Source organism: Rhizobacter sp. P2_D12 (assembly GCF_056404395.1).
Map to the genome: position 1 here is coordinate 1 of NZ_JBFUEB010000051.1, position 44,617 is coordinate 44,617.

General features: G+C 67.8%; 49 protein-coding genes and 2 riboswitches. Of the genes, 31 read left to right on the plus strand and 18 right to left on the minus strand.

All coding sequences use genetic code 11. The annotated features are described in order from the left end of the window. From AC1DYN_RS17575 to AC1DYN_RS17590, 4 genes are all read right to left on the minus strand, one after another. A partial coding sequence (locus tag AC1DYN_RS17575) for a phosphoadenosine phosphosulfate reductase domain-containing protein (RefSeq protein ID WP_477961909.1) occupies nucleotides 1-272 on the minus strand: 272 nt, incomplete at its 3' end. Nucleotides 273-432: 160 nt separating this feature from the next. Further along, nucleotides 433-1,200: a sulfite exporter TauE/SafE family protein gene (locus AC1DYN_RS17580; protein WP_477961817.1), complete on the minus strand. Its 768-nt coding sequence runs from the start codon at nucleotides 1,198-1,200 to the stop codon at nucleotides 433-435. 176 nt (nucleotides 1,201-1,376) lie between these two features. Beyond that, nucleotides 1,377-2,975, minus strand: a complete 1,599-nt coding sequence (locus AC1DYN_RS17585; protein ID WP_477961819.1) for a methyl-accepting chemotaxis protein — start codon at nucleotides 2,973-2,975, stop codon at nucleotides 1,377-1,379. An 819-nt stretch (nucleotides 2,976-3,794) separates the two neighbouring features. Then, the gene (locus AC1DYN_RS17590; protein WP_477961821.1) at nucleotides 3,795-4,703 is read right to left on the minus strand and encodes a LysR family transcriptional regulator; all 909 of its coding nucleotides are present in this window, start codon (nucleotides 4,701-4,703) and stop codon (nucleotides 3,795-3,797) included. Nucleotides 4,704-4,828: 125 nt separating this feature from the next. Here AC1DYN_RS17590 and AC1DYN_RS17595 point away from each other — a divergent pair, with 125 nt between their 5' ends. Both AC1DYN_RS17595 and AC1DYN_RS17600 read left to right on the plus strand, forming a co-directional pair. Further along, entirely contained in the window at nucleotides 4,829-5,581 is a 753-nt protein-coding gene (locus tag AC1DYN_RS17595; RefSeq protein ID WP_477961822.1) for an SDR family oxidoreductase, read from the plus strand. A 52-nt stretch (nucleotides 5,582-5,633) separates the two neighbouring features. Beyond that, nucleotides 5,634-6,371 carry a glutathione S-transferase family protein gene (locus AC1DYN_RS17600; RefSeq protein ID WP_477961825.1) on the plus strand — a complete coding sequence of 246 codons (738 nt, stop codon included), beginning with the start codon at nucleotides 5,634-5,636 and terminating at the stop codon, nucleotides 6,369-6,371. Here AC1DYN_RS17600 and AC1DYN_RS17605 read toward each other — a convergent pair. Then, a complete protein-coding gene (locus tag AC1DYN_RS17605) occupies nucleotides 6,334-6,927 on the minus strand; it encodes a TetR/AcrR family transcriptional regulator (RefSeq protein WP_477961827.1) in 594 nt (197 codons plus the stop codon). The genes AC1DYN_RS17600 and AC1DYN_RS17605 overlap by 38 nt on opposite strands. A 98-nt stretch (nucleotides 6,928-7,025) precedes the next feature. Here AC1DYN_RS17605 and AC1DYN_RS17610 point away from each other — a divergent pair, with 98 nt between their 5' ends. The 11 genes from AC1DYN_RS17610 to AC1DYN_RS17660 are packed head-to-tail and all read left to right on the plus strand — an operon-like array spanning nucleotide 7,026 to nucleotide 15,273. Continuing rightward, on the plus strand, nucleotides 7,026-7,841 hold the full coding sequence (locus tag AC1DYN_RS17610) for an oxidoreductase (protein WP_477961829.1): 816 nt from the start codon (nucleotides 7,026-7,028) through the stop codon (nucleotides 7,839-7,841). A 12-nt stretch (nucleotides 7,842-7,853) separates the two neighbouring features. Further along, nucleotides 7,854-8,642 (plus strand): SDR family NAD(P)-dependent oxidoreductase, encoded by a 789-nt coding sequence (locus AC1DYN_RS17615; RefSeq protein WP_477961832.1) that lies wholly within the window; start codon nucleotides 7,854-7,856, stop codon nucleotides 8,640-8,642. Between the two features lie 32 nt (nucleotides 8,643-8,674). Continuing rightward, a complete protein-coding gene (locus tag AC1DYN_RS17620; protein WP_477961834.1) occupies nucleotides 8,675-9,640 on the plus strand; it encodes an alpha/beta fold hydrolase in 966 nt (321 codons plus the stop codon). A 14-nt stretch (nucleotides 9,641-9,654) separates the two neighbouring features. Then, nucleotides 9,655-10,500 carry an alpha/beta fold hydrolase gene (locus AC1DYN_RS17625; protein ID WP_477961836.1) on the plus strand — a complete coding sequence of 282 codons (846 nt, stop codon included), beginning with the start codon at nucleotides 9,655-9,657 and terminating at the stop codon, nucleotides 10,498-10,500. Nucleotides 10,501-10,554: 54 nt separating this feature from the next. Further along, nucleotides 10,555-10,953, plus strand: coding sequence for a helicase (locus AC1DYN_RS17630; protein WP_477961838.1), 399 nt, complete (start codon nucleotides 10,555-10,557; stop codon nucleotides 10,951-10,953). Between the two features lie 7 nt (nucleotides 10,954-10,960). Further along, nucleotides 10,961-12,211: an NADH:flavin oxidoreductase/NADH oxidase family protein gene (locus tag AC1DYN_RS17635; RefSeq protein WP_477961840.1), complete on the plus strand. Its 1,251-nt coding sequence runs from the start codon at nucleotides 10,961-10,963 to the stop codon at nucleotides 12,209-12,211. Nucleotides 12,212-12,230: 19 nt separating this feature from the next. Next, nucleotides 12,231-12,866, plus strand: coding sequence for a TetR/AcrR family transcriptional regulator (locus AC1DYN_RS17640; RefSeq protein ID WP_477961842.1), 636 nt, complete (start codon nucleotides 12,231-12,233; stop codon nucleotides 12,864-12,866). Continuing rightward, nucleotides 12,863-13,849: an acrylyl-CoA reductase (NADPH) gene (acuI, locus tag AC1DYN_RS17645; RefSeq protein WP_477961844.1), complete on the plus strand. Its 987-nt coding sequence runs from the start codon at nucleotides 12,863-12,865 to the stop codon at nucleotides 13,847-13,849. Before AC1DYN_RS17640 ends, acuI begins: the two co-directional genes overlap by 4 nt. Before the next feature lie 46 nt (nucleotides 13,850-13,895). After that, the gene (locus AC1DYN_RS17650) at nucleotides 13,896-14,897 is read left to right on the plus strand and encodes an NADP-dependent oxidoreductase (protein ID WP_477961911.1); all 1,002 of its coding nucleotides are present in this window, start codon (nucleotides 13,896-13,898) and stop codon (nucleotides 14,895-14,897) included. 9 nt (nucleotides 14,898-14,906) lie between these two features. Next, complete coding sequence (locus AC1DYN_RS17655; protein WP_477961846.1) at nucleotides 14,907-15,104, plus strand: hypothetical protein; 198 nt, start codon at nucleotides 14,907-14,909, stop codon at nucleotides 15,102-15,104. Between the two features lie 4 nt (nucleotides 15,105-15,108). After that, complete coding sequence (locus tag AC1DYN_RS17660) at nucleotides 15,109-15,273, plus strand: M48 metallopeptidase family protein (RefSeq protein ID WP_477961848.1); 165 nt, start codon at nucleotides 15,109-15,111, stop codon at nucleotides 15,271-15,273. Nucleotides 15,274-15,484: 211 nt separating this feature from the next. On the opposite strand, the gene glmS is transcribed toward AC1DYN_RS17660, so the two are convergent. Then, complete coding sequence (glmS, locus tag AC1DYN_RS17665; protein ID WP_477961850.1) at nucleotides 15,485-17,350, minus strand: glutamine--fructose-6-phosphate transaminase (isomerizing); 1,866 nt, start codon at nucleotides 17,348-17,350, stop codon at nucleotides 15,485-15,487. 137 nt (nucleotides 17,351-17,487) lie between these two features. On the opposite strand from glmS, the gene AC1DYN_RS17670 reads away from it, so the two are divergent. Next, nucleotides 17,488-17,979 (plus strand): Lrp/AsnC family transcriptional regulator, encoded by a 492-nt coding sequence (locus AC1DYN_RS17670; protein WP_477961852.1) that lies wholly within the window; start codon nucleotides 17,488-17,490, stop codon nucleotides 17,977-17,979. Here the strand turns inward: AC1DYN_RS17670 and AC1DYN_RS17675 are convergent. Next, complete coding sequence (locus tag AC1DYN_RS17675; protein WP_477961854.1) at nucleotides 17,969-18,313, minus strand: winged helix-turn-helix transcriptional regulator; 345 nt, start codon at nucleotides 18,311-18,313, stop codon at nucleotides 17,969-17,971. The genes AC1DYN_RS17670 and AC1DYN_RS17675 overlap by 11 nt on opposite strands. Before the next feature lie 77 nt (nucleotides 18,314-18,390). Between AC1DYN_RS17675 and AC1DYN_RS17680 the strand changes: the two genes are divergently transcribed. Continuing rightward, nucleotides 18,391-18,963, plus strand: a complete 573-nt coding sequence (locus AC1DYN_RS17680; RefSeq protein ID WP_477961856.1) for a carboxymuconolactone decarboxylase family protein — start codon at nucleotides 18,391-18,393, stop codon at nucleotides 18,961-18,963. Here the strand turns inward: AC1DYN_RS17680 and AC1DYN_RS17685 are convergent. Continuing rightward, entirely contained in the window at nucleotides 18,953-20,134 is a 1,182-nt protein-coding gene (locus AC1DYN_RS17685) for a class I SAM-dependent rRNA methyltransferase (protein WP_477961858.1), read from the minus strand. The genes AC1DYN_RS17680 and AC1DYN_RS17685 overlap by 11 nt on opposite strands. A gap of 155 nt (nucleotides 20,135-20,289) precedes the next feature. Here AC1DYN_RS17685 and AC1DYN_RS17690 point away from each other — a divergent pair, with 155 nt between their 5' ends. Further along, nucleotides 20,290-21,819, plus strand: coding sequence for a hypothetical protein (locus AC1DYN_RS17690; RefSeq protein WP_477961860.1), 1,530 nt, complete (start codon nucleotides 20,290-20,292; stop codon nucleotides 21,817-21,819). A gap of 72 nt (nucleotides 21,820-21,891) precedes the next feature. On the opposite strand, the gene xerC is transcribed toward AC1DYN_RS17690, so the two are convergent. Genes xerC through dapF form a run of 3 tightly spaced genes read right to left on the minus strand, consistent with a single transcriptional unit; the run spans nucleotide 21,892 to nucleotide 24,373 of the window. Beyond that, nucleotides 21,892-22,812: a tyrosine recombinase XerC gene (gene xerC / locus AC1DYN_RS17695; protein ID WP_477961862.1), complete on the minus strand. Its 921-nt coding sequence runs from the start codon at nucleotides 22,810-22,812 to the stop codon at nucleotides 21,892-21,894. Between the two features lie 11 nt (nucleotides 22,813-22,823). Continuing rightward, nucleotides 22,824-23,501, minus strand: coding sequence for a DUF484 family protein (locus tag AC1DYN_RS17700; RefSeq protein ID WP_477961864.1), 678 nt, complete (start codon nucleotides 23,499-23,501; stop codon nucleotides 22,824-22,826). Between the two features lie 17 nt (nucleotides 23,502-23,518). Next, a complete protein-coding gene (gene dapF, locus AC1DYN_RS17705) occupies nucleotides 23,519-24,373 on the minus strand; it encodes a diaminopimelate epimerase (RefSeq protein ID WP_477961866.1) in 855 nt (284 codons plus the stop codon). Between the two features lie 342 nt (nucleotides 24,374-24,715). Here dapF and AC1DYN_RS17710 point away from each other — a divergent pair, with 342 nt between their 5' ends. After that, entirely contained in the window at nucleotides 24,716-25,306 is a 591-nt protein-coding gene (locus tag AC1DYN_RS17710) for a DUF6630 family protein (RefSeq protein WP_477961868.1), read from the plus strand. Between the two features lie 20 nt (nucleotides 25,307-25,326). Here the strand turns inward: AC1DYN_RS17710 and AC1DYN_RS17715 are convergent, their stop codons facing one another. Together AC1DYN_RS17715 and AC1DYN_RS17720 are read right to left on the minus strand one after the other, a co-directional pair. After that, entirely contained in the window at nucleotides 25,327-26,214 is an 888-nt protein-coding gene (locus AC1DYN_RS17715) for an LpxL/LpxP family acyltransferase (protein ID WP_477961870.1), read from the minus strand. Beyond that, complete coding sequence (locus AC1DYN_RS17720) at nucleotides 26,211-27,083, minus strand: lysophospholipid acyltransferase family protein (RefSeq protein WP_477961872.1); 873 nt, start codon at nucleotides 27,081-27,083, stop codon at nucleotides 26,211-26,213. The genes AC1DYN_RS17715 and AC1DYN_RS17720 overlap by 4 nt, the downstream gene beginning before the upstream one ends. Before the next feature lie 133 nt (nucleotides 27,084-27,216). Between AC1DYN_RS17720 and metK the strand changes: the two genes are divergently transcribed. Further along, nucleotides 27,217-28,398 carry a methionine adenosyltransferase gene (gene metK / locus AC1DYN_RS17725; RefSeq protein WP_477961874.1) on the plus strand — a complete coding sequence of 394 codons (1,182 nt, stop codon included), beginning with the start codon at nucleotides 27,217-27,219 and terminating at the stop codon, nucleotides 28,396-28,398. A 70-nt stretch (nucleotides 28,399-28,468) separates the two neighbouring features. After that, on the plus strand, nucleotides 28,469-29,467 hold the full coding sequence (locus tag AC1DYN_RS17730; protein ID WP_477961876.1) for a GGDEF domain-containing response regulator: 999 nt from the start codon (nucleotides 28,469-28,471) through the stop codon (nucleotides 29,465-29,467). Nucleotides 29,468-29,476: 9 nt separating this feature from the next. Here the strand turns inward: AC1DYN_RS17730 and AC1DYN_RS17735 are convergent, their stop codons facing one another. Beyond that, nucleotides 29,477-29,899 (minus strand): type II toxin-antitoxin system VapC family toxin, encoded by a 423-nt coding sequence (locus AC1DYN_RS17735; protein ID WP_477961878.1) that lies wholly within the window; start codon nucleotides 29,897-29,899, stop codon nucleotides 29,477-29,479. Then, a complete protein-coding gene (locus tag AC1DYN_RS17740; RefSeq protein ID WP_477961881.1) occupies nucleotides 29,896-30,150 on the minus strand; it encodes a type II toxin-antitoxin system Phd/YefM family antitoxin in 255 nt (84 codons plus the stop codon). Before AC1DYN_RS17740 ends, AC1DYN_RS17735 begins: the two co-directional genes overlap by 4 nt. Nucleotides 30,151-30,257: 107 nt before the next feature. Between AC1DYN_RS17740 and AC1DYN_RS17745 the strand changes: the two genes are divergently transcribed. Next, complete coding sequence (locus tag AC1DYN_RS17745; protein WP_477961883.1) at nucleotides 30,258-31,352, plus strand: DNA glycosylase AlkZ-like family protein; 1,095 nt, start codon at nucleotides 30,258-30,260, stop codon at nucleotides 31,350-31,352. On the opposite strand, the gene AC1DYN_RS17750 is transcribed toward AC1DYN_RS17745, so the two are convergent. Beyond that, nucleotides 31,349-32,536: a YbfB/YjiJ family MFS transporter gene (locus AC1DYN_RS17750; RefSeq protein ID WP_477961885.1), complete on the minus strand. Its 1,188-nt coding sequence runs from the start codon at nucleotides 32,534-32,536 to the stop codon at nucleotides 31,349-31,351. The genes AC1DYN_RS17745 and AC1DYN_RS17750 overlap by 4 nt on opposite strands. A gap of 104 nt (nucleotides 32,537-32,640) precedes the next feature. Between AC1DYN_RS17750 and AC1DYN_RS17755 the strand changes: the two genes are divergently transcribed. The 5 genes from AC1DYN_RS17755 to AC1DYN_RS17775 all read left to right on the plus strand — a co-directional run bounded on the left by AC1DYN_RS17755 (nucleotide 32,641) and on the right by AC1DYN_RS17775 (nucleotide 35,816). Further along, nucleotides 32,641-33,432, plus strand: coding sequence for a transglutaminase-like domain-containing protein (locus tag AC1DYN_RS17755; protein WP_477961887.1), 792 nt, complete (start codon nucleotides 32,641-32,643; stop codon nucleotides 33,430-33,432). A 54-nt stretch (nucleotides 33,433-33,486) separates the two neighbouring features. Next, nucleotides 33,487-33,840 (plus strand): hypothetical protein, encoded by a 354-nt coding sequence (locus AC1DYN_RS17760; protein ID WP_477961888.1) that lies wholly within the window; start codon nucleotides 33,487-33,489, stop codon nucleotides 33,838-33,840. A gap of 137 nt (nucleotides 33,841-33,977) precedes the next feature. After that, the gene (locus AC1DYN_RS17765; protein WP_477961890.1) at nucleotides 33,978-34,523 is read left to right on the plus strand and encodes a DUF3455 domain-containing protein; all 546 of its coding nucleotides are present in this window, start codon (nucleotides 33,978-33,980) and stop codon (nucleotides 34,521-34,523) included. Between the two features lie 28 nt (nucleotides 34,524-34,551). After that, nucleotides 34,552-35,106, plus strand: coding sequence for a sigma-70 family RNA polymerase sigma factor (locus AC1DYN_RS17770; RefSeq protein WP_477961891.1), 555 nt, complete (start codon nucleotides 34,552-34,554; stop codon nucleotides 35,104-35,106). Continuing rightward, nucleotides 35,103-35,816 (plus strand): anti-sigma factor, encoded by a 714-nt coding sequence (locus AC1DYN_RS17775; RefSeq protein WP_477961893.1) that lies wholly within the window; start codon nucleotides 35,103-35,105, stop codon nucleotides 35,814-35,816. The genes AC1DYN_RS17770 and AC1DYN_RS17775 overlap by 4 nt, the downstream gene beginning before the upstream one ends. A gap of 3 nt (nucleotides 35,817-35,819) precedes the next feature. On the opposite strand, the gene AC1DYN_RS17780 is transcribed toward AC1DYN_RS17775, so the two are convergent. Beyond that, nucleotides 35,820-36,749 carry an AraC family transcriptional regulator gene (locus AC1DYN_RS17780; protein WP_477961894.1) on the minus strand — a complete coding sequence of 310 codons (930 nt, stop codon included), beginning with the start codon at nucleotides 36,747-36,749 and terminating at the stop codon, nucleotides 35,820-35,822. A gap of 182 nt (nucleotides 36,750-36,931) precedes the next feature. On the opposite strand from AC1DYN_RS17780, the gene AC1DYN_RS17785 reads away from it, so the two are divergent. After that, nucleotides 36,932-37,969 (plus strand): aldo/keto reductase, encoded by a 1,038-nt coding sequence (locus tag AC1DYN_RS17785; RefSeq protein ID WP_477961896.1) that lies wholly within the window; start codon nucleotides 36,932-36,934, stop codon nucleotides 37,967-37,969. Nucleotides 37,970-38,136: 167 nt separating this feature from the next. Continuing rightward, nucleotides 38,137-38,682 (plus strand): hypothetical protein, encoded by a 546-nt coding sequence (locus AC1DYN_RS17790; protein ID WP_477961899.1) that lies wholly within the window; start codon nucleotides 38,137-38,139, stop codon nucleotides 38,680-38,682. Here the strand turns inward: AC1DYN_RS17790 and AC1DYN_RS17795 are convergent. Next, nucleotides 38,663-39,496 (minus strand): HAD-IIB family hydrolase, encoded by an 834-nt coding sequence (locus tag AC1DYN_RS17795; RefSeq protein WP_477961913.1) that lies wholly within the window; start codon nucleotides 39,494-39,496, stop codon nucleotides 38,663-38,665. The genes AC1DYN_RS17790 and AC1DYN_RS17795 overlap by 20 nt on opposite strands. 134 nt (nucleotides 39,497-39,630) lie before the next feature. Further along, a riboswitch (glycine riboswitch) is annotated at nucleotides 39,631-39,741 on the plus strand. A gap of 72 nt (nucleotides 39,742-39,813) precedes the next feature. On the opposite strand from AC1DYN_RS17795, the gene AC1DYN_RS17800 reads away from it, so the two are divergent. The 4 genes from AC1DYN_RS17800 (at nucleotide 39,814) to metF (ending at nucleotide 44,422) form a co-directional block, all read left to right on the plus strand. Continuing rightward, nucleotides 39,814-41,085 (plus strand): D-amino acid dehydrogenase, encoded by a 1,272-nt coding sequence (locus AC1DYN_RS17800; RefSeq protein ID WP_477961901.1) that lies wholly within the window; start codon nucleotides 39,814-39,816, stop codon nucleotides 41,083-41,085. A gap of 57 nt (nucleotides 41,086-41,142) precedes the next feature. Next, a riboswitch (S-adenosyl-L-homocysteine riboswitch) is annotated at nucleotides 41,143-41,227 on the plus strand. A gap of 80 nt (nucleotides 41,228-41,307) precedes the next feature. Further along, the gene (ahcY, locus tag AC1DYN_RS17805; protein WP_477961903.1) at nucleotides 41,308-42,735 is read left to right on the plus strand and encodes an adenosylhomocysteinase; all 1,428 of its coding nucleotides are present in this window, start codon (nucleotides 41,308-41,310) and stop codon (nucleotides 42,733-42,735) included. A 200-nt stretch (nucleotides 42,736-42,935) separates the two neighbouring features. After that, complete coding sequence (locus AC1DYN_RS17810; protein ID WP_477961905.1) at nucleotides 42,936-43,592, plus strand: TlyA family RNA methyltransferase; 657 nt, start codon at nucleotides 42,936-42,938, stop codon at nucleotides 43,590-43,592. Next, nucleotides 43,589-44,422, plus strand: coding sequence for a methylenetetrahydrofolate reductase [NAD(P)H] (metF, locus tag AC1DYN_RS17815; protein WP_477961907.1), 834 nt, complete (start codon nucleotides 43,589-43,591; stop codon nucleotides 44,420-44,422). The genes AC1DYN_RS17810 and metF overlap by 4 nt, the downstream gene beginning before the upstream one ends. Nucleotides 44,423-44,617: the final 195 nt, after the last annotated feature.

Sequence of the window (44,617 nt, forward strand, 5' to 3'; positions counted from 1 at the left end):
TCGGCGACGCGGCGGTCGCGGAACTCGATCACTTCCGGGAAGTTGTGGCCGGTGTCCACGTGCAGCAGCGGGAACGGCAGGCGGCCCTTGAACTGCCCACTGGCGTCCTTGTTCTTGAAGGCCTTCTCGGCCAGGCGCAGCACCACGCACGAGTCCTTGCCGCCCGAGAACAGCAGGGCAGGGCGCTCGAACGCGGCCACCGTCTCGCGCAGGATGAAGATGGCTTCTTCCTCGAGCCAGTCGAGGTGGGATTGGTCGAGGCCGGCTGTCACGCGATCGGCCATCACGCGCTCGGGCATCACGCGCGAAAGAGGACTCTCGCATCTGAGCGACCAGCCGGGAGGCGCCACATCGGGGTGCGCCGCAACCAGATCGCGAAGGGAGGGGTCGTCATGTGGCTTCATAGGTTCCTTCGTCGCGGGGCGCTCGCGCTCAATGGATGACGCGGAGCCCGGCGGTCAACAGCGACACGCACAACAGCCCGCGTGTCACTTTCTCCGGCAGGGATTTGATCAATTGCGCGCCCAGCCAGATGCCGGGCAGGGATCCGACCAGCAGGCTGGCGAGCAGGAGCCAGTTGACGTTCCCGAGCGCCGCATGCCCCAGGCCCGCGACAAGCGTGAGCACCGCCGCATGGGCGATGTCCGTTCCGATCAGGCGTTGAATGGGAAGTCGCGGATAGAGGAAGAGGGTCAGAGTCGCGCCAATCGCTCCAGCGCCGATCGAACTGAGCGACACCAGGACACCCAGCAGCAGCCCGGCGACAACGGTCAAGGCCCGCTTGTGCGATGTCGTGAGCAAGGCATCCAGCTTGAGGCCCAGGGTGTGACAGAAGGGACGACAGGCGACCGCGGCCGCTGTCATGAGCAGTGCCACTCCCAGCACCTGCATCATCAGTTGGCTGACCCCCTTCGTCATGCCGGTATGGCGCATCAGCATGATCGTGATGACCGTCGCCGGGATGCTGCCCATGAGCATCCAGGCGACGATTCCGTAGTCGACCTGGCTTTGGCGGTGGTGGGCGAGCGTTCCGTTGATCTTGGTGATTGCAGCGAACCACAAATCGGTGCCGATGGCCACAGGCGCGCTGAGATTGAAGACGCCCATCAGAAGCGGCGTCATGAGCGATCCTCCGCCCACGCCGGTCAAGCCGACAATGGCACCAATCGCGAATCCACTCGCCACTGCAAGCCAGTCCATGACATCCCGATCTTGAGGGGCCGGCTGGAGCCGGCGCGGTCGATTGCGTTCCAACCCGACGCCCAGGCAGCGTCGGATGCGACGACTGGCGGCAAGCCAGCGTGGTCGTGTCGATTGAGGGGTGCGGCGTCGCGTCGAGTTCAGGCTGAACTCAAACTTCGGGCCGTGCCCCTTGTCTAGGCGAAGCCATGCTGTGGCACGACATCGTTCCCGGCGACACGAAACACGGAGATCGCCACGGACAGCTTCTCGGCCTGTTGACGCAGGCTCTCGGCAGCGGCCGATGTCTCCTCCACCAGGGCCGAGTTTTGCTGCGTGGCGTCGTCCAGCTGCGCCACCGCCTGATTGATCTGGCCGACACTGGAGCTCTGTTCCGAGCTGGATTGCGTGATGTCGGCGATCAATTCGCTCACCTTGCGAACCTGTTGCACGGCCTGATCGATGGTCTTGCGCGCCGCATTGACCTGCACTGTACCGGCATCGACCTTTTCCACGCTGCTCGTGATCAGGCTCTTGATCTCCTTGGCCGCGTCCGCCGAGCGCCGGGCCAGGTTGCGCACCTCCGCCGCGACCACGGCAAAGCCACGACCCTGCTCGCCGGCGCGCGCCGCCTCCACCGCTGCGTTGAGTGCCAGGATGTTGGTCTGGAAGGCAATGCCGTCGATCACCGTGATGATGTCGGAGATCTTGCGGCTCGAATCCTGGATGCCCTCCATGGTCTCGACCACGCGCTCGACCGCGCCGCCGCCTTGTCCGGCCACCTCGGACGCCTTGCCCGAGAGAACGTTGGCTTCACGGGCATTGTCGGAATTCATCTTGACGCTGTCGGCCATCTGCTGCATCGACGCGGCGGTCTGCTGCAGGCTTGAAGCCTGCGACTCCGTGCGCGAGGACAGGTCGAGGTTGCCATGGGCAATCTGCGTCGCGGCGGTCACCACGGTGTCCACGCCGACGCGCACCGTGCTGACCATGCTGGACAAATTGGTCGTCATGAGATTGAGCGAGCCCAACAGTTCACCGATCTCGTCACGTGACCCGATTCGCGCCTGGCGTGTGAGGTCGCCCTCGGCCACCGCTCGCGTGATGGTGACGGCTTCGGTCAGGGGTCGCGTGATCGACCGTGTGATCGCCAGCGCTGCAACCACGCCCACCAGCATGGCCGCTGCCGCCAAACCCCCCAGCGTCCACAGCACGGCCTGGTAGGTTGCTCGGCCTTGCTCGATCATGCGCTGGGCATTCGCATCGCTGTGCGCCAGCCAGGCGTCCTTGGCCTTGATGAGGTTCATGTTGTCCACGCGAGCCTCGCCCAGCATGATGCCGACGGCGACGTCTCGCTGAGCCGGGTCGTCGAGGATGGTGCGCGACGCCGCCATGACCTTCTCATTGGAACGCACGAAGGTCTCGAACCTGGTCTTCACTTCCTGCCAATTGGCACGATCCTCATCGTCCTGGAACAGGGCGCGCGAAGAATAATCTTCCAGCACATTGCGTGCGGAATCGACCGACTTTGCGGTCATCAATTCGGCTTCTTTCTTCTGTTCCTGCTTGCCGAGGATGTGGAGGAACGAGCGGCGTCGCGCGTCGTCGGCGCTGCGCATGAACTCGGTGACGAGCTTGTAGGACGCCATGATGTGGCTGTCGTAGTACTCGGTGTGGGCCTGCAGGCGATCGGCCTGTACCTTGGCGGTGAACGCCAGGACGGCCAGCATGGCCAGCAAGACAGCGAAGCCGGCGCTCAGGCGCGTACCGATCTTCACATTGGACAGGAATTTCATCCTTTACTCCCTTTGATAGATGACAAAACTATGGCACTACTATCGACAGGATGGGGGATTTAAAGAGTCCGAAAAGGCCGAAAATTCACTCTCAATTGAGTCTCTGAGTCTGAGTGATCGTCGATCTTTGCAAATAACGCAGCGCAATTGATTTGGATCAATGATGATCAATCGTCGCCGGGCATCAACAGGGAGGTGTCCCTTCGAGCGTGAAATGTTCGCGCGATGTCGAGCGCAATGAATTATCTGACTCAGATGGTGAAGATCGTGTCTCAGCGAGGTTGACGTCGGTGATCGAAACTATCCAGTGCGCCTGATGAGGACGCACCTCGCGGCTGCAGCTCGATTGGCAAGCTGCGCGGCGGTGTTTCTCTGACAGCCTTTATTTTCAATGAAAGACGTTCTTTCTACGATCAGCATTGAGCACCTCTATGTGGTCGGCCGAATGGAAGATCCCTCCGCGGTTCACGCCAGCGGCTAGACAGCACGTGCAGTTCCTGCACAGGTCACAAGGTCTCGACCATCGGTGGCGAGTCACTGCGCGGCCCGGACGTCGGCCGAAGACAGCCCCTGCGTTGCACCAAACACTTGCTCCGACGCGGTCAGGATCTCTGGGAAATCGCGCGGGCGCGGCCGGTGCGGATACGAGTGACTCGCACAAATCGATGAGAACTGCCCACAAGACAGGCGCAACCGAAAGCTCAAGCACGACGCGCGCCCTGTTGTCAGATCTCGCATCGCTACCCTGCTGATTCGGCCTTGCCGCTGCGCCCCCATAAGCATCGCTGCGGGGCACGCCGGCGCGAGTGGCAATCAATCCTAGATGGCGTCTGCTGTCCCAACGTTGCTAAATGCAGGGATTCGGGAGAACACATCAGCAATGAAATCCATGAAGACGGTCGCCCGCGTTGGGAGCAAACGATTCGCGACGTAGACGATCTGGACGGGGACCGCCGGCGCGGAGTAGCCGGTCAAGATGAACCTCAGCTGCCCACTCCTCAACCCTGCTTCAAAGAGCCATGCCGGACCATGGCCGACGCCCAAGCCTGCAATGACCGCTGCACTGACCGCTTCAGGCGAGTTCACTCTGAACCTGCCGGAAACGGGTACATCGGCGTCACGAAAGCGCCAGGTTGCACCGGACGAGAGCAGCGTGTAGATGACGCAGTCGTGGTCTCGGAGGTCGTCAGGCGTTTGCGGCATTCCACGCCTCGCCAGGTAGTTTTCACTCGCCACAAACACCCGCTCGTACGAGCCTATGCGTCGGGCGCGCAGTGCACTGTCCTCCAGCTTACCAATGCGAATTGCCAGTTCCGTCCCCTCATCGACGAGGTTGACATAGCGGTCATTGATTTGAAGGTCGAGGGTCAGTTTCGGATAGCGCTCCAGAAAGGTCGGGACGTGCGGCAACACGAACGCATGGGCCAGCGCGGTGGGGCAGGCCACCCGCAACAGCCCTGACGGATCGACGTTGCTCCTGAAAGACGATTCGGACTCGTCCACCGCATCAAGAATCCGCCGGACGTCCGCGTAGTAGCGCTCCCCCTCAGGCGTGAGGGCAAGCTTCCGTGTGGATCGGTGCAGGAGCCGGGTCTGGAGGTGCTCCTCCAACGCTGCCACGTAGCGGCTCACGTTCGGCTGCCCCAGGCCCAGGTCACGAGCTGCGGCCGTGAAGCTCCCCGTCTCCACGGCACGCGCGAAGCAGGTCATCAGCAGGAATCGGTCCAAGTGCCCCTCCAATTCATGCCTGAAATGCATGGATGGTATTCAATTTGGCCATCTTATAGAAATAGAGGCATGGATGCACATTCTCCTCATCGGCCACGGTGGGTGGCCGTCTACAGGAGAAAGTCATGTCACGCTTGCAAGGCAAACGCACCCTCATCACTGGCGGCACGAGCGGCATTGGCCTGGAAACTGCCAAGCAGTTTCTGGCCGAAGGCGCCCGCGTCATCGTCACCGGCGTCAACCCGGATTCCATCGCCAAGGCCCAGGCCGAACTCGGACCTGAGGTGCTGGTTTTGCGTGCCGACTCGGCCAGCGTGGCAGCGCAGAAGGACTTGGCACAAGCCGTCAAGAACCACTACGGCCAGTTGGACGTGGCCTTCCTCAACGCGGGCATCTCCGTCTGGTTGCCGCTCGAAGACTGGACGGAAGAGATGTTCGACCGTTCATTCGATGTCAACGTCAAGGGCCCGTACTTCCTGATCCAGTCGCTGCTGCCGGTGTTCGCACCCTCCGCATCGGTCGTCCTGAATACGTCTGTGAGCGCGCATGTGGGCGCAGATCGCTCCTCCGTTTACGCGGCCACCAAGGCAGCGGTCCTGAACATGTCGAAGACGCTGTCGACCGAGCTGCTCGGGCGCGGGGTTCGCATCAACGCGGTCAGCCCGGGGCCTATCGACACGCCGCTGTACGACAAGCTGGGCATCCCCGAGGCCTACCGCGAACAACTGAACAAGGACATCGCGGCCACCATCCCGCTGGGCCGCTTCGGCACGCCTGAAGAGGTAGCCAAGGCCGTGCTGTACCTGGCCTCCGATGAATCCCGCTGGTCGATTGGCACGGAAATCGTGGTCGACGGCGGTCGCCTGCTCAATCGCTGAGCGCACAAGGTTCTGCGCGCCGAAGGCGCCTTCCTGATCCCTGCCAACACGGATGCCCATCAAGATGCTCACACTGATCAGCCACCCGCTCTGCCCGTTCGCGCAGCGCGCCGCGATCGTCCTTCTGGAGAAGGGCGTCGCCTTTGAACGCGTCAACGTCGACCTGTCGGCCAAGCCCGATTGGTTCCTCGCGCTGTCGCCCACTGGCAAGGTGCCCGTGCTCAAGGTTCCCCAGGCCCATGCCGAGGACGCGGCGCTTTTTGAAAGCGTGGTGATCTGCGAGTACCTCAACGAGACGCAGGGCGGCTCGCCGATGTACCCCCACGACGCGCTGACACGCGCCCGACACCGCGCCTGGATCGAGTTCGCCACCCAGACTTTCGCTGAAGGCTGGCAGTTCCTTCATGCGCGTGACTCGCAGGTTGCAGATGCGAAGCGCGCCAGTTTCCGTGAGCGCCTGGCCAAGTTGGAGTCGGAACTCACCGCAGGCCCGTACTTCGCCGGCGAGGCGTTCGGCATGGTCGATGCGGTTTACGCACCGCTCTTTCGCTACTTCGAGCTGATCGACCCGTCAGCGACGCAGCAAATCTTCGATGGCCTGCCGCGCGTTTCGGCCTGGCGAGAGGCATTGGCAGTGCGAGCCAGCGTGAGGAATGCAGTTGCCGAGGACTACGCCTCCCGCTTCCAGGCGCATCTCCGCCAGCAAGGCTCCCTGCTGCCTGACAATGCTCCTGTCGATGGCGGCCAACTCGCTAGCCAGCCACTTGCGTTGTCACTCCAAGCGACGTGAGAAGTGCATCGCGGCTGGCCGTAAGAAGCTCTTCCGCAAGTGGAGAGTCGTCAGGACAGGCCCGCGACATGATGATGGCACCTACGGCATGCGAGAGCATGTCAAGAATGCCCGCGCGTGCTTGACGCGCGTTGGCGGAATTGGCGGCCGCACCGCCGCCGCGGCCCAAGGCCGCCACCAGGCTTTCCACGCCTTCCGCAAACGCGGCGCGCACTGAATCTGGCTGGCGGCCCGCATCGCTACCGAGGGCCGCCATGGTGCAGCCGGTCCCGCGCCCGTCCCGGTGCTCGCGGGACAGGTACTGCCTGACGAACTCTGCTGGCTCCGCGCCGTCGCCGGTCAATGCAACGGTCTGGGCAATGCCGCAGGCCGTCGCTTCGGCGATGAGATCAGTCTTGGAGCCGAACTGCTTGTAGAAGCCGCCGTGGGTAAAGCCGGCGGCCGCCATCAGGTCGGCCACGCCCACGCCGTCATAGCCGCGTTCACGAAACAGCTGGGAAGCTGTCTGGACGACATGCGCCCGATTCGCCTGCGCCCGCGCTTTGGTGACTTTCATTGCCTATCTGCCTGACTGCTGCTGAATCCAGGACAAATTTTACATTGATGTTAATCATCATCATTGAGCCATTCGAGCACCTCTCAAGGCGGTGAACCATGGCTGACAACGCGATCTCCGAACCGTTTGCACACGACGTGCAGGGGCTCGTCCATCGCGTCAACGTGATGTCGCCCGTCATTCCCCGCGCCGGCGTCGCACGGCGAGCACCGGCAGTTTCGGAAGCCCGGCAGGTGATGCCGAGCGGGCTCTATTCGTCCGGACAGATGGCTCGCTGGCGCAAGGTCACAAGCGCCTTGCATGCAAAGGGCGGCCGGATGCACATGCAACTCTGGTATGTCGGCTGTCATGCGCATGGGCATGACGGTGAGGCGCTCGCCGACGTCGTGGACGACTTCCGCATTGCTGCCGCGCAGGCCATCGCAGCGGGGTTCGATGGCGTTGAACTCCATGTGACCAATGGCTTCCTTCTCGAGCAATTCCTGAAGGGGGACGCCGCGCAACTGGCCCAGGGCAACCCCTTCTCCATTGAGCAACGGGCGCGCCTGTTGCTGGACGTCGCTGCCGACCGCAAGGCGGCTGCCCGCTGCAGCTTCATCGTCGGTCGACTGGGTGTTGCCTATCTCCGCGTGGTCGATGGCGCCGTGAACTGTCCGCGCGACGTGACTTCGTTCGACTGCCGCCTCTTGAGTGCCCTCCTGCTGGTGCCTGAGCCGCTCGATCGACAAGGCACGCAATCGGAAGCGAGCCGCTGCGCAGCAGCGCGTGAGCGTGCTGAGCCTCCTGCGACTCGCGCGATGGCAGCAAGCGGCAAGGACCGTCCTGAGCCCGTCCAAGTGCGGCGGCGCCAAGTCGCCGCGGAAATCCCTTCCTCGCGCGTCGAGATCCAGCGGCGCGCGGTCGTCACCGCCTAGGAACCTAAAGACATGACTTCTCTTTCCACCGTCCTCATTACGGGCGCGTCCAGCGGCATTGGGGCCGTCTACGCAGAGCGTTTCGCGCAGCGCGGACACGACCTGGTTCTGGTCGCCCGCGACAAGCGGCGGCTCGACGCGCTCGCGGGTCGCCTGCAAGAGGCTCACAAGGTCGCCATCGACGTGCTTCAGGCCGATCTCACGCAGCAGATCGACCTGACGGCCGTTGAAGGCCGCCTGCGCAAGGACACGCGCATTGGCATCCTGATCAACAACGCTGGCATGGCGCAGTCAGGCAGCTTTGTCCAGCAAGGCGCGCAGGACATCGAGAGGCTGATCGCTCTCAATACCACCGCGTTGACACGCCTGGCTGCTGCGATCGCTACTCGTCTGGTGCAAGCCGGGGCCGGTTCCATCGTGAACATCGGCTCGGTGGTGGGCTTCGCGCCCGAATTTGGCATGACGGTCTACGGTGCCACCAAGGCATTCGTGCTGTTCCTGTCGCAGGGGTTGAACCTGGAGCTGTCGCCCAAGGGCATCTACGTGCAGGCCGTGCTGCCGGCAGCGACGCGCACCGAGATCTGGGAGCGCGCCGGCGTTGACGTCAACACCCTCGCCGAAGTCATGGACGTCGACGAACTGGTCGATGCAGCGCTCGTCGGCTTCGACCGCCGCGAGCTTGTCACGATCCCGCCGCTCCATGTGGCCGAGCGCTGGGATGTGCTCGACGGCGCTCGCCAGGGATTGCTGTCCGACATCCGGCAAGCGCACGCGGCCGATCGCTACCGGCACCAAGCCTGACCCACCCCTTCCTTCCGACTCGGAACTCTGCCATGTCAATCCACCCCAAGAAATCAACCGTCCACGCTCTGGCGCTTGCCGCTGTGGTGCTCGCTTCCAGTGCCTGGGCGGGCGAAGCCAATCCAGCCGCTGGCGCGCGGCCGGCAATTCAGCAACCCCAGCCGGTGACGTGGAAGAACGTGCCGACGGAGAAGATTTCTGCCGGCGACGTGAGCTTCTCCTACCGCGAGCTCGGGCGGCAAAACGGTGGCACGCCGGTGGTGCTGCTCGTCCACCTGGCCGCCGTGCTGGACAACTGGGACCCGCGTGTCGTGGACGGGCTCGCCGCGAAGCACCACGTGATCGCGTTCGACAACCGTGGCATTGGTTCCTCCACCGGCAAGCCGGCCAACACCATCGAGCAGATGGCCGACGATGCCATCAGCTTCATCAAGGCCAAGGGCTTCAAGCAGGTCGACCTCTTTGGCTTCTCGATGGGCGGAATGATTGCGCAGGAGGTCGTGCTGAAGGAGCCGCAGCTGGTTCGCAAGATGATCCTGGCGGGCACGGGCCCCGCCGGCGGCGAGGGCATCAGCACGGTGGCCGGCGTCGCGAACTACGACCTGATCCGCGCCACGCTCACCGGCCAGGACCCGAAGCAGTACCTGTTCTTCACCCGCACGCCGAAAGGCATCGAGGCCGGCAAGGCCTTCCTGCAGCGCCTGCAGGAGCGCTCGGCCAACCGCGACAACGAGATCGCCACCTGGGCTTATGTGTCGCAGTTGCAGGCGCTGCGGGCCTGGGGGGAGAAGCGGCCCGCCGACCTCTCGGTGGTCAAGCAGCCGGTGCTCGTGGCCAACGGTGATGACGACCGGATGGTGCCCACGAGCAATTCCTATGACCTGGCCAAGCGCCTGCCGAACGCCCAACTGGTCATCTACCCGGATGCCGGGCATGGCGGCATCTTCCAGTACCACGAGGACTTCGTGCCCAAGGCGCTGGCCTTCCTGTCCAACTGAGTCGAGAGGCAGCCATGACGCATAGCCATCTCACCGCGCCCACCCAGTTCATCAGCGTCGGCGGCACGCAGTTCGCGTACCGGCGCTGGGGCAACGCGGCCGCAGGCCAGCCGCCGCTGCTGATGCTGCAGCATTTCCGCGGAGGGATGGACCACTGGGACCCGCTGATGACCGACGGTCTGGCCGAAGGCCGGGAGGTGATTCTCTACAACGGCCGTGGCATTGCTTCCTCCGAGGGCACACCTCGAACCCGCATCGAGGACATGGCCGACGACGCGGCAGCCTTTGTCCGCGCCCTGGGCTTGGCGCAGATCGACGTGCTGGGCTTTTCGCTCGGCGGCTTCCAGGCGCTGGACCTGACCTGGCGTCACCCGACGCTGGTGCGCAAGCTGATGTTGCTGGGTACCGGCCCCCGCGGAGGTGACCCGGATATGGAAGCACGCGTGCTGGAAACGGCCGTCAACCCGGTGCCCGTCTTCGAGGATTTCCTCTACCTGTTCTTCGGGCGCTCCGCGCAGGCCAAGCAGGCTGCGCGGGCCTTCTGGGAACGCCGCCACCAGCGCGGCGACCAGGACCCGCCGTCCTCGCCCGAGGTGGCGAAGGCCCAGATCGAGGCCAACATGCACTACCTGCCGAGGGTGACGGAGGACGATCCCTTCGCCTATCTGCGCGGCATCCCGCAGCCGACGTTCATCCTCAACGGCGTGAACGACGTGATGGTCGCGACGGTCAACTCGTTCTACATGACGCGCAACCTGCCGAACGCGCAGCTGTTCATCTACCCCGACGCCGGCCACGCCGCGCAGTTCCAGAACCCGGAGCGCTTCCTGCGCCACGTGGTTCAGTTCCTCGGCGAATGACATCGGCCGCCGACGTCGCCCGCCTCGTTTCGCACATGCCTTGAAGGGTGTCCCATGTTGAAGTTCAAGTTCCTGTTGTGGGCGTTCGCCCTGATGTTGCAACGCAAGCTGCGCAGCAACGCCGACTGCGCGCGCTACGTCGCGAAGAAGCGCCTGGTGTTCCAGATCCGCACCGTCTCGGGCGCGGGCCGCCACTTCGTGGTCGAGGGCGGCGCCATCCGCTCCGCAGCCGGGCTCGCTCCGAATCCCCAGTTCACGCTCAGCTTCAGCGACGCGGCCAAGGGATTCGACGTCCTGTCGGCCAAGGACAGCCAGGCCGCCTTTCTCAGGGCCCTGGGGAGCCGGGATCTCACCATCAGCGGCGACTTCCGGGAAGTGATGTGGTTCCAGGGCCTGACCGGGTTCCTGCAGCCTCCCAAGGTCGTCCCGCCTTGTGACCGCACCGCCTTCTGAGCCGCTCATGGAGACCAATCTGCTCAACCAGCCCCTGCGCCTTCCCAACGGCAGCGTTCTGCGCAACCGCCTCGCCAAGGCGGCGATGAGCGAGACGCTGGGCACCTACGGCAACCGTCCGACCGATGGACTCGTGCGCCTGTACCGCCGTTGGGGCGCTTCGGGTCTGGGCCTCATCGTCACCGGCAACGTCATGGTGGACCGCCGCGCGCTTGGCGAGCCTGGCAACGTCGTCATTGAGGATGAATCCGACCTGCCCGCTCTGAGGCAGTGGGCGCAGGCGGCCACTGCCCAGGGTTCGGCCTTGTGGGCGCAGCTCAACCATCCGGGCAAGCAGTCCACGCGCGGCTTGAATGCGTACAACATCGCGCCCTCGGCCGTGCCGTTCCGCGAGGACATGGCGGCCTTCTTCGAGACGCCGCGCGAGGCCACAGTGGCCGAGATCCAGGACATCATCGAGCGCTTCGGCCGCAGTGCGGCGATCTGCAAGAAGGCGGGCTTCGGTGGCGTGCAGATCCATGCCGCGCACGGCTACCTGATCAACCAGTTCCTCTCGTCGCACCACAACCGCCGCGACGACGAGTGGGGCGGCACAGCCGAGAAGCGCCGGCGCTTCCTGCTGGCCGTCTACGCCGAGATCCGTCGCCAGGTCGGCGCGGACTTCGCGGTGGGCATCAAGCTCAACTCGGCCGACTTCCAGCGCGGTGGCTTCACCGAGGAGGAGTCGCTGGCGACCATCCGCGCGCTGGCCGAGGCGGGCATCGACCTGATCGAGATCTCAGGCGGCACCTACGAGGCCCCCGCGATGAACGGCGCGATGCGCGCGGCTGAGCAGGCCTCCACCGCGGCGCGAGAAGCCTACTTCCTCGAGTTTGCTGAGAAGGCCCGCGCCACGACCCAGGTGCCGCTGATGGTCACCGGGGGCTTCCGGACAGCGGCCGGCATGAATGCCGCGCTGCGCACTGGCACGCTGGATGTGGTGGGCCTGGCCCGCTTGCTGGCCATCGACCCCGACGCGCCCGCCGCGCTGCTGCAGGGGCGCGACAGCGCGCAGCGCGTGTGGCCCATCAGCACCGGGCTGAATGCCGTGGACCGCCTGGGGATCATGGAAGTGCTCTGGTACACGCGGCAGCTCCGGCGCATGGCCAGGGGCGAGTCGCCACGGCCGGGCGAGAGCGGCCTGGCGGCATTCCTGAAGTCGGCGCTGGGCAGCGGTTGGGGCACCTTCCGCACGCGGCGCCTGCGCGCCCGGGCCTGAGCCACGACGGATGACCCCAATGAAACGCGCACCGCCTCGATCCAGGGGCGCCTCGCACGAACGCATCGTCGACGCGGGCGCCCGCGTACTCCGCCGCCAGGGGTACGGCGCGGTCAGCATTGCCGACGTGATGAAGGAGGCCGACCTGACGCATGGCGGCTTCTACGTCCACTTCGCGTCTCGCGAGGCCATGCTGGTCGAACTCTCCGACCGCGCCGGCGCACAGGCGGTGGCGGCCTTCGCGCAGATCGCGGCCGCGGAACCCGCGGAGACCGCCTTGAAGGCGCTGCTGCATGCCTATCTGTCGGAGGCGCATGTGAAGGAGCCCGAGACGGGCTGCCCGATTGCTGCGCTGGGGTCCGAGATGCCCCGACAGGCGCCGCCGGTCCGGCGTGCGGCGACGCGCCGCATCAAGGAAATGATCGACCTGATCGCGCGCCAGTCCACGGACTGGGGCCAGCCGGAGGCCCACGCGCGCGCGCTGGCCACGACGGCCACCCTGGTGGGCGCCGTGGTGCTGGCGCGGGCCATTGACGAAGCACCGCTGTCCGAATCGGTGCTGCGGGCCGCCCGGGCTCACCTCGGGGCTGCCCCACCCCTGGACGTTGACGCCGTCTGGCGTCAGCTTTTGAACGACAAGGAGAAAGAGACATGACTTTCAAGGCTTTGCTGGCCAGCAAGCGGGACGACCAGGTCTCGACGGCCGTGGTCGATTTCGACGAGGCCGACCTGATGCCTGGCGACGTGACCGTGGCCGTCGACTACTCGACGGTCAACTACAAGGACGCGCTGGCCGTCACCGGCCGCGCGCCGGTGATCCGCCAGTACCCGCTGATCCCGGGCATCGACTTCGCCGGCACGGTGCTGGCGTCAGCCCATGCGGGGTATGCGGTGGGGGACCGCGTCGTCGCCAACGGCTGGGGGCTGAGCCAGACCCACCACGGCGGCTTCGCGCAGAAGGCGAGGGTCAGCGGTGACTGGTTGGTCAAGCTGCCCGACGTGTTCTCCACCCGCGATGCCATGGCCATCGGCACGGCGGGCTACACGGCCATGTTGTCCGTGCTGGCGCTGGAGCATGCGCAGGTCACGCCCGAATCGGGTGACGTGCTGGTGACCGGCGCGGGTGGCGGCGCCGGCTCCATCGCCGTCGCGCTGCTGTCCGGGCTGGGCTACCGGGTGGTCGCGTCGACCGGCCGGCTCGAAGAGACCGACTACCTGCGCCAGCTGGGCTCGGCCGAGGTCATCGACCGCCGCAGCTTGTCCGAACCCGGCGCCCCGATGGCCCGCGAGCGCTGGGCTGGCGCCATCGACTCGGTGGGCAGCCACACGCTGGCCAATGTGCTCGCGCAGACGCGCTACCGGGGCGCGGTTGCGGCCTTCGGGCTGGCGCAGGGGGCGGACCTGCCCGGCTCCGTCCTGCCCTTCATCCTGCGCAACGTGACGCTCGCGGGCATCGACTCCGTCAACGCGCCGCAGCAGGTTCGACTGCAGGCCTGGGCTCGCCTGGCGACCGACCTGGACCTGGACAAGCTCGCCAGTGCCACGAGCGTGATCGCGCTGGCCGAGGTACCCGGCATTGCCAACCAGGTGCTCCAAGGTCAGGTCCGCGGCCGCATGGTCGTTGACGTCAACGCCTGACGGCCACAACTCACTCACCAGACTCCACCAGGAACAAGGAAGAAACATGAAAGCACTGACCTTCAAACGCTACGGCAAGTCGCCCGACATCGGCTTGGCCAACATCGACCGCCCGACGCTGCAGCCCGACGAACTGCTGGTGCAGGTGCACGCCGCGGCCGTGAACCCCATCGACAACATCGTCCCCCCGGGCACGTTCAAGCCGGTCTTGCACTTCAAGCTGCCGGCCGTCCTTGGCAGCGACCTGGCTGGCGTGGTGGTCGATGTCGGCAGTCGCGTCACCCGCTTCAAGCCGGGTGACGAGGTCTTCGCCAGCATCTTCGACCTGGGGAGGGGGGCGCTGGCGGAGTTCGCCGCGGTGCCGGAAAGCGCCGCCGCGCTGAAGCCGCCCAACCTGGACTTCGTGCAGGCCGCGGCCATCCCCATGGTCGCACTCACGTCCTGGCAGGCGCTGAAGGAGCGCGCCAAGCTGCAACGCGGCCAGAAGGTGTTCATCCCGGCGGGTTCGGGCGGCATCGGCACGTTTGCCATCCAGCTGGCTCATGAGTTCGGCGTCAAGGTCGCAACGACGGTCAGCGCGGGCAGCTTCGAGCTCGTTCGCGGCCTCGGTGCCGACGAGATCGTCGACTACAAGACGCAGGAATTCGAGAAGATCCTGAGCGGCTACGACGCGGTGCTGGGCACGGTCCAGGGCGATGTCATCGAGAAATCCCTGGGCATCCTGAAGCCGGGAAGTCGGATCGTCTCGCTGGTCGGGCCGCTGGATCCGCGCTTCGCGGAAGCGAGGGGCCTGAACTTCTTCCTGAAGTTCGTGTTCGGCCTGATGAGCCGCAAGATCCGCAAGCTCGCCAGCAAGAAGGGCGTGGACTACTCCTTCCTCTTCGTGCGCCCCGACGGCCAGCAGCTCGCGGAAATCGCTGAGCTGCTCAAGGCCGAACGCGTCCGGCCGGTCATCGACAAGGTGTTCCCTTTCGACCAGGCCAAGGAGGCGCTGGACTACCTTGCCCTGCGCCGCGCCAAGGGCAAGGTCGTCGTCAAGATCCGGTGACGAGAGCTGTTGCGCAAGGCCATCGAAGAAGCCGAGGCCATGCTCGACCATCTGCTAAAGCAGTACGCGCTGTTCACGTCGTTCGAGGAGGATGTCGCCGCCCGCAAGACGCCCGGCGGTCCCCGCGAGCTGGCCGAGCAACCGCACGCGCAGGCCTACTCTGGTGCCATGCGTTTGGTACTGGGTGAGGAAGCCGCATCACGCTGAACCCGTGGCAAGGGAGGCCATTGACTACGTGCTGCTGCACGAGCTGTGTCATCTGCGGCATCACAACCATAGCCGAGCGTTCTGCGCCACGCTCAGCCGGCACATGCCGGACTGGAAGAGCATCAAGATGAAGCTTGACAACAGAGTGGACGAATACCTACGCGTCTAGCGCAAGCCAGACGAAGACCGCTCGACGAACGCTGCAGAGCGCCTTGGATGGTCGATCTTGGGGAGAGCTCCCGCTCATCATCGAATCCGAAAGGCCGCTGCCAGGCTGAAGCCGCAATTTGGCAACACCGCTGTTGCGGTGTCGCAGACTCTATTGCTCTGTCGCCGACTTTATTGCCCGTGAACATCACCTCCATGAAAGCCGGGGCAATTCACTCCACCGTCACGCTTTTCGCCAAATTCCGCGGCTTGTCCACATCCGTCCCCCGCGCGCAAGCCGTGTGATACGCCAGCAATTGCAGCGGCACCACGTGCAGGATCGGTGACAGCGCCCCATAGTGTTCCGGCATCCGGATCACATGCAGGCCCTCACTCGATTCGATCCGCGTGTCCGCATCCGCAAACACGAACAACTCGCCGCCGCGCGCCCGCACTTCCTGCAGGTTGCTCTTCAGTTTCTCCAGCAGCGTGTCGTTCGGCGCCACCGTCACCACCGGCATCTCCGCCGTCACCAGTGCCAGCGGCCCGTGCTTCAGCTCGCCGGCCGGGTAGGCCTCGGCGTGGATGTAGCTGATCTCCTTCAGCTTCAGCGCGCCCTCCAGCGCGATCGGGTAGTGCAGCCCGCGGCCCAGGAACAGCGCATTCTCCTTGCGCGCAAACTCCTCGCTCCACGCGATCACCTGCGGCTCCAGCGCCAGCACCGCCTGCACCGCCACCGGCAGGTGGCGCAGCGCCTTCAGGTGCTCCTGCTCCTGCGCATCCGTCAAATGCCCGCGCACCTGCGCCAGCGCCAGTGTCAGCAGGAACAGGCCGACGAGTTGCGTGCTGAACGCCTTGGTCGACGCCACGCCGATCTCGGCGCCGGCGCGCGTGATGTAGGCCAGCTCGCACTCGCGCACCATCGCGCTCGTCGCCACGTTGCACACCGTCAGCGTGTGCTTCATGCCCAGGCTGCGCGCATGCTTCAGCGCGGCCAGCGTGTCGGCCGTCTCGCCGCTCTGCGTGATCGTCACCACCAGCGTGCGCGGGTTCGGCACGCTGTCGCGGTAGCGGTACTCGCTCGCGATCTCGACGCTGGTCGGGATCTTCGCGATGCTCTCCAGCCAGTACTTGGCCGTCGAGCCGCTGTAGTAGCTGGTGCCGCAGGCCAGGATCAGCACCTGGTCCACGTCCTTGAAGATGCGGTACGCGCCGTCGCCGAACAGCTCGGGCGTCACGCCTTCCACCGCATCCAGCGTGTCGGCAATGGCGCGCGGCTGCTCGAAGATCTCCTTCTGCATGTAGTGCCGGTACGGGCCCAGCTCGGCGGCGCCGGTGTGCGCGTGCACCGTGCGCACCTCGCGCTGCACCGCTTTGTACGTGCCCTCGGCCGTGCGGCTGGTCACCCACACCTTGCCCAGCTGCAGGTCGACGACGTCGCCTTCCTCCAGGTAGACGATCTGGTCGGTGACGCCGGCCAGCGCCATCGCGTCGGACGCCAGGAAGTGCTCGCCCGATTCCTTGCTGCCGATGCCCAGCACCAGCGGCGAGCCCTCGCGCGCGCCGATCACGCGGTGCGGCTCGTCGCGGCAGAACACCGCGATCGCATACGCGCCGCGCAGCTGCAGCGTCGCGCGCTGCACCGCATCGAGCAGGTCGCCGTCGTACAGGTGGTCCACCAGGTGCGCGATCACCTCGGTGTCGGTCTGGCTGTCGAACACGTAGCCCTTGGCCTTCAGCTCGGCGCGCAGCTCGTCGTGGTTCTCGATGATGCCGTTGTGCACCAGCGCCACGCGGCCGGCCGATGCGCTCTTGGCGCCCGGGCCTGCCGAGAAGTGCGGGTGSGCGTTGTGCRMYGCCGGCGCGCCGTGSGTGGCCCAGCGGGTGTGGGCGATGCCGGTGCCGGCCTGGATCTCGTCGCCGCGCACGTTGGCCTCCAGCTCGGCCACGCGCGAGGTGCTGCGCGCCCGCCGCAGCTGGCCGTTCTGGTGCACCGCGACCCCGCACGAGTCATAGCCGCGGTACTCGAGCCGCTTCAGGCCCTCGATCAGGATCGGAACGATGTTGCGGGTGCTGACGGCGCCGACGATGCCACACATGGGAGGTCTTTCTGGTGAACGGGATGGGTGGACTGTAGGGAGGAAGGCTTGGCGGATGCTTGCGAAAAAGCGTTGAAAGTGAAAGACTTGGCCATGATTGCAGAAACACGACAGAAGATTTCAAATTAAATTCGACAATGGCGGATTCGGACAAAAAACTGGCCCTGGACCCCACCGATTTGAGGGTGCTGGACCTGCTGCAAAGCGACGCCTCGCTGTCCAACCAGGACCTGGCGGCGGCCGCGCACACCTCGCCGGCCACCTGCCTGCGGCGCGTCAAGCGGCTGGTGGAGGCGGGCGTGATCGAGCGCCGCGTGGCCATCCTGTCGCCCGAGAAGCTCGGTGCCGGCCTCACCGTGCTGGCCGAGATCACGCTCGACCGGCAAGGGGCCGAGCACCTCGACGCCTTCGAGGCGCGCGCCGTCGCCGAGCCGGCGGTGCAGCAGTGCTACCGCGTCTCGCCCGGCCCGGACTTCATGCTGGTGATGCAGGCGCCCGACATGGCGGGCTACCACGCGCTGGTGCAGCGCCTCTTCACGCAGGATGCCAACGTGCGCAACGTCAAGGCCTTCTTCAGCGTGCACCGCGCCAAGTTCGAGCCGCGCATCGCGCTGCCGGTCATCGCGTGAGCGCGCGCGCCCAGTTCTGCGCCCAGCGGTCCAGCGGGCCCAGCTCGGCCAGCAGGCCCAGGCCGCGCGCGGTCAGCGCGTAGCCTTCGGGGCGCAGCTCCAGCAGCTGCGCCTCGCGCAGCTCCTTGGCGCGCGCGTTCAGCAGCGTCGGCGACACGCCGCCCATGCTCTCTTGCAGCGCGCGGAAGTTCTGCGGCGTGCCCTCCCGCAGTTCCCACAGCAGGCGCAGCGTGCCGCGCCGGCCCAGCAGGTCCAGCAAGGCCATGATCGGCCGGCCGGTGGCCGAGCCGCGCACGCGCGTGCCGGGGAGGGGGGCTTTGGGCGAGGTCGTCACGTTCGCGACTATGCCATGCCGGCAGCGGTGCCATGATCTCGCTGCTACAGTTTTTGTAGCAACACAAGGAGAGCGTCATGACAAGGACCGAGCCTTCCCCGCGCATCGCGCCGGTGGCACCGCCTTATGAGCCCGAGATGGATGCGATGCTGCGCCGCATGACCCCGCCCGACGCGGTCGACGTGCTGCAGCTGTTCCGCGTGTTCGCGCGCCATCCGCTGCTGGCCGAACGGATGATGCCGTGGGGTGGCTTCATGCTGGGCCGTCACGCGATGCTGCCGCTGCGCGACCGCGAGGTGGTGATCGACCGCGTCTGCGCGCGCTGCGGCGCGGAATACGAATGGGGCGTGCACGTCGCCGCGTTTGCGAAGGCCGCGGGCTTCACGCCGGCGCAGGTGCAGGCGATCGAGCGCGGGCGCGCGGACGATGCGGCGCTGACCGAGCGCGATGCACTGCTGGTGCGGCTGGTCGACGCGCTGCACGACACGGCGAACGTCGACGACGACCTGTGGGCGCAGCTGGCCGCGGTCTGGAGCGAGCCGCAGCTGCTGGAGCTGCTGCTGCTCGCCGGCTGGTACCGCGCGATCTCGTACGTCTGCAATGCGGCGCGCGTGCCGCTCGAGCGCTGGCAGGCGCGTTTCAGCGCTTGATGATCACCAGGCCCTTGAGGTAATCGCCCTCGGGGAAGGTCACCGTCATCGGATGGTCGGGTGCCGCGCCGGTGCGCGCATAAATCAAGCCGTCGACGTTCGCATCCAGCCCGGCGCCGGCGACGATCTTGTGGAACAGGTCGGGGCTGATGCCGCCCGAGCACGAGAACGTGAACAGCACGCCGCCCGGCTCCAGCAGCATGAAGGCGAGCCGGTTGATGTCCTTGTAGGCCCGCGCCGCGCGCTCGGCATGCGACACCGTCGGCGCGAACTTCGGCGGGTCGAGCACGATCGCGTCGAAGCGGCGGCCCTCCTGCAGCATCGCGCGCAGCGTCTGGTTCACGTCCGCATCCAGCGTCTCGTGCGCGCCGTCGTCGAAGCCGTTGCGCAGCACGTGCGCCCGCGCCCGCTCCAACGCCGGGCCCGACGAGTCGACGCTCGTCACCTGCGCCGCGCCGCCTGCGAAGGCCGCCACGCTGAAGCCGCCGGTGTAGCTGTAGCAGTTCAGCACCCGCTGCAGGCCAAAGTGCCGCACCGTGTCGGCAAACAGCTTGCGGCTGTCGCGCTGGTCGAGGTAGTAGCCGGTCTTGTGGCCCTCGGCCACGTCCAGCGTCAGCTGCCAGCCGTGCTCGCGGATCGTCAGCTCGGTGGGGCCGTCGCCGCGCAGCCAGCCGGTCGCGGGCTCCAGGCCTTCGAGCCCGCGCGAGCTCGCGTCGCTGCGTTCGTACAGCCGCGTCAGCCCGGTGGCGGCCAGCAGGTGGTCGGCGACCTTGTCCTTCCAGCGCTCCATGCCGGCCGACAGGAACTGCGCGCTCAGCGTGTCGCCATAGCGGTCGACGATCAGGCCCGGCAGGCCGTCGGCCTCGCCGTGCACCAGCCGCACGCCGTCGCTCGCGATCGGCAGCCGCGCGCGGATCGCCACCGCCTGCGCGATGCGGCGCTGGAAGAACGCGCTGTCGATGCGCTCGGCCTCGTCGAAGCTCCAGGCCCGCACGCGGATCTGCGAGTTGGGGCTGTAGGCCGCCCAGGCCAGGAACTTGCCGTCGTGCGATTGCACGCGCACCGTCTCGCCCAGGTCGGCCTTGCCGCTGTGGATGCTGCCTTCGAACACCCAGGGGTGGCGGCGCTGCAGCGAACGTTCCTTGCCGTCGCGCAATGTGATGGTCTTCATGCCCCGATTGTCGGCGACGCGCAGCCTGACCCTCGTCTCGGGGGGTGCAGCGCGAGCTAGGGATGTCGCCTGCGGAGTGCAGCGCCTAACTTGGTCTGGCGCGCCACTGCAGCGCGCCGCTCTTCAACCTGACCTGAATCCAAGGAGGCTCCTCCATGCCCACGCTCAAGAACCTGGCCGTGCTCGACACGCTGATCCTGAAATGGTTTCGCGAGTGCACGCCCAAGCTGCTGGTCGTCACCGACGGGCTGAACTTCAGTGCCGGCGACGACTTCGGCCTGACGAGCTTCGTCGGCGCGCTGCGCGCCTCCACCATCCACGGCATGACGCCGATCGTGCGCACAGCGCTCTACGCGCCGGGCTCGGCCGCTGCCGCGACGCTGGACACCACCACGCAGCACATCAGCAACTTCCAGTTCGCCGATGCGACGCACGGCCTGCTGAAATCGCGCTACGACGTCGTCTTCCTGATGGCCTACAACCGCGAAGGCAGCCCCGGCATCGCGCAGGAGCCCGGCGCCGCCGCGGCCCTGCTGAACTTCATGCAGCAAGGCGGCGGCGTGTTCGCCACCGGCGACCACGAAGACCTGGGCGCCGCGATGTGCATGACGATCCCGCGCGTGCAGGCAATGCGGCGCTGGGCCGCGGCCGACACGCCCAGCGGCGGCGGCACCGACCGGCTCACCACCACCGCGCCGGGCAGCAACGACGTGTTCGAGTTCAACGACCAGTCCGATGCCCTGCCGCAGCGGCTGTACGTCAACTTCCGAACCAGCTTCGGCGTGGGCGTCGCGCACCCGGTGCTGCAGGTGCCGGGGTCGATGCCGGCGCGGGCGATCGAGGTCTTCCCCGACCACCCGCACGAAGGCGAGTGCCGGGTGCCGGCCGTCCTGACGGCCAAGCTGCCCGATGGCGTCACCGACGAGTGGCCGGTCGCCACCGGCAGCACGGCGCGCGTCGCGCCCGAGGCGATCGCGCTGACGATGTCCGAGGGCAATGCCTTCCCCGGCAAGGAGGCGGTGGCGCCGCGTTCGTTCATCCCGGTCTGTGCCTACGACGGGCAGAAGGCCGAGGTCGGGCGCGTGGTGGCGGATTCGACCTGGYACCACTTCGTCAACGTCAACCTGGTCGGCCTCGCCGGGCGCAACATCACCGACGTGCGGCAGTACTACGCCAACCTCGCGACCTGGCTGATGCCCAAGCACGTGCGGCGCTGCCTGCGCTACCCGGTCCTGATCCGCGAGCTGGTGCGCTACCCGCTGTTCGAGGACATCCGGCTCGAGCCGATCGAGAAGTTCGACGGGCCGGCGCTGCATGCGCTGGGCGACAAGGTGGAAGACGCGCTGCGCAAGCGCTTCACGCGCGGCGACGTGGCCGCGATGGTCGACGACGCGCTCGACGAGATGCTGGATGCGCGCACGCGCAAGCTGCTCGACGGCTTCCATGGGCGCTATGGCGAGGTGTCGTCGCGCGACACCGGGCTCGCGGCGCTGGGCGCGTTGACGCTGGCGGTGGGCAACACCACGCTGCAGCTGCAGGACAAGGGCGATGACGTGAAGGACGCGATGGACCTGTTCGACGAGGCGGCCGCGAAGGCGCTGCGGCTGGGCATCCAGCGCTACCTGGGCGACGCGCGCGAAGGCTTGCGCAAGCTCGACGAAGTGATCGGCGCGGTACTCCGGTAGCCCGGATGCCAATCCGGGGGGCGTCCTTCGCTTGTCACCGCCCCTCCCGGATTGCACTGCGTTCCATCCGGGCTACGGTTTTCGCTTGGCGCGGGGGTGGGCGGCGTCGTACACCTTCGCCAGATGCTGGAAGTCCAGCTTCGTGTAGACCTGCGTCGTCGAGATGTTGGCGTGGCCCAGCAGCTCCTGCACCGCCCGCAGGTCGCCGCTGGACTGCAGCAGGTGCGATGCGAACGAATGCCGCAGCATGTGCGGGTGCACGTGCGTCGGCAGCCCGGCCTGCAGCGCGCGCCGCTTCAGGCGCGAGCGCACCTGGGTGTCGGTGAGGCGGGTGCCGCGCCGGCTGACGAACAGCGCCGGCTCGCCGGCATCGGCCAGCGTGCCGCGCAGCGCCAGCCACTGCTGCAACGCGCGCAGCGCCGGCTGACCCACCGGCACGCTGCGCCGCTTGCGGCCCTTGCCCAGCACCTGCGCCTCGGCCTCGTCGGCATCGATCCAGCCGGAGGCCTGGCCGCTCGCGCGCACGTCCAGGCCCACCAGCTCGCCCACCCGCAGGCCGCAGCCGTACAGCAACTCGACGATGCACTGGTCGCGTGCCGCGAGCGCCGGGTCGCCGTCTTCATCGGCCGGCGCCTCGGCCAGCGCCACCGCCTGGTCCACCGGCAAGGCCTTCGGCAAGGGCTTGGCCGCCTTCGGCGCCCGCACCCCTTCGACCGGGTTCAGCGCCACCCCGCCCTCGCGCCCCAGCCAGCGGTAGAAGCCGCGCCAGGCCGACAGCACCAGCGCGATGCTGCGCGAGCCCAGGCCCTGCGCATGCAGCTGCGCCGCCCAGCGCCGCACGTGGTGCGTCTGCGTCGCGCGCAGCGTCACCGGCTGCGCCGCGGCAAAGGCCTGCAGCCGCGTGAACGCATCGCGGTACAGCGCCAAGCTGCGCGGCGCGAGCCGGCGCTCGGATTCCAGGTGGACCAGGTGGCGCTGCAGGTCCTCGTCCATCGGGATCGGGGTCAGGTGATCGGCAGCAGCCGCGACAAGCCCGCGCTTGCGATGTCGCCGATGCGCGACAGGAACTCGGTGCCCATGTCGGCGCTGTAGCGGGTCGGGTCGGGCGAGGCCAGCACCAGCATGCCGAAGGCAGGCGACTCCGGGCCGACGCGCAGCGGGATCAAGGCCAGCGACATCACGGTCGTGACGTCGCTCAGCCACCGCGCGGCTTCGAAGCCCGAGTTGACGCCGCAGTACGGCTGCGACAGGCTGGCCGCGAAGCTGCGCGCGTCTTCGCTGACGGAGCGCGCGAACGGCAGCACGTTGAACACCTCGGCCGCGCCCCAGATGCGGATCGCCGCCTGCGGGATCATGAACTGGTGCTTCAGCTCGTCGACCAGCACGTCGGGCAGGTCGCCCGGGTTGTGCGTCAGCATGATCGCGCGCGTCCAGCGGTGCAGCTTGTCGGCGATCGACACGTTCTCGGTGCCGTGGCGGATCATCTCGATGATGCGCAGCTCGAGGTTCTTGTGCTTGTCGCGCAGCATCTCCATCTGCCGCTCCTGCAGCGACACCGCGCGCTGGCCGTGCGGGCTGGTCAGCTGGATCGCGGCCAGCAGCTCAGCATGGCGCTCGAAGAAGCCCGGCGTGTTGGCCAGGTAGTTGGCGATGTCCTGCTCGGTGATGCCTTGAATGCTCACGGGTGGCCCTTCAGCGTCTACAGATTGATTTCGCCGTCGAAGACGGTGGTGGCGGGGCCGGTCATCAGCACCGGCTGGTCGCCGCCCTGCCATTCGATGGTCAGCCGGCCGCCGCGCGCATCGACGTCGACGCGCGCATCCAGCAGCCCCATGCGGATGCCTGCAACCACCGCGGCGCAGGCGCCGGTGCCGCAGGCCAGCGTCTCGCCGGCATCGCGTTCGTACACCCGCAGCCGGATGTGCGTGCGCGACAGCACCTGCATGAAGCCGGCGTTCACCTTGCGCGGAAAGCGCGCATGCTGCTCGATCTGCGGGCCCTGCACCGCGACCGGCGCGGCGTCGACGTCGGCCACCACCTGCACCGCGTGCGGGTTGCCCATCGACACCGCGGCCACCTCGACGGTCGTGGTGCCCACCGGCAGCGGCCACAGCGCGAAGCCGTTCAGCTCGCGCGGCGCCAGGCCCGACGCGTCGAAGGGCAGCGCGGCCAGGTCGAACACCGGCGCGCCCATGTCGACGGTGACGCGGCCATCGTCCTGCAGGCGCAGCTCGAGCACCTGGCGCACGGTTTCGACACGGATCGTGGTCTTGCGGCTCAGGCCCTTGTCGTGCACGTAGCGGACAAAGCAGCGCGCGCCGTTGCCGCACTGCTCGACCTCGTCGCCGCTGGCGCCGTTGAAGATCCGGTAGCGGAAGTCGATGCCCGGCGTGGCGCTCGGCTCGACGACCAGGATCTGGTCGGCGCCCACGCCGAAGCGCCGGTCGCCCAGGGCCTGCAGCTGGGCGCGGTCCAGCGCCAGCGGCGCCGCGGTGGCGTCGAGCACGACGAAGTCGTTGCCGGCGCCCTGCATCTTGGTGAACTGCAGCTTCATGCGGGGATTATCGCTGCCGCTTCATGACAAGGCCGGGGGCGGCCCAGCCATCTGGTTTGGAGAAGGCGCTTTCTGGAAAAGAGGTGGCTCTCTGCAACACCCCTGCACAAAGCTTCCTGAGCATGCCCGTCTCTCCAGCTCTTGAAGGGACAACACCATGACCTGCGACCAACCCGGTTCTCCACTCGTCTGTTTCACCCGCGCGCCGGCCGTGCGGCTCAAGCCCGACCGCCGCCGCGACCCCTGCACCTGCTGTTGCCGCGGCCGCCGCGGGCGGCGGGCCGACAAGCGCTGGCGCGCCGACGGCGTGCCCTGCCTGATCCTGCGCCGGGAGCGTGTGCCATGCTGAAGCTGCTGAACCGACTGCTGCCGCGCCGCGGCGTCGCGCCGGTGGCCGGCGCGGTGCCCACCCGCCCGCTGCGGCCCGCGATGGAAGCCCCGCCCCCGTCGCCCGAAGACCTGCGCGACACGCTGTCCGAGTGGTTGCGCCGGGTGCTGGGCCACCTGCCGGCGTTCGAGCGCGAGCGGCTGCAGCAGCGCATCGCCAACAACCTGCGCTACGGCGACCTGCCGGCCGACGCGATGATCAACGCCCTGCTCGGCGACGGCGGCCAGCAGCACGGGCATTGGGCGATGCTGCACATCGACCTGAGCGCGATCGAGGAGATCGAGTGGCAGGCGCGCGAGCTCGCGCTGGCTGCCCGCATCCACGAGCTCTACGGCTGGGATTGGCACGAGCACCGCAGCCGGCCGGCGCGGGCCGCGCTGCTGGAGCTGCACGCCTGGCTGTCGCGCTTCGGCTACGCGCTGCTGCAGATGGACTCCGGGCGGATGGAGTACTGCATGCTGCTGGTGGCCGCGGCCGACGTCGATGACGCGGTGCAGCAGGGGGCCCGGCTCGGGGTGTCGCTCGGGCTGCTGCGCGACGACTGAACGCGGTCGGGCCCGGCACGTCAATAAAGCGAAGGCTCGCCGGGCGGTCTCGTCTTGAAGCGCTTGTGCACCCAGAGGTACTGCGCCGGGTTGCGGCGGATCTCGTCCTCGATCCAGCGGTTCATCGCCGCCGTGTCGGCGACGGGGTCATCGGTGGGGAAGTGCGTGAACGGTTCGCCGAAGCGCACGTGGTAGCCCTGGCCGCCCGGCAGCATCTCGGCGATCACCGGCTGCACCACCATGCCCAGCGCCCGCGCCATGCGCGACGGCGCCAGCAGCGTCGCCGCCGGCACGCCGAAGAAGGGCACGAAGGCGGCGTCGCGCTCGCCGAAATCCATGTCGGGCAGGTTGAAGAACGCGTGGCCCTTGCGGATCGCGCGGATCAGCGGCAGCGCCTTGTCGCTGCGCGGGAAGATCTCGGCGTGGTCGCCGAAGCGCAGCCGGCCGCGCCGAATCACCGCGTCCATCGCCGGGTTGCTCTGCTGCTGGTACATCGAGCAGGCCGGGTGGCTCTGGTGCAGCAGTGTCGCGACGCCGGCCACGTCCAGGCCCATGAAATGCGGCACGAGCCACATCACCGGGCGCGGGCTGTGCTCGGCCAGCTTGACGTCGCCCTCGACGTGGATCAGCTGCTTGAGCCGCTCCTTCGGGGCATACCAGAGCAGGCTGCGCTCGAGGATGCTGCGGCCGAGCCACTGGAAATGCTCGTGCGCCAGCGCCAGCCGCCGCTGCGGCGTCCAGTCGGGGAAGCACAGCGCCAGGTTGCGCAGCGCCACCCGGCGGCGCGAACCGGCGAGCCGGAACAGCAAGCGCCCGAGGCCGCGCCCCAGTGCCGCCAGCAGCGGCATCGGCAGCCAGTGCAGCAGCCACAGCAGGCCCAGCAGCAACCGGGTTCCGAAGGCGGTCACGGCGTGGCCTTCGGTTCGGACGGCTCGGCCAGCGTCTCGCGCGGGGTCTTGTAGCGGTGGTAGCCCCACAGGTACTGGCCGGGGCATTGCAGGATCAGCTGTTCCATCGCACGGTTGATCGCGGTGGCGGCCTCGGTCGGGTCTTCGGGCAAGGGGCCGGGGAACTCGGCGAAGCGCTGCACGTAGCCGGCACCGCGCGGCAGCCGCTCGCCCCAGGTGAGCAGCGGCACCGCACCGGTCTGCTGCAGCAGCCGGGCCGCCAGCGTCATCGTGTAGGCAGGCTTGCCGAAGAACGGCGCCCACACGCCCATGCCGGCCGGCGGCACCTGGTCGGGCAACAGGCCCACCATCTCGCCGCGGCGCAATGCGCGGATCATCTGACGCACGCCGGACAGCGTGGCCGGCACGGCTTTCAGGTTCGGGCGGTCGCGCGCGGTCTCCTCGAGCTGGCGCAGCCAGGCCTGGCGGGCCGGGCGGTACAGCACCGTGATCGGCTGGCGGCCGCCCCAGCGTTCGGCGATCGCCTGGGCGGTGATCTCGAAGCAGCCCATGTGCGGCGTCAGCAGCAGCACGCCGCAGCCCTTGTCGAGCGCGCGCGCCATCAGCGCCTCGCCCTGGAAACTCACCAGTCCCAGCACCGACTGGCCTGGCGGGCGCATCCACAGGCGCGGCAGCTCCATCACCATGCGCCCGGCCGAGGCGATGGCGGGGCGCCATCGGGCCCGCGCCAGCCCGGCCTGGGCGGCGTTTTCGACCATGCGCCGGCGGTAGCTCGGCGACAGCAGGTAGCCCAGCCAGCCGAGCAGGCTGCCCAAGCGATGCAAAAAGCCCAGGGAAAGCCCGGCTAACCAGCGAAGTGGCATCGACATCTGTTTCTATAATCCCGTCATCGCCGAGTTATGAACTACTTGCGGGGCGATCCACAAATCCTGCTAAAGCGTTCGCCGCTCCTCCAGAAGATCCAGGCCGGCAACGCGATCTGCAACCTACTGGAGTTTAAGAGTGTCGAACGATTTCCTTTTCACGTCCGAATCCGTTTCCGAAGGTCACCCCGACAAGGTGGCCGACCAGATCTCCGACGCCATCCTGGATGCGATCTTCAAGCAGGATCCGCGCTCGCGCGTTGCCGCCGAGACGCTGACCAACACCGGCCTGGTCGTGCTGGCGGGTGAAATCACCACCAACGCGCACGTCGACTACATCCAGGTCGCGCGCGACACCATCAAGCGCATCGGCTACGACAACACCGAGTACGGCATCGACTACAAGGGCTGCGCGGTGATGGTCTGCTACGACAAGCAGTCCAACGACATCGCCCAGGGCGTCGACCAGGCGAGCGACGACCACCTGAACACCGGCGCCGGCGACCAGGGCCTGATGTTCGGCTACGCCTGCGACGAGACGCCCGAGCTGATGCCCGCGCCCATCTATTACGCCCACCGCCTGGTCGAGCGCCAGGCACAGCTGCGCAAGGATGGCCGCCTGCCGTTCCTGCGCCCGGACGCGAAGAGCCAGGTCACGATGCGCTACGTCGACGGCAAGCCGCACAGCATCGACACCGTCGTGCTGTCCACGCAGCACAGCCCCGACCAGAGCGAGACGCCGAAGAAGATGAAGGCCTCGTTCAACGAAGCCATCATCGAAGAGATCATCAAGCCGGTGCTGCCGAAGGAATGGCTGAAGGACACCAAGTACCTGATCAACCCGACCGGGCGCTTCGTGATCGGCGGCCCGCAGGGCGACTGCGGGCTGACCGGCCGCAAGATCATCGTCGACACCTACGGCGGCGCCTGCCCGCACGGCGGCGGCGCGTTCTCGGGCAAGGACCCGAGCAAGGTCGACCGCTCGGCCGCCTACGCCGCCCGCTACGTGGCCAAGAACATCGTCGCGGCGGGCCTGGCGCGCCAGTGCCAGATCCAGGTGGCCTACGCGATCGGCGTGGCACGCCCGATGAACGTGACGGTCTACACCGAAGGCACCGGCGTGATGTCGGATGACAAGATCGCGGCGCTGGTGAACGAGCACTTCGACCTGCGCCCGAAGGGCATCATCCAGATGCTGGACCTGCTGCGCCCGATCTACGAGAAGACCGCCGCCTACGGCCACTTCGGCCGCGAGGAGCCGGAGTTCTCGTGGGAAAAGACCGACAAGGTGCAAGCACTGCGGGCTTCGGCGGGCCTCTGAGCTTCAGAGCCACGCGGCCGGGCCGATAAGCGGGACGAAGGCGTCGACATCGGCGCCAATCGGTCCGCCCATGTCCACGCTTTCCCCGCCGCAGTCGTCCCTCACCGTCCTCGTCGTCGACGACCAGCCGGCCGTGCGCGTCGCCCTGGTGGCGCAGCTCGATGCGCTGGGGCACCGCGTGCTGGAAGCCGGCGACGCGACCTGGGCGCTGGACCAGTTCCAGCGCCACAAGCCCGACCTGGTGCTGCTCGACGTGATGATGCCGGGGCACGACGGCTACTGGCTGGCGCGCCAGATGCGCCAGGCCGAATCCGGCCGCTGGACGCCGATCATCTTCCTGTCGGCGCGCGACCAGGAGCAGGACCTGTGGAAGGGCATCGAGAGCGGCGGCGACGACTACCTGGTGAAGCCGGTGTCGGCCGTCGTGCTGGCCGCCAAGCTGCGCGCGATGACCCGGCTGCAGCAGATGCAGTCGCAGCTGATGCAGGTGTCGGCCGAGCTGCGCAGCGCCAACCAGCGGCTGCAGCACCTGAGCGAACTCGACGAGCTGACCGGCCTGATCAACCGCCGCGGCTTCGACCGCCTGCTGCATGCCGAGATCGCCGCCGCCCGGCGCGAGCAGCAGCCGCTGACGCTGGTGTTCTGCGACCTGGACGCCTTCAAGGCCTACAACGACAACCTCGGCCACGTGCAGGGCGACGAGTGCCTGCGCCGCATCGGCGCGCTGTTGCGCGGCGCCTGCCACCGCCCGCGCGACTGCGCGACGCGCTACGGCGGCGAGGAGTTCGCGCTGATCCTGCCGAACACGCCGAAATCGGGCGCGATGACCTTTGCGCGCGCGGTTCGCAGCATGCTGGCCGGCATCGCGCTGCCGCACCCGGCCTCGCCGGTGGGGGCGTCGGTCACGCTGACCGGCGGCATCACCACCTGCGTGCCCGATGCGCAGACCACGGCCGAAGGCATGGTGATGCGCGCCGACCAGGCCTTGTACGCCGCGAAGGCGCAGGGACGGGACCGGTTCTTCAGCTTCGAGATGCAGTTGGACACTGTGGAGCAGCTGGCCCAGTGATGTGGTGCCTCATGCAGGGGCGATCCCCAGGACCTTCGCTGCCCTCGACAATCGATCGTCGAAGCAGGCGAAGCGAACCTCGCCCGGTAGTTCAAGGTTGATTGTTTGCAGGGCAGCGAGTTGAACGCTGTCGTAGGCGCGCAGGGCGAATGCGTCTGCATAGTCGCCAGCCAGTTCGACCAGGTCCTGTGTCAATTCGATGGACAGCCATCGGGGCCAATCTGCCGCGAAGCGCTTGCGTGCCTGCGCCAGAGCTGGAGCATCTGCCGGGCGTTCCCGTGACCGCCGAGCCAAGGCGGACATCATCTCCACCCATGCGATCCGGCACACGGCGATCACCTCGCTGGCGGCTGCTTGCTGTGCGACGCTGTCGGTTCCCACTTCGCGCACATAGAGCTTGACGAACGCGGACGTGTCGCAGAAAAGGATCACCCTCGATCCTCCGAGATCATGTCGCTCAAGCTCGTGCCACCGGGTTCCAGAATCACTGCCGGTTGGAGATCGGGCTTGCCACCTTCCCATCGGGCCGCGCCGCGCGCCAGCAGTCGGCCGATCCCGGAGGATTCGGTCGGTGGGATGCCGATGACGCGCGCCACCGGCTTGTCGTGAGAGGTGACTTCGATGACAACGCCGGCGCGGGCCTGGGCCATGTACCGAGACAAGCCTGACTTGAATTCGTTCATTGGAATTCGCATTTTGGGCCTGAATCTTGGGTAAATTGTGCAGTTGAGAGCTTATCGTAGGCCAGATTCAGGCCTTTTTCCAGCCAAGACACCCTGACTGGCCACCCATGCCGATCACCCTCGACCACCTGCGCCGCTACGCCGTCGCGCGCACGCTGTTCAAGCCGACCACGCTGCTGCGCGCGATCCGCCGGCTGGGCTTCCTGCAGGCCGACCCGATCCGCGCGCCGGCGCGTGCGCAGGACCTGACGCTGCGCCACCGGGTGAAGGACTACCGCGCCGGCGACCTGGAGCAGCGCTACCCGCGCCTGCCGATCGAGGAGGACTGCCTGGTCAACTATGGGTTCCTGCCGCGCGAGCACCTGGCCTTGATGCACCCGCGCGTGGCCACCAAGCGCTGGGACCGCGCGACGCAGCGCCGCGCCGCCGAGGTGCTCGAATTCGTTCGCGAACGCCGGCGCGTGCACCCGCGCGAGGTCGACGAGCATTTCGCGCACGGTCGCGTCACCAACTACTGGGGCGGCTCGTCCAACGCCAGCACGCACCTGCTGGACGGCATGCACTACCGCGGCCTGCTGCGCGTGGTGCGGCGCGATGCGGGCATCCGCGTCTACGAGGCGGTGCAGCACCCGCCGGCCGATGACGGCCCGGAAGAACGGGCCCGCCGCGCCGCGGCCCTGATGGAGCTGATCGTGCGCAAGTACGCGCCGCTGCCATCGCGCACGCTGACCCACCTGGTGTACCTGCTCAACTACGGCGCGCCGCACCTGAAGGCGCAGACCCAGGCCGCAATGAAGCTGGCGCGCGAACACCTCGCAAGCCTCCAGCTCGATGGCGTCACCTGGTACTGGCCGGCCGACGAGAACCCGGCCTCGCGCCGGCACCGGGTCGACGACGCGGTGCGCCTGCTCGCGCCTTTCGACCCGGTGGTGTGGGACCGCACGCGCTTCGAGCTGCTGTGGAACTGGACCTACCGCTTCGAGGCCTACACGCCGGCGTCCAAGCGCAAGCTCGGCTACTACGCGCTGCCGTTGCTGTGGCACGACCGCGTGATCGGCTGGGGCAACCTGTCGGTCGAGAACGGGCGGCTGAAGCAGCAGCTCGGCTACGTCGACGGCAAGGCGCCGCGCGATCCGGTTTTCAAATCGGCGCTGGCCGACGAACTGCAGCGCATGCGTACCTTCCTCGGCCTGCAGGACTAAGCCTGCGGCAACGCGCGCTGGCGCGATGCCAGCAGCGCACCCAGCGCCAGCACGCCGGCCGATGCGGCCAGCCCGGCGCGCAGGCCGCCGGGCCCGTCGGCCAGCCAGCCCACCAGGCTGGGCCCGACGATCTGCCCGGCTGCGAACACCGTCGTGAAGGCGGCGATGCCGGCCGGCCAGGCGCTGGCCGGCAGGTTGTGGCGCACCAGTGCGGTGGTGGAGGCGACCACCGACAGGAACACGCTGCCGAACAGCGCGCCCGACACGAAGCCGGCCAGGGGATGCGCCGTCAGCACCGGCAGCAGCGTTGCCACCGCCAGCAGGGTGTTCAGCAGCGCCATCGGCCGTCCGCTGCCGTGGCGCTGCAGCAGCCCGGCCCACAGCCACGACGACGCGATCACGCCCAGGCCCAGCAGCGCATAGAACGCGGTGATCAGCCCGCTGCTCAGCTGTTGCTCGCGCAGCAGCGTGACGACGAAGGTCATGTAGCCGATGTAGCCCAGGCCGAACAGCGTGTACGACGCGAGGCCGAACGCGAAGTCGCGGGCACGGAAGCCGGTGCGCTGCGATGCCGCCGCGGGTGCGCCATCGTGGCCGCGGGTTTCGCGCGCGGTGATGGCCGTGGCGACCAGCGCGGTGGCGCCGAGCGCGATCCAGGCCCATTGCCAGGCGTGGACCTGCGGCAGCGCGGTGAGCGGTGGCACGAGCAGCGCCGATGCGACGATGCCGGCGCCGGTGCCGCCGTAGTAGATGCCGAGGACCAGCCCGGCACGCGCCGCGCCGGCATGGCCGACGAGGCGGGCGGCCATCAGCCCGCCGGAGATGAAGGTGGCGGCGCTCGCGATGCCGGTCAGCAGGCGCAGCGTGTACAGCGCCGTATCGGAGCTCACGAGGCCGTGGGCCGCGAGCATCGCGGCCGAGGCCACGCTGCCGGCCAGCAGCACGCGCCGCACGCTGAACCGCGCCAGCGTCATCGGCGTCAGCAGCGCGCCGGCCAGGTAGCCGGCGGCGTTGACGGTGTTCATCGCCCCGGCGGTGAGGTAGCTCCAGCCCAGGTCGGCCCGCATCGCCGGCAGCAGCAGCGCGTACGAGAAGCGGGCCAGCCCGAGCGAGACCGCGGCGGCGAGCGCGAGCGCCGCGGCCGTGCGCAGTGTCGAGGAAGGGGCAGGGGTGTGGGCCGTCATCGCGACGCGCATTGTGCCCAGGCGGATCGCCTGGCGCTCTTGTCCTACAGCCGCTTCAGCGACCGGCCACTGGGCGATCGGCGTGCGGCGCGGTGCAATGGGGCATGTCCAAGCGCTTCGACGTCGACTGCGAACTGGCCTATGAACTGGCCGGCCCTGCGGATTTTCTGTTCCAGCTGCATGCACTGGACGGCACGGACCAGCGCGTGCTGAGCGAATCGCTGGAGGTGGAGCCGGCGATCCGTGTGCACACCTACGAAGACCCTGCGGTCGGTCACCGCTTCACCCGGCTGTCGGCCCGCGAGGGACCGCTGCGACTGCGCTACCGCGCGCGCGTGGAGCGCCGGCCGGTGCCGCGCGATCCAGCTGCCGCCGAGATGGCGATCACCGAGCTGCCCGACGAGGTGATGCACAACCTGATGCCCACGCGCTACTGCGAATCCGACCTGCTGTCGCATGCGTCGATCAAGCTGTTCGGCGAGTTGCCGCGGGGCCATGCGCGCGTGCAGGCGATCTGCGACTGGATCCACGACAACGTCGACTACCAGATCGGCTCGAGCATCGCGACCACGACCGCCTGCGACGTGTTCCGCAACCGCGCCGGCGTGTGCCGCGACTATGCGCACCTGGCCGTCACCTTCTGCCGCGCGCTCAACATCCCGGCGCGGCTGGTGGTCGGCTATGCGCTCTTCGAGGAGCCGCCGCCGGATTTCCACGCGGTGTTCGAGGCCTACCTCGGCGGGCGCTGGGTGATGTTCGACGCGACGCGCCTGTCGCCGGTGGACGACCTGGTGCGCATCGCGATGGGGCGCGACGCGAAGGACGTGGCCTTCGCGACCATCTTCGGGCCGGCGACGATGACGAGCATGCGGCCGGACGTGGCGCCGGTGGGCTGAGCGGAACGGCTGGCGCGAATTGGTTACTCACGCAGTCTCAACAGGATGGAGGCGATGATTGCCATGAGCCATACGACGTCAACGCATCGAGCCGAGCTGCCTCAAACCGAGTCGTCGTTTGTGTTGGAGCTTCAGCGCGAGGGGGAGTACCTCCATGCTGAAAAGATGCGTGGCGCATGTCGAGAGGCCCGCACCAGCCTTCAGAACCTTGGATTGCCGCTTCAATGGGCGGTGGACCAAGACAATCGCTGGAAGCTGAGCTCCACAGGCACTTTCAACAGCACGCTGCATCGCGAGGCTCTCGACCTGTACTGCAGGTTGACGACGGATCCTGGCCAGCAATCGGCCGCACAGGCCTTTCTGAACGAGTGCTTGGATGCAGAGAAGCGAAAGGGTATGTCCGACTGAAAGCTGCAACCCACGCGGTGGGCCCATCTTGATAAAAAAAATTCGTCCGCCTGCATCCGGACGGCCCGCTGCAGGCTAGTGGGAGGAGGCGAGCCCCGCGCCCACCGCCTTCAACCACCGTCTTGCAGGAGCCTTCCATGAACCGTCCTTCCACTTCATTCGCCGTGCTGGCCACCGGCCTCGTGCTGTCTGCCTGTGCCGGCATGCCCGCCCCGTCGTTCAGCCAGGATGCGCTGCCCGACACCGTCAAGGTGCCGGCGGGCCACCGCGTGGCCCTGGAAACCGTGGGTGTCGGCGAGATCACCTACGAGTGCCGGGCCAAGGCCGACATGTCCGGCGCGTTCGAATGGGCCTTCGTCGGCCCGAAGGCCGACCTGAACAGCCGCTCCGGTGCCAGGCTCGGCAGCTACTTCGGCCCGCCGGCCACCTGGGCGGCCACCGATGGCTCGCGCATCACCGGCGCACAGCTGGCGGTGGCGCCTGCCGGGGCCGGCAACATCCCGCTGCAGCTGGTGAAGGCCAACCCGGCGACCGGTGCCGGCGCGATGGCGGGTGTCACCCATGTGCAGCGCGTTGCCACGCGAGGCGGTACCGCACCGGCCAGCGCGTGTGACGCGGCGGGCGCCGGCCGCAAGGAGATCGTCAAGTACCAGGCCGACTACATCTTCTGGAAGGCGGCCTGACGCCTCGCGCTGCTAGAGTCGGCCCGGCATGCCCAACGACGCCGCTCCCTTCGACTACGAAGCCGCCGTGCAGGCCTGTGCGCGCGGCGAGCGCTATGCGCTGCGCGCGCTGTACGAGCGCGAGGCGCGCTGGCTGCTGGGTGTCGCGATGCGCATCGTGCGCGACCGCGAGCGCGCCGAGGATGCCGTGCATGACGCCTTCCTGCAGGTCTGGCAGAGCGCGGCCACCTACCAGCCGGCGCTCGGATCGGCGCGGGGCTGGCTCTACACCATCGTCCGTCATCGCGCGTTGAAGGACGTGCGGCACCCGGGTCGCCTGCAGGCGATGGACCCGCAGGACCTGGCCGCGGTGTCGGACGCGCGGCAGTCGGTGCATGACGAGGCGGCGCAGCGCGAACTGGACGTCGACAGCCTGGAGCGCTGCCTGCAGCGCATCGAGGCCGAGCGCCGCGCCTGCGTCGTGCATGCCTTCGTCGACGGCTACACGCACGAGCAGATCGCGCAGCGGCTGAACACGCCGCTCGGCACGGTCAAGGCCTGGATCCGGCGCAGCCTCGCGAGCCTGAAGGAGTGCATGTCGTGATCGAACTGGGCCGCCCCGAGGACCGCGAGGCCGCTGCCGGCGAGTTCGTGCTCGGCACCCTGAGCGCGCAGGACGATGCGGTCTTCACGGCCGCCCTGGCCGGCGATCCGCGCTTGCAGGCGGAGGTCTACGGCTGGCAGGACCGCTTGCTGGCGTTGAGCGTGCAGGCTGCGCCGGTGACGCCGCGGCCGCAGCTGTGGCAGCGCATCGACGTGGGGCTGGATGCGCAGGGGGCCGGTGTGCGGCGGAAGGCACCGGCGCGTGCCGCGTGGTGGCAACGCCTGCCGCTGTGGCAAGGCCTGAGCGGCGCGACGGTGGCGCTGGCCCTGGCGCTGGGTGTGTTGCTCGTGCAGCGGGCCGGTGTCCCCGAGGGGCCGCGTTACCTGGCGGTGTTGCAGAGCCCCGATCACCAGACCACCGGTTGGGTCGTCGAGGTGCTGGGCGAACGCGTGCGCCTGGTGCCGGTGGCCGACACCGGCAGCGTGCCGGCGGGCAAGGCTCTGCAGTTCTGGACCAAGCCGCAGGGCGCGGCCGGGCCGACGTCGCTGGGCCTGGTGCGCGCGGGCCAGGCCGTCGAGCTGCCGGTGTCGCGGCTGCCGGGCGTCGGGCCGCAGCAGCTGTTCGAGATCACGCTGGAGCCCGAGGGCGGCTCGCCGATCGGCCGGCCGACCGGGCCGATCCTGTTCGTGGGGCGCAGCATGGCGCTCTGAACGTCACGCCGCCTCGCCCACCTCGTTCTCCGCCAGCCACCGCCGCCGGTCCCGCACCGGCGGCGCCCCGAACATCCGGCCGTACTCGCGTGCGAACTGCGAGGGGCTCTCGTACCCCACCGTGTGCGCCGCGCTCGACGCATCGATGCCGCCGGTCAGCATCAACCGCCGTGCTTCCTGCAGCCGCAGCTGCTTCTGGAACTGCAGCGGGCTCATCGCCGTCACCGCCTTGAAGTGGTGGTGGAACGACGACACGCTCATGTGCACGTCGCGCGCCATCTCCTCGATGCGCAGCGCCTGCGCGAAGTGGGCGCGCAGGAAGCCGATCGCCTTCGCGACGCGCTGCGTGTGGCTGTCCTGCAGCGCGATCTGGCGCAGCCGTGCGCCTTCGCCGTTCATCAGCAGCCGGTACAGGATCTCGCGCTTGACCAGCGGCGCGACGATCGGGATGTCGGCCGGCGTGTCCAGCAGCTTCAGCAAGCGCAGCACCGGCTCCAGCACCGGCGCGGCGATGCGGTGCACGCACATGCCGCGCCCCGGCCCGGCGTCGCTCACCGGCGGCAGCCGCTCGTCGCGGATCAGCTCGCCGATCTCGTTGACGTCGAGCGTGAACCGCACGCCCAGGTAGGGCAGCCCACCGCTTCCCAACCGCACCTGCCCGATCACCGGCAGGTCCACCGACGACACCAGGTAGTGCATCGGGTCGTAGTGGTGGATGTCGTCGCCCACCATCACCTGCTTCGAGCCTTGCGCGATCAGCGCCAGCGCGGGCTCGTAGACATGGTGCTTCGGCCCGCCGGGATGGGCGATGCGGTACACCGACAGCCCGGTGATCGGCGTGCGCAACACGCCTTCGGTGCCGTCGGTGGCGCGGTTCAGCATGCCCACCAGCGAGCGGCGGGCGTCGTCGAGTTCGAGCAGGTCGGGAGACATCGCGGGCGTCCTGTGGAGGATCGGGTGGCCGCAGCTTACTGCTGCCCCCGCCGGCTTGCAGCGATCGGCCTCTGGGTCTGGAGAAATGGGCAAGAACTCTGCAGGAACGCGCTAACGCCGCAGCGGCCTGCCGCAGCACACTGCCCGGCGTCGATTCGCACAAATTGCGCAAGGAGCTGAACATGCAACACCGCAAACTGGGCCGCACCGGCCTGTTCGTGTCCGAACTCTGCCTGGGCACCATGACCTTCGGCGGCACCGGCGCGCTGTGGAGCCAGATCGGCAAGCTGCAGCAGGACGAGGCCGATGCGCTGGTGGGCCGGGCGCTCGATGCCGGCATCAACTTCATCGACACCGCCGACGTCTATTCCGAAGGCCAGTCGGAGCAGATCACGGGCCAGGCGCTGCGCAACCTGAAGGTGCCGCGCGACCGGGTGGTCGTCGCGACCAAGGTGTTCGGCGAGACCGGCAGCAAGGGTGTCAATTCCTCGGGCATGTCGCGCTACCACATCATGGACGGCGTGAAGGCGAGCCTCTCGCGTCTGCAGCTGGAGCACATCGACCTGTACCAGATCCACGGCTTCGACCCGGCGACGCCGATCGAGGAGACGGTGCATGCGATGGACACGCTGGTGCAGCAGGGGCATGTGCGCTACGTCGGCGTGTCGAACTGGGCGGCGTGGCAGATCGCCAAGGCCCTGGGCATCGCCGAGCGCGACGGCAAGGCGCGCTTCGAATCGCTGCAGGCCTACTACACCGTGGCCGGCCGCGACCTGGAGCGCGAGGTCGTGCCGATGCTGCGCAGCGAGCAGGTCGGGCTGATGGTCTGGAGCCCGCTGGCCGGCGGGTTGCTGAGCGGCAAGTACGGGCGCGACGGGCAGGGGGCCGAGCAGGGCTGCCGGCGCACGACCTTCGACTTCCCGCCGGTGAACCGGGCGCGCGCGGACGACTGCATCGACGCGATGCGAGGCATCGCCGAGGTGCACGGCGTGTCGGTGGCGCGCGTGGCGCTGGCCTGGGTGCTGCACCAGCCGGCGGTCAGCAGCGTGATCATCGGGGCCAAGCGGGTCGAGCAGCTGGACGACAACATCGCGGCGACGGCGTTGAAGTTGAGCGCCGATGAACTGGGGGCGCTGGACAAGGTCAGCGCGTTGCCGGCGGAGTACCCGGGGTGGATGCTGGCGCGGCAGGCGGGGCAGCGGGCGGCGCGGGTGAGGTGATTCGTCAGGGGGCCCGGCGCTGGAACGCGGGCAATGGAGCGGTTACCAAGCGAACCTGTTGTGTCGGCGGAGAGTGCCATGCTTGAAAAACTGCGAGAGGGTCGAATCGGGAACAGCTGGCTCGGCCGCAAGGTCAAGATGGATGCAGGCGCATCCAAGAGCGGGTGGTGCATGTGCGGAATGGGGCGCACGCGCATCACTCCCGTCTGGATGGGCTCAACGACAAAGAAACCCTTCTCGCGGACGACCGCCCTGGGCTGCGCTTCGACCCTGTGACGCTCAATTACCACATCACCGCTTTGAAGAGCGCGAGCGCTGACCAGCTCAAGGACATGCTAGACGATGCAGCAAGCGGGATAGACCACCACACATTTTGGAACGACAGAAGTCATGCCATGGTGTGTGCGCGAGTCCTGATGAAACGAGGTCAGGACCTGGACACAAAAACCAATCTGCACTTTCTTGACAACGCGGTCCGAATGCTCAAGGCGTGGAAGGCGGACGGCAACCGTCTCTTCCCGGACGATTCGGGCTACCTTCGTCGTCTGGCGGCGCATTGTGTCGAACTGTTCACGGATGGGCGCTTCGGCGAGTCAAACAACGACAGGAAGCTGGCTGCGACGCTCTGTGAAGAATTGGACACCGTGGTGGACGGCCTTTCAGTGGGGTGGCATGGATTGGTCACGGAGCCGTTCAGGGCTGCCTTCGCGTAGCGACTGCCCCGCGAACGAGCAACGCTTGCACGAGTTCGTCAAACCCGTTGCCGCGCTCAGTTCTCGTCAGGTACGCCGGCCACGTGTGCAAGCGGTCCGCAAACTGCATCAGGTTCGCCACCCCGATGCTCACCGGAAAGTGCCCGAACATCCGCTGGTCATTGGTCGAGTCGCCGACATAGGCCCATGAAGCCGTCTCGTCGTCGAGCGAGCGGCCCAGCAGCCGTCGCACGATCCAGCGCGCGCCGCTCAGCTTGTCGTGCTCGCCATACCAGCCGTTGATGTGGATCGAGCTGACGGTGGCCGTCATGCCTTCGCTGTGCATCACCGCGAGCACCGCGTCGATCTGCGGCTGAGTCAATTGCGCGAACTCGGCATGGTCGATCGCGATGTCGGTGACGCGGCCGGCGCTGTCGCGCGCGAGGCTGGTGCCCGGCACCTCGCGCAGCACGCGCTGCGCGGTGTGGCGCAGGCGTGCGGCATTGTGGGTGCGCGTGGCTTCGTCCTGCGCATACTCGGTCTGCAATTCACCTTGCGCATCGCGAAACAGCGCCACCGCGCCGTTCTCGGCGACGATCGCGTCGATCGGCCAGTCGCGTGCGAACGGCCGGCTCCAGCCCATCGGCCGGCCGGTGATCGCGATCACCGGAATGCGCGCCTCGCGCAGCGCCTGCAGCGCAGCCAGCGCTTCCGGTTCGATCGCGCCGTCGCGCGTCAGCGTGTCGTCGATGTCGGTCAGCACGCCGTGCACGCTGCGTGCGAGTTTGGGGCTGAGTTCGGAAAGCGGGCGGGGGCGGTGTGGACTGCGGGACATGCCCTGCAGTCTTGCACGACCGGCACCCGGCCTACAATCGCCGCCGGAATCCAGGAGAGCGCGAGCCCGTCGCACGGGCCGCCGCCGAAGGCGCAACCTCCCATGAACGCTCAGGCCCGGTACTGGAATCCGTCACAGCCGAATCTGGAGAGCGAGACAGCGCAAGCCGTCTCCACCGAAGGAGCAAGGCGGCCGCCGCGGGCGGTTCGCCGAATCTCTCAGGTACCGAGGACAGGGGGAGCGGCGCGGGATGCGCGCGCTCGTCCAGCGTCGTGCCATCTCGTTCGCAGTCCTTCGAACCGAGAAAGCGCTCCGACATGCAACACATCACCGTCCTCGGCGCCGGCATCACCGGCATCACCACCGCCTGGTTCCTGCGCCAGTCCGGCCTCGACGTCACCGTCGTCGACCGCCAGCCCGCCGCCGGGCTGGAAACCAGTTTTGCCAACGGCGGCCAGGTCAGCGTCTCGCACGCCGAGCCCTGGGCCAACCCAGGCGCCCCGTGGAAAGTGCTGAAGTGGCTGGCGCGCGAAGACGCGCCGCTGCTGTTCCGCCTGCGGCCCGACCTGCAGCAGTGGCTGTGGGGCCTGTCCTTCCTGCGCGAATGCACGCCGGCGCGCACGCGGCACAACATCCGGCAGATGGTCAGCCTGGGGCTGTACAGCCGCGCGACGCTGCAGCAGCTGCGCCGCGACCTGGGCCTTGACTACGACCAGCTCGGCCGCGGCATCCTGCACTTCTACACCTCGCAGGCCGAGTTCGACGCTGCACAGGGGCCGGCGCGGTTGATGCGCGAGCATGGCTGCGAGCTCGACATGAAGACGCCGGACGAGTGCGTCGCGATCGAGCCGGCGCTGGCGCAGTGCCGCGAACGCATCGTCGGCGGCAGCATGACGCCCAGCGACGAGTCCGGCGACGCGCACCGCTTCACGCAGCAGCTGGCCCGCCGCTGTGCCGAGGCCGGCGTGCGCTTCCTGTACGACACCCGCATCGTCGGCGTCGAACGCGGGCACGACGACGTGGCCGGCGTGCAGGTGGCGAATGCCGCCGGCGAGATCTCGACGTTGCGCGCCGATGCCTTCGTGCTGTGCCTGGGCAGCTTCAGCGCGGGCCTGGCGCGCCAGCTCGGCATCAAGCTGCGCATCTACCCGGCCAAGGGCTATTCGGTGACCTTGCCGGTCACCGCGCCCGACGCGTCCTACAGCGTCTCGCTGACCGACGACGAGCACAAGCTGGTGTTCTCGCGCCTGGGCGACCGCCTGCGCATCGCCGGTACCGCCGAGCTGACGGGCTTCGACACCAGCCTGAACCTGGTGCGCTGCCAGGCCATCGTGCGCCGCGTGCGCGAGCTGTTCCCGGCGATGACCGACGGCAGCGGCGCGAAGTTCTGGACCGGCCTGCGCCCGGCCACGCCCAGCAACGTGCCCTACATCGGCCGCAGTGCGCTGCGCAACCTGTTCCTGAACACCGGCCACGGCACGCTGGGCTGGACGCACGGCTGCGGCTCGGGCCGCGCCCTCGCCGACATCGTGCGCGGGCGTCGGCCGGCGCTGGATTTCGCGTTCACGCCGCAGACACGCTTCGCCTGAGCAGAACGCACGGGAACGGGCTGGAATCCGCCCGTTCCCGCGACTACAATCCCTGCACTTCCCGAGGAGCGTTGCAAGGCCGGCGGTCGCCACGACAGTCGCCCCAGGCTCGGGAATTCAAATGCAACTGCGCTCACCCGCACGATGGTCCCTCGTGGGTGAGTCATGACATCCTCCCCTTTGCCGACTGCGTGCGGGTTCCCTGACCGACTGGAGCCCGACATGAACGCTGTTCTCAAGCCTTCCCAAGACCACGCCATCGCCGACATCTCCCTTGCCGCCTGGGGCCGCAAGGAGATCCGGATCGCCGAGACCGAGATGCCCGGCCTGATGGCCATCCGCGAAGAGTTCGCGAAGACGCAGCCGCTGAAGGGCGCGCGCGTCACCGGCTCGCTGCACATGACGATCCAGACCGCCGTGCTGGTCGAGACGCTGCAGGCGCTGGGCGCCCAGGTGCGCTGGGCCTCGTGCAACATCTTCTCGACGCAGGACCACGCCGCCGCGGCGCTGGTCGAGAAGGGCACGCCGGTGTTCGCCTACAAGGGCGAGAATCTGACCGACTACTGGGACTACACCCACCGCATCTTCGAGTTCGGCGCCAAGGGCAGCGAGGGCGAAGGCCCGAACATGATCCTCGACGATGGCGGCGACGCGACGCTGCTGATGCACCTGGGCCAGCGGGCCGAGAAGGACATCGGCGTGCTGGCCAATCCCGGCAGCGAGGAAGAGACCTGCCTGTTCGCCAGCATCAAGGCCAAGCTGGCGCAGGACCCGACCTGGTACACCCGCAAGAGCGCGCAGATCCAGGGCGTGACCGAAGAGACCACCACCGGCGTGCACCGCCTGAAGGAGATGAGCGCCAAGGGCACGCTGCTGTTCCGCGCCATCAACGTGAACGACTCGGTCACGAAGAGCAAGTTCGACAACCTGTACGGCTGCCGCGAGTCGCTGGTCGACGGCATCAAGCGCGCAACCGACGTGATGATCGCCGGCAAGGTGGCCCTGGTGGCCGGCTACGGCGACGTGGGCAAGGGCTCGGCCCAGGCCCTGCGCGCGCTCAGCGCCCAGGTGTGGGTGACCGAGATCGACCCGATCAACGCACTGCAGGCCGCGATGGAAGGCTACAAGGTCGTGACGATGGAATATGCCGCCGACAAGGCCGACATCTTCGTGACGACCACCGGCAACAAGAGCGTGATCCGCCACGAGCACATGGCCGCCATGAAGGACCAGGCGATCGTCTGCAACATCGGCCACTTCGACAACGAGATCGACGTTGCGTCGCTCGAGAAGTACGAGTGGGAAGAGATCAAGCCGCAGGTCGACCACGTGATCTTCCCGGACGGCAAGCGCATCATCCTGCTCGCCAAGGGCCGCCTGGTGAACCTGGGCTGCGGCACCGGCCACCCGAGCTTCGTGATGAGCTCCAGCTTCGCCAACCAGACGATCGCGCAGATCGAGCTGTTCACGCAGCCGCAGAAGTACCAGGTCGGCCAGGTCTACGTGCTGCCCAAGCACCTGGACGAGAAGGTCGCGCGCCTGCACCTGAAGAAGGTCGGCGCGATGCTGACGGAGCTGACGGACGAGCAGGCCGCCTACATCGGCGTGTCGAAGCAAGGCCCGTACAAGCCCGACACCTACAGGTATTGAGCCCCCCAGTCGCTTCGCTCCTGCCCCCAAAGGGGCGCCTCGCCTGCGGCCGGGAAACCCGTCCGCGGCGAGTAGCTTGATGCCTTTTCATGCGCGCTGACCAATTGCTTGTCCAACAGGGTCTCGTCCCGACCCGATCCGCTGCCCAGCGGCTGATCGAGCGTCATGCCGTTCGTTGGCTCGGCCCCAAAGGCTGGACCGTGATCGGCAAGGCAGGCCTGGACGTGCCTGAAGGCAGCGAGCTCGAGATCACCGACGATGCGGAGCTGCGCTTCGTGTCGCGCGGCGGGCTCAAGCTGGAAGGTGCGCTGAAGCACTGCGGCATCGCCGTGACCGGCCTGGTCTGCCTGGATGCCGGGCAGAGCACCGGCGGCTTCACCGATGCGCTGCTGCAGGCGGGCGCGGCGCGCGTGGTCGGCATCGACGTCGGCCACGGGCAGCTGCACCCGAAACTGCAGGGCGACGCGCGCGTGCAGGCCTTCGAGGGCGTCAATGCGCGCGACGTGGCCGGCTCGGCGTTCGAAGCGGCGGCCACGCCGCACGGTTTCGACTTCGTGACCGGCGATCTGTCGTTCATCACGTCGACTCACGTGCTGCCGACGCTCGCGCACTACCTGGCGCCGGGCGGCGACCTGCTGCTGCTGATCAAGCCGCAGTTCGAGTTGCAGCCGGCGCAGATCGGCAAGGGTGGCATCGTGCGCGACGCCGCCTTGTTCCAGGTGGTCGAGACGCGCATCCGCCAGGCCTGCCGCGACCTTTCCTTGTCGGTGAAGGGCTATTTCCAGAGCCCGATCACCGGTGGCAACGGCAACACCGAGTTCTTCGTGTGGGCCCAGCCGACCCAGGACCTTCCATGAGCACACTGCCCGTCAGTCTCGAATTCTTTCCGCCGAAGACGCCCGAGGGCGTGGCCAAGCTGGCGGCCGTGCGCCAGCAGCTGTATGCGCTGAAGCCGACGTTCTGCTCGGTGACGTATGGCGCTGGTGGCTCCACGCAGGATGGCACGCTGGCCGCGGTGCAGGCCATCCTGGCCGAGGGTGTCGACGCGGCTTCGCACTTCACCTGCGTCGGCGCCGACCGCGCGTCGGTGCTGGCCAAGCTGGAGCAGTTCAAGGCCGCGGGCATCCGCCGGCTGGTGGCACTGCGCGGCGACCTGCCCAGCGGCTACGGCGGCTTCGGCGAATTCCGCTACGCGAGCGACCTGATCGCCTTCATCCGCGAGGCGACCGGCGACCACTTCCACATCGAGGTGGCGGCCTACCCCGAGATGCACCCGCAGGCCCGGTCGCCGCAGGCCGACCTGCAGGCCTACGTCACCAAGGTGAAGGCGGGCGCCAACTCGGCGATCACGCAGTTCTTCTTCAATGCCGATGCGTACGAGCGCTTCGTCGCTGAGGCGGGCAAGCTGGGCGCCGACATCCCGGTGGTGCCGGGCATCATGCCGATCACCAATGCGAGCGGCATCATCCGCTTCGCCGATTCGTCGGGCGCCGAGATCCCGCGCTGGATCCGGCTGCGGCTGCAGAGCTTCGGCGACGACACCGCGTCGATCAAGGCCTTCGGGCTGGACGTGGTGACCGAGCTGTGCGAACGGCTGCTGCGCATCGGCGTGCCGGGGCTGCACATCTACACGATGAATGCGTCGACGGCGCCGATCGAGATCTGCCGGCGGATTGGATTGGCTTGAGGCGATCGCGGCGCGAGCAAAGGCGCGGGCGGGCAGGCTGGGGCGCGCCGGATGGGGCGGTCCTCGCCCCTGGGGGCGAGGACTCCCCTGCGCTGTCTGCTTTCAAGGCCCGTCGCCGAAACTCCCTCCGCTCGCTTCGCTCGCTGTGGTCAAACAGTCGGCGACAGTCAGATCACGAAGCGTGCTGCGCACGCG

Bases quoted from the DNA above. Each gene is read 5' to 3' on its own strand.
- AC1DYN_RS17580 (WP_477961817.1), bottom strand. From the start codon at position 1,200: ATGGACTGGCTTGCAGTGGCGAGTGGATTCGCGATTGGTGCCATTGTC.
- AC1DYN_RS17585 (WP_477961819.1), bottom strand. From the start codon at position 2,975: ATGAAATTCCTGTCCAATGTGAAGATCGGTACGCGCCTGAGCGCCGGC.
- AC1DYN_RS17595 (WP_477961822.1), top strand. From the start codon at position 4,829: ATGTCACGCTTGCAAGGCAAACGCACCCTCATCACTGGCGGCACGAGC.
- AC1DYN_RS17600 (WP_477961825.1), top strand. From the start codon at position 5,634: ATGCCCATCAAGATGCTCACACTGATCAGCCACCCGCTCTGCCCGTTC.
- AC1DYN_RS17605 (WP_477961827.1), bottom strand. From the start codon at position 6,927: ATGAAAGTCACCAAAGCGCGGGCGCAGGCGAATCGGGCGCATGTCGTC.
- AC1DYN_RS17610 (WP_477961829.1), top strand. From the start codon at position 7,026: ATGGCTGACAACGCGATCTCCGAACCGTTTGCACACGACGTGCAGGGG.
- AC1DYN_RS17615 (WP_477961832.1), top strand. From the start codon at position 7,854: ATGACTTCTCTTTCCACCGTCCTCATTACGGGCGCGTCCAGCGGCATT.
- AC1DYN_RS17620 (WP_477961834.1), top strand. From the start codon at position 8,675: ATGTCAATCCACCCCAAGAAATCAACCGTCCACGCTCTGGCGCTTGCC.
- AC1DYN_RS17625 (WP_477961836.1), top strand. From the start codon at position 9,655: ATGACGCATAGCCATCTCACCGCGCCCACCCAGTTCATCAGCGTCGGC.
- AC1DYN_RS17630 (WP_477961838.1), top strand. From the start codon at position 10,555: ATGTTGAAGTTCAAGTTCCTGTTGTGGGCGTTCGCCCTGATGTTGCAA.
- AC1DYN_RS17635 (WP_477961840.1), top strand. From the start codon at position 10,961: ATGGAGACCAATCTGCTCAACCAGCCCCTGCGCCTTCCCAACGGCAGC.
- AC1DYN_RS17640 (WP_477961842.1), top strand. From the start codon at position 12,231: ATGAAACGCGCACCGCCTCGATCCAGGGGCGCCTCGCACGAACGCATC.
- acuI (WP_477961844.1), top strand. From the start codon at position 12,863: ATGACTTTCAAGGCTTTGCTGGCCAGCAAGCGGGACGACCAGGTCTCG.
- AC1DYN_RS17650 (WP_477961911.1), top strand. From the start codon at position 13,896: ATGAAAGCACTGACCTTCAAACGCTACGGCAAGTCGCCCGACATCGGC.
- AC1DYN_RS17670 (WP_477961852.1), top strand. From the start codon at position 17,488: ATGGCGGATTCGGACAAAAAACTGGCCCTGGACCCCACCGATTTGAGG.
- AC1DYN_RS17680 (WP_477961856.1), top strand. From the start codon at position 18,391: ATGACAAGGACCGAGCCTTCCCCGCGCATCGCGCCGGTGGCACCGCCT.
- AC1DYN_RS17685 (WP_477961858.1), bottom strand. From the start codon at position 20,134: ATGAAGACCATCACATTGCGCGACGGCAAGGAACGTTCGCTGCAGCGC.
- xerC (WP_477961862.1), bottom strand. From the start codon at position 22,812: ATGGACGAGGACCTGCAGCGCCACCTGGTCCACCTGGAATCCGAGCGC.
- dapF (WP_477961866.1), bottom strand. From the start codon at position 24,373: ATGAAGCTGCAGTTCACCAAGATGCAGGGCGCCGGCAACGACTTCGTC.
- AC1DYN_RS17710 (WP_477961868.1), top strand. From the start codon at position 24,716: ATGCTGAAGCTGCTGAACCGACTGCTGCCGCGCCGCGGCGTCGCGCCG.
- AC1DYN_RS17720 (WP_477961872.1), bottom strand. From the start codon at position 27,083: ATGTCGATGCCACTTCGCTGGTTAGCCGGGCTTTCCCTGGGCTTTTTG.
- AC1DYN_RS17730 (WP_477961876.1), top strand. From the start codon at position 28,469: ATGTCCACGCTTTCCCCGCCGCAGTCGTCCCTCACCGTCCTCGTCGTC.
- AC1DYN_RS17740 (WP_477961881.1), bottom strand. From the start codon at position 30,150: ATGAACGAATTCAAGTCAGGCTTGTCTCGGTACATGGCCCAGGCCCGC.
- AC1DYN_RS17745 (WP_477961883.1), top strand. From the start codon at position 30,258: ATGCCGATCACCCTCGACCACCTGCGCCGCTACGCCGTCGCGCGCACG.
- AC1DYN_RS17750 (WP_477961885.1), bottom strand. From the start codon at position 32,536: ATGACGGCCCACACCCCTGCCCCTTCCTCGACACTGCGCACGGCCGCG.
- AC1DYN_RS17755 (WP_477961887.1), top strand. From the start codon at position 32,641: ATGTCCAAGCGCTTCGACGTCGACTGCGAACTGGCCTATGAACTGGCC.
- AC1DYN_RS17760 (WP_477961888.1), top strand. From the start codon at position 33,487: ATGATTGCCATGAGCCATACGACGTCAACGCATCGAGCCGAGCTGCCT.
- AC1DYN_RS17765 (WP_477961890.1), top strand. From the start codon at position 33,978: ATGAACCGTCCTTCCACTTCATTCGCCGTGCTGGCCACCGGCCTCGTG.
- AC1DYN_RS17770 (WP_477961891.1), top strand. From the start codon at position 34,552: ATGCCCAACGACGCCGCTCCCTTCGACTACGAAGCCGCCGTGCAGGCC.
- AC1DYN_RS17780 (WP_477961894.1), bottom strand. From the start codon at position 36,749: ATGTCTCCCGACCTGCTCGAACTCGACGACGCCCGCCGCTCGCTGGTG.
- AC1DYN_RS17785 (WP_477961896.1), top strand. From the start codon at position 36,932: ATGCAACACCGCAAACTGGGCCGCACCGGCCTGTTCGTGTCCGAACTC.
- AC1DYN_RS17795 (WP_477961913.1), bottom strand. From the start codon at position 39,496: ATGTCCCGCAGTCCACACCGCCCCCGCCCGCTTTCCGAACTCAGCCCC.
- AC1DYN_RS17800 (WP_477961901.1), top strand. From the start codon at position 39,814: ATGCAACACATCACCGTCCTCGGCGCCGGCATCACCGGCATCACCACC.
- ahcY (WP_477961903.1), top strand. From the start codon at position 41,308: ATGAACGCTGTTCTCAAGCCTTCCCAAGACCACGCCATCGCCGACATC.
- metF (WP_477961907.1), top strand. From the start codon at position 43,589: ATGAGCACACTGCCCGTCAGTCTCGAATTCTTTCCGCCGAAGACGCCC.